Raw genomic sequence first — 57,671 nt, 5'->3', positions numbered from 1 at the left:
CTGCCGACCTCAGTCGTGGCCAAACCTAGTCGTGGAAGGTCTCTCCGTGGAGAGCAAGATCGAGGCCTTCTGCCTCTTCAGATTCGTTGACCCTGAGACCGATGGTGTACTTGATGAGGATCAAGGCCACGAGGCTGACGATCGCCGACCACACGATTGTCAAGCCGATGCCTTCGATCTGTACCCAGACCTGATTGAGGTTGCCTTCGATCCAGCCGGATTTCCCTGCGCCGCCGACTGCCTGAACGGCGAAGACGCCGGTGAGCACTGCACCGAGGATGCCGCCGACGCCGTGAACGCCGAAGACATCGAGTGCATCGTCATAGCCGAGAGTATGCTTCAGGCCGGTGACGCCCCAGTAGCAGACGACGCCTGCCGCAAGACCGATGATCAGAGCGCCATCGACGGCGACGAAGCCGCAAGCAGGCGTGATCGCCACGAGACCGGCAATTGCGCCGGAGACAGCACCGAGAAGGCTCGGCTTGCCCTTAAGGATCCACTCGACGAGCGTCCACGAGACGACGGCACCCGCGGTCGCGATCTGCGTGTTGAGCATGAGGATGCCCGTGCTTGCGCCAGCGCCCAGTGCAGAGCCGACGTTGAAGCCGAACCAGCCGCACCACAGCAAAGAGCCGCCGATCATGGTCAGCACGAGGTTGTGGGGAGCCATCTGTTCGGCGCCGTAACCCTTGCGCCTGCCGATGACGATGGCAGCTACGAGACCAGCGATAGCCGAGTTGATGTGAACGACGGTGCCGCCAGCGTAGTCGAGAACGCCTGCGCTGCCCAGATAGCCGCCCGGGCCCCACACCATGTGGGCGATCGGTGCGTAGGCGAATATCGCCCAGAGAGTTACGAAGGCCATGGACGCCGAGAACTTCATGCGGTCAGCCGGTCCGCCAAGGGCAATGATCGGCGTGATGATGAAGAACGTCATCTGGAACATGACGAAAAGGAATTCAGGGATGCCCGAAGCGGCAGGCGCCGGGGTGTCCGGCGCAATGCCGGCCAGCAATATCTTCGAGAAGCCGCCGAAGAACGGGCTGCCTTCCGTGAAGGCAATCGAATAGCCGATGACAACCCATACGATCGAAAGGAGGCCGGCGCCGAACACGCACTGCATGAGAACAGCGAGCGCGTTTTTCTTGCGCACCATGCCGGCGTAGAAGAGGCCGAGGCCGGGGACAAGCATCGCGAGCACGAGCACGGATGACGTCAGCATCCATGCGATGTCGCCCGTATTGAAAGCTGGCGCAGCAGCAGCCGCAGCTGGTTCAGCGGCCGCCGGCGCCGCTGCTTCCTGTGCAAGGGCGATTGCTGATGTCGCAAGTAGTGTCACTGCGCTGAGAGCCGTGGCTCCAAGCGAGGGTCGAAATCTTGAAGTCATTCTTATCCCCCAATGTTGGTCCCGATCGTTCCATGCCGTCCGACCACAGCTTGTGCGGGTTTCTGCTGCTTTCTCATCAGGCAGGGAGGATGTTCGCAAGGAATGTGCCAGATGAACCAAATTCGCGTTTAATTGGGACAGATGTACCAATGAATAGGCGAGAGAGATCAATGCCTAGGCACTTTGACTAAACCTGAGGCAAAGGCAGTGAGCGGATTATATCCGGCACGACGATGGGTTAGCCCGGTGGCGCGATCGGCCATTCGGCTTCGACGTATTTCTTGAACCAGGCGCTAAAACACTGAGGGACGGCCGCAACCTGCTTGCGGATAACGTCTGGGCTCGTCCAGCTGTAGCCGTCACACTCTACGGGATCGGGCGCGATCACCCCGTCATAGGTGCCCCGGAACACGTGCACGAACTCGTGTTCGGTCAACCCGGCATCGAGTTCGGCGCGATAGGTGAAGGTACCGATCGGCGTCAGCGGGCAAATAACGCGCATCTCCTCGTTTAGGCGGCGGGCCGCAGCCTGCAGCGTCGTCTCGCCCGGCCGCGGATGGCCGCAGCACGTGTTCGTCCAAAGACCGCCGGAGTGATACTTGTCGACCTGACGCCGTTGCAGGAGCAGGCGGCCCTTGCGGTCCCAGACCATCACGGAAAACGCGCGGTGAAGGACGCCCTGGCGGTGAGCCTCGAGCTTTTCGGCAAAACCTATTTCGTTGTCCTCGAGGTCGACGAGGACGACTTCTTCCCGAACCATGTTTGGCAATTCCCGCAACCGAGCAGCGAACGATTTGCGCGCCACCATAGCGCTGTGGCCGCCGCGGGATAACCCCCTATGCTCAATGTTTGTAGAACGTCATCATGCGCGTGAAGCTTTGCATGATCTCATCGGCCGGCCGGTCGAAAACGTCGAGCGGAATGCGAATGACGTTGCCGGACATGGTCCAGGGAAGCCGCATCAGGAAGCGGTAGAAGGGGCGGCGGCGCCAATCGACGAGCAATGCCCGATCCAATGGGTCTTCGAGGGTGATGCGCAACTCGTTGTTTGTCGAGCCGCGGATATCGATGGTGATCAACTCGATTTGTTTGATGGACCGCCAGGTGACGATCCCGAGGCCCTCCGCGAAGATGCCGTATTGCCCCGAACCGATCCGCGGTTTCCCCGTCTCGAGCAGGGGATAATTGTAGTAGCCGAAGCCTAACGCGAAGAGAGCAATTGCGATGAGAACGATGTTGTCGATCGCGATGCCGATCGTCCCCAGGCACGCACCGATCAGGCAAACGACATAGACGGGAAATTGGATTTCTTCTCGTTCGTAGGCCACCGTGTAGCCATGCATGTCGTCCTGGCTCACGGGTGACGCACCTGCATGTTCGATTTCAATTGTAGCGAGCGGACTCAAATTATGTGCCACCGCTGCGAATGACAACTAACCCCCTGACCGATTTCAAGCAATTTTCGATGTCGCGAGCCGGCGAAGGGCCTCGCGTTTGGAACTCTGCCGAACTCCTAGGCCATCAGCGGCACAGATGCCGAAATTTAAGGCAGCACTCCCGCGCAACGTCCTTCTTCAAATGCGGCGGCGGGAGCGCAGACCGGGGAGCGGCGATAAGGCGCCGATCATTTTTTATGATGATCATCATATAACGGCGGGTGCGCGCAGGTGCTATGGGTTGACGCCGCCTGCGGATAGAATCGAACGCCAACGGACAATTGGAGATACGTCGATGATCTTGGGAATGGATACATTCACCTTCATACACGTCGCGCTGAGCCTCATCGCCATTGCGGCGGGCGTCATCGTCTTTCTGGGATTTGTTGCGGACGCCTCATGGCCCGGGTTGACGGCTGTCTTTCTGCTGACGACGGTTTTGACCAGCGTAACCGGCTTCGGCTTTGCATTCACCCAGCTGCTCCCGTCGCATATCGTCGGGATCATATCGCTCGTTATCTTGGCGATAGCGCTTTACGCTCTTTACGGAGCCAACCTCCGAGGCGCATGGCGCTGGATCTACGTCGTGACGGCATCGACCGCGCTCTATCTCAACGTCTTCGTGCTCATCGTCCAACTCTTCCAGAAAGTTCCGGCCCTCCACGCGCTGGCTCCTACGATGGGCGATCCGCCGTTTATTGCAGCCCAAACCGTCGCATTGGTCGCGTTCCTCGTGCTTGGCTGGTTGGCCGTCCGCAATTTCCACCCCGGCGGAGGAGCGCCCGCAGTTGTGCGGCGCGCCATGTGATCTTTCGGTCGCCGCGTTGAACTTCCGTCCGTCTTCCGCTCTGGGGGGCGTTGCGTTATAACCAAGACGTAACTAAACGGGTTTCCTGGATGTCCGCCGCGAACCGCAGTTGAAAATAGACGATCGTCGATGCATCGTTACGTCAATCTTCTGATCGTTCTTGCGTTCGCGGTGCGCAGCTTTTTGCCTGTGGGCTTCATGCTTGCGGCAACGACTGCCCACGGCGGACCGGTCGAGATCGTCATCTGCACCGGCCACGGCCCGCAAAATTTGATCCTGGACGATAAGGGCGTTCCGCAGCCCGCCAAGCCGCCGATAGCGGATAACAGCACATGCCCGTATGCACCGGTCGGCGCCGTTGCGGTCAATCACGAAACGCTGCATCTGCTTTCGCATACCGTACGCTACGCCTCGGTCACCTACGCGATCGCGACCGAGATCTTCCGCGCCACTCCAAAGCCCGGAGCGCAATCCGCGCGTGGTCCCCCGTCCTCACTGACCTGAAGCCTTTCGGCATTTCTGACGAGTAGCGCCGCGACGAGCCTCGAGCCGCCGCAGCCCGCGATCTCGCCAGCCTCAGATCAGTTGGGAATTTTGCAAATGCAACTATTCGCGCCTCGCGCCTGGGCGACGCCTCGCCTAAAACGCATCGCCGTCGCGTCGGCGGCAATTGCATGCGTCGTAAGCTTCAGCGAACACGCACGCGCCGATCACGCTACGGCTGCACACACAATCGATTTGCCGGACGTGACTGTGCAGCAGGCCGCGCCTGCTGCACGACCGGCCACTGCTGAAAAGCCAAAAGCGAAAACGCGACCGAAGCCGGGAACCGCGACAGCCAAAGCGCCGAACGCCGCGAATCCGCCGTCCACCACCGCGCCGGAGATCGCCGTTACATCGCCGCCGTCTGACATGAGTCCGGCTCCCGCGACCGGCAATCCCGGCACGCCGTCCGCCAGTGTCGCAAGCGTGCCTGGCGCATCCGGTGCTGGCGCTCAAGCCGCTGCTGCCGTGGACATGACGCGCTTCGAGGACGCGCCGGTCTTTTCGGCGGCCGACATTCTGCGCGAAGTTCCCGGTGTCTCGCTGAAACAAGGCAACGGCCCGCGCGACATGGGCATCTCGATCCGCGGATCGAACGCCAGGAACGGCTTCGGCATCCGCAACATCGTCATCTTGGATGACGGATTTCCGGTTACGCAGCCGGACGGGCTTTCACGCAGCGACTTGATCGACCCCCACGCCTACGCCGGTGTCGACGTCTGGCGCGGACCATCGTCCGCGCTCTTCGGAAACTACGCGACCGGCGGCGCGATCAACTTCCGCACTTTCCCCGGCGGCGCCATAGACGGTGTCGAGTACGGCATCGACGTCGGCGGCTTCAATTACCTCAACAACTACGCGATCGGCGGCAAACGCGGCGAGAACTGGGAAGCGTCGGTCTTCACGAGCGACGTGCGCGGAGACGGCTACTTCGGCTACAGCGCCTTCGATACGCAGACCGTCAACGCGCTCATGACGTGGAAGCCGTCCGCGACCGACACGTTCACCTTCAAGTTCATCAACAACACGATTGAAACGGAATTGCCGTTCCGGATGTCGCTTAATCAGTTCAAGCAGAACCCGTTTCAGAAGGGTTGCGCGACGGCGGCAAATGCGGCGCCGGGTTGCGCGATAACCATTTACTCTGCGACCGGCGATACGGCCTTGGTCAATGGTGCTCTTCAGCCCGGAGCAGTCCGGCAGACCGCCGAACAGGCGGGTGCCAACCGCGACGACCGTCGAACGATTGGAGGCTTCCGCTGGGAACACGCCTTCGACGCAGCAACGACGGGGCAAGTGCAAGTCGTCGTCGACGACCGCAACGTCAGCCAGCCGACCGGAACGACGAGCGGGGTCGGCGATTATCTTTCCTATAATGTCAGCACGGGACTCACCAATCGATCCGTGTTTGCCGGACTGCCGACGCTTTCCTACCTCGGCGCTTATTGGAATTATCTGCCCGTCGACGGCAAAACCTACAACGTCGCCCCAGGCGGCAATGCAAGATTGGGTTTGCTCCAGTCCGAGATCACCGGATCGACAACGAACTTCGGCGTGCGTGCACGCGAGGAAGTACACATTGCGAGCGACGTCGCCGTCATCGCAGGCGCTTCCGTCGAGCGGACAAATCTCGACGGCGGACAAACGAGCTTCAAGTACAACACCAACGGCAATCTAACGAGCACGACGATCTATTCAGCCGACCGCCAGATGACGAACATCGCGCCTGAAGTCGGCATCCTCTACACACCGTCGCGCGAATGGCAATGGCGCGCGCGCGTCGGCACCGGCTACGGCACACCTCAGTTCTCGAATTTGTTCATCAATTCCGAAGGACAGCCTGGCAACAACACGGATCTCAAATCGCAACGGAACGTCGGCTTCGACGTCGGCGGCGATTGGACGCCAGCGCCGGGCGTGACCTTCAGCGTAACCGGCTTCTACGAGTTCTTCCAAAATGAACTCGTTTCGCAGTCTGCCGGTCCTGGCACGCAGAATTTCACGTTTAACGCTCCGGCATCCGAGCATCGCGGCGTCGAAGTGGCTGCGGATTTCGCGCTTGCCGACGGCTTGAGATTGACCGCCTCTTACATCCACAACGACCAATATTACACCGATTATGCCGAGATGCTTTCGGGTGCGACCAAAGCTGAGAGCCGCGACGGCAACAGAATTCCAGGCGTCTCGCCGAACGAGTTCACGGCGCGCCTGAGCTACGATCTGCCGGTTGGGCCATTCAAAGGTATCGGTGCGTTTGCGGAATACGAATGGCACGACGGTTTCTTCATGGAGAACGCCAATCTCTTGAAAGCTCCGGGCTACCAGCTCGTCAATCTGAACGTCCACTATAACAAGGAGTTCAGCAGCGGTCCGGTGCGGTCGCTGATGACTTATTTCGAGATCCGGAACCTATTCGACGAAACGTACATCTCATCTGCGAACAACATCACTGATCGCGTCGACTCGACGGCAACCACTTTGGCTGAAACGGGTACAAACTCGATCTACGCAGGTGCGCCACGCACGTTCTTCACCGGCATGAAAGTGAGGTTTTGAGTCATGCGCGTCCATACTCAAATGGCGATTTTATTGCTCGCAGCGATCATGCCCGGATCGGGTGCCGCAGTCGCACACGACGCGACCGCGCATCATGGCGCGCCCGCAGCCTGCGACACGACGGCGCTCGCATGCGCCAGCGTCGCAACGGGAGCCTTTGGCCCGGACGGAAAATTATGGGTGACGTGGATCGCGGGCGGCCGCGTCTCGGTAGGAAGTTCAGCGGATCTCGGCAAGACATTCGCCGATCAGGTGACGCTGCCAAAAACGGATTTGCCGCTCGATGAAGGGCCCGATGCCCGCCCGAAGATCGCTATCGGGCAAGCCGGCCGAGTGGTTGTCACGTATGCGTCGCGCGATGAAAAATACAATGGTCACGCTTTCATCGTGCGATCGAGCGACGACGGAAAGACGTTCTCAGATCCGCAGCCGATTACGTCGGACTCTCCGAGCCAGCGCTTCGAGACAGCGGAGCTCGATCAGGATGGTCGCGCGTTCGTCGCCTGGATCGACAAGCGCAACGTGGCGAAAGCAAAGAAGGACGGCAAAGACTACGCAGGTGCCGCGCTCGCCTTTGCATGGGACGATCGGCCGGGCGGAACGCTTCAAGCGGCAACCATCGCGCGTGACAATTCCTGCGAATGCTGCCGCATCGGCGTCGCGTTCGCGGGGCCGGGGAGGCCGGTCGTTCTCTTTCGCAATATTTTCGACGGCGGCATTCGCGATCACGCCGTCATCACCTTTGCGGATCCGAAGACGCCAGGTCCGCTCTACCGGGTGAGCGACGACGATGCGAAGATCGATGCCTGCCCCCATCAAGGCCCGAGCCTCGCGATCGGCCCGGACGGCGTCTACCATGCGACGTGGTTCGCGCTCGGACGCAAATTGAAGGGCCTCTACTACGCCCACTCGAACGACGGCGGAAAAACGTTTTCGGAGCCGATGCGCCTCGGCGATCCGAACGCGCAGACGTCGCGGCCCTATGTCCTGGCCACGCACGGCGTTGTCTATCTCGCCTACAAGTCTTTCGACGGCGCCATGACGACGATCGATCTCATCACGTCACATGATTCCGGAAAAACATGGAGCACGCCTCGCAGCATAGCGATGACGCACGACGCGTCGGATCATCCGCTTCTGATAGCAAGTCCGGCAGGCGCGTACCTGTCGTGGCTGACGCTGCAGGATGGATATCGCCTCATCCCCTTGGAGCCCCAATCATGAGGCTTGCTGTCATACTTCTCGCCCTGTTCATCGCCGCGATGCCGATTGCAGGTTCAGCGGCGAGCGCGCAAGCCGCCCCGCAAGCTGCCCTTCCGTTCGAGGCCGAAAGTTTGAAGCAAATCCTGGACGCCCATAAGGGCCGTCCACTCATCGTCCACTTTTGGGGACTGACCTGCAGCAATTGCATGGCTGAGCTGACGGGCTGGGGCGCGTTCACGCGCGCCCACCCCGATGCCACGCTTGTCCTTGTGAATTGGGACCAACGTGGAGCCCGGCCGGCTGAAATCGGCCCCGCACTTCAGAAAGCAGGTCTCGGCTCAGTGTCGAGCTTCGCTCTCGGCAGTGGGTTCGAAGAAAGGCTGAGGTTCGCCGTCGGCCCAGACTGGATGGGTGAGCTGCCCTACACACGTCTCATCGCGGGCGACGGGTCGGTTAAGGCGTTCTCCGGGCCTGCGGATTTCGAGCAACTCGGATCGTGGCTCGCGAAGCAATCGCAATGACCCGCAACAACGAGATAACGAGAGCAACTTGCCAGCGGACGTTTTGACGCGGATGATAATACCGTGTGGCGTATCGCGATTCGTGAGCGTGCTCACAGGGAGAAATAAAAATGGATCTCCAAGCACTGATCGTCTGGTTGATCATCGGCGCGATTGCCGGTTGGCTGGCTGGGCAAATAATGAGTGGCGGTGGCTTCGGCTTAGTCGGAGACATTATCGTCGGTATCATCGGTGCGTTCATTGCCGGCTGGCTGTTCCCATATCTTGGGCTTCATCTAGGTGCCGGCATCATTGGTGAGATCATCGCTGCGGCCATCGGAGCGATCATTTTGCTGTTCGTCGCGCGATTGGTACGACGAGCGTAGCGGCGCGGATCCAATGAATGTTTAGACGGGCTGTCGGCGGCGACGGTGACGGCCCGTTGTTGTTTGTGCTGTTCCCGCCGCGCTGTCGCAGGTGTCACCATAAATAGATGCTTGTGCAAACATCATATTGCGAAGTTGCATCTCGGCGTGAACGTGCGTAGGGGTTGTGCGAATCGCGACGCAGGGTGAGCGGCGGAGTAATGCCTAAGGTACCAATTTCCTGTTTCATCATCGCCAAGAACGAGGGCGACCGTATCGCCCAAACCATACGATCCTTGCGCCCGTGGGCGAACGAAGTCGTGGTGATCGACAGCGAAAGCACGGACAATACGGTGAGCGTCGCGCTTGCCGAAGGATGCAGGGTCATTACGCAGCCGTGGCTGGGATTTGGTGCGCAAAAGCGCTTCGGCGAAGACCAATGCCGCAATGACTGGGTCTTCAATATAGACGCCGACGAAGTGGTCACGCCGGAACTCGCGCAGGAAATCATCGCCACATTCAAGAACGGCAACCCGAAACTCGTGGCTTACGGACTACCGATCGATTTGGTGTATCCGGGGGCGGAGGCGCCGCGGCCGTTGGCGCGGGATCATTGGTATGTGAGGCTCTACAACCGGCGGTTCATCAGGTTCAGGAATTCGAACGTTCATGATGCGGTCGTGACCGACGGTGTCGAGGTGGGCGCGCTCAAATCCCCCATCTATCATTATTCGATGCGCTCTTTTGCCGATATGAAGCGCAAGCTCGACGAGCGTACATGGCTGATGGTCGAAAATGCCGGATCGACCTCTCAGGGCATGCTCGCATCGCGTTTGATCGTCGAGCTGCCGATGAATTTTTTCAAATATTACATCGTCAGGCGCCACTGGACCGGCGGTCTCGTGGGCCTGAGATACGCATCGATCCAGGCGGGCTTCAGATTTCTTAAAATCTACCGCGTCTGGCGGTCGGACAGAACGAAGACGTCGGCGCGGGATGTGACGGCCTGACGGTTGGAGCGCTGAATTAACGCGCGAATTCCTCCGGCAGAAGCCGGGATCGACGCGAAGAGGGGTCTTTCATCCGGCGGCCGTTTACGAGTATAGACTAGCCACCTTTGGCCCCGTAGCTCAGCTGGATAGAGCGCGAACCTTCTAAGTTCGATGTCGCAGGTTCGAATCCTGCCGGGGTCGCCAATCACTTCGTCATTTGCGCTGGCCGTGATTGCGCGCGTTTCCGCCGCCCTTGACGGCGAGTTGCTTTGCGCCCCAACTTCACCCCGCTTGGGTAATCGCGGTGCGGGCAGCCGACGCCGGCGGCGGGAGGGTGACTGTCCATGACGGTCAATTCAGACGACGATTTCATCAGAAAAGTCGAGCGCGCCTATCAGGGCGAAGTCTACGGCGAAGCGCTTTATAGCGGCATCGCCGACGTGATGGACGATCCGGCCCGCGCCGAGAAATGGCGCGTTTTGACCGAGCTCGAAGTGGTGACGAAGGCCCGTATGCGCGACCTCGTCGCCAAACTCGGCGGCGACCCGCGCGAGAGCGAGGCCTTCCGTCAAAAGGGCGCCGATCACGTTCACAAATATGCCAGCATGCCGTGGACCGATTTCATGACAGTCTTCAGCCGCGAGCTTGATCCAATCATCGAGCGCTACGCCGCCCTCGAAGAGCGATGCGCTCCGGAAGACGTTGAAACACTGCGGTTCTTGACGGAGCACGAAGTCGTGACCAAGACCTTCTGCGACTTGGAATTGGCGGGCAGGTCCGACATATCCATTGAGCCGACGCGCGAGCTGATCGCCAAGATGCGCGCGGCCTAGAACGGGCGGTACGCGGCAGCAAGGCCTTCGGCGTCCTGAAGCAACGTGTCGAAGCGTGTCGCAATTAGCAAAGTTTGCGTCTTCTGCGGCAGCACGGAAATCTCGCTCACCGCCTAACTAACGCAAGCATCTCGACAAATGGTCGCCTAGCACACGCGTTGCGTGATGCCAGTGGGGAGTGTGGATGAGGAAAGATTACTCTTCCTGGTCGCTTTTCACGAAGGGCCTCAGGCACAATGAGGGCTGGGATCCGGCGTGGCGGAGCGCCGAGCCGAAACCATCCTACGACGTCGTCATAGTTGGCGCGGGCGGCCACGGCTTGGCGACGGCTTACTACCTCGCGAAGGACCACGGCGTTCGCAATATTGCGGTGCTCGAGAAGGGCTACCTCGGAGGCGGCAACACCGCGCGCAATACGACGATCGTCCGTTCCAACTATCTTTGGGACGAAGCGGCCCTGCTCTACGAGCACGCTCTGAAGCTTTGGGAAGGCCTGACTGAAGATCTGAACTTCAACGTCATGTTCAGCCAGCGGGGCGTATTCAACCTCGGACATACGCTGCAGGACATGCGCGATATCGAACGCCGCGTGAATGCCAACAACCTCGACGGCATCGACGCGATGGTCCTCGACGCCGCCGAGGTGAAGCGCCGTATCCCGATCCTCGACACATCGAAGTCGGCGCGATATCCGGTCCTCGGCGCAAGCTTTCAACCGCGCGGCGGCGTCGCTCGCCATGACGCCGTTGCATGGGGCTTTGCGCGCGCTGCAAGCAAATACGGCGTCGACATCATCGAGAATTGCGAAGTCATTGGAATGGACATCGCGAACGGACGTATCGCGGGACTTGAGACGACGCGCGGCACGATCAGAAGCGAGCGCGTCGGCTGCGTTGCTTCAGGGCATTCGTCCGTCCTCGCAAAGATGGCTGGCATTCGTATGCCGATCGAGAGTCATCCGCTGCAAGCATTCGTATCGGAATCGATGAAGCCCGTCCTCGATACCGTCGTCATGTCGAATGCGGTGCACGGCTATGCAAGTCAGTCGGACAAGGGCGAACTCGTCATCGGTGCGGGCATCGATCATTACACGAGCTATACGCAGCGCGGCAGCCCGCACATCATCGAACATACGGCCGCTGCCATCATCGAGCTCTTTCCGATGTTTTCGCGCGTGCGCATGAACCGGCAATGGGGCGGCATCGTCGACACGACGCCCGACGCGTGTCCGATCATCAGCAAGACCAAGGTCAAAGGCCTCTACTTCAACTGCGGTTGGGGAACGGGCGGCTTCAAGGCAACGCCGGGATCGGGGAACGTCTTCGCCCATACGATTGCGCACGATGATCCGCATCCGCTCAACCGTGCGTTCGATCTTGCACGCTTCTCGACAGGGCATCTTATCGATGAGCACGGCGCAGCAGGCGTCGCTCACTAATTCAGGACCGCACGATGTTTGTGTTGTTTTGCCCGCACTGCGGCGAAAAACGGGAAGAGGAAGAATTCGGATACGGCGGCGAGGCGTTCATTCCGCGCCCCGCAACCCCCGAAGCGCTCGATGACGAAGCCTGGGGCGACTATCTCTTCATGCGCAAAAATCCCAAGGGCTGGCATTGGGAAATGTGGTCGCACAACACGGGATGCCGCAAGTTCTTCGTCGTGAAGCGCAACACCGCAACGAACGCCATTGCCGGATCGTGGACGCTGGCCGAAGGCCGCAAGGCCTATGATGCGGAGGGCGGCTCGACGTGACCAATCATCGGGTCCGCCGCCCTGGCGTGCGGGTAGATTTCGACAAGCCGCTGACGTTCTCCTTCGATGGCCAGGCTTACGATGGCTTCGCAGGCGATACGCTTGCCTCGGCCCTGCTGGCGAACGGCGTGCGAATGCTTGCCCGCAGCTTCAAGTATGGCCGACCGCGCGGCATCGTCGGCATTGGGCCGGAAGAGCCGAACGCGCTGATGCAGATCGAAACCGGCGCGCATACCATACCCAATCTCAAGGCGACGCAGGTCGAGCTTTACGACGGGCTCGTCGCGCGCCGGACGACAGGCTGGCCGACACTCGAATTCGATCTGAAAAGCGTCGGCGGATTGTTTTCGCGGTTCATGCCGGCGGGCTTCTACTACAAGACGTTTCAAAACCAGAAGCTCTGGCCGAAGTTCGAGCACATCATCAGGCAGGCCGCGGGCTATGGCAGCGCGCCGTCGGAACCGGACCCCGAAACGTACGATCACAGCCATCGGCACGCACAAGTCGTCATCGTCGGCGGAGGTGCGTCTGGATTGTTAGCCGCTCTGCTGGCCGGACGCGCCGGGCTGAAGGTTGTCCTTCTCGACGAGCAGAACGAGTGTGGCGGCTGGCTTCTGTCGTCGCCGCAAAGCGTCATCGGTGGGGAACAGGCACGCGCGTGGCTGAAGTCTGCAGTCGGCGAACTGCAAAGCATGCCGAACGTGCAAGTGCTGACGCGCACGAGCGCCTTCGCGCTCCACGACATGAATTTGGTGCTCGCCGTCGAGCAGCTTCAGGATCATCTGCCGATAGCCGATCGCGTCGCCCATCAGCCGCGCCAGAGACTGCACCGCATTCGCGCTGAGCGTGTCGTATTGGCGACGGGCGCGATCGAGCGGCCACTGGTGTTCGGCAACAACGATGTTCCGGGCATCATGACGGCGTCGGCGCTGACGACGTACCTCAATCGCTACGGGGTCGCGGTCGGCAAACGCGTTCTTCTGCAAACGAGCAACGATCACGCCTATCAGGGTTCCGCTGATCTCGCGCGCGCTGGCTGCGAAGTCGTGCTTGCCGATACGCGCACGCGCATAAATCCGGCTTGGGAAAAACGTGTGCGTGCCGCCGGTGTCGATGTCAGAACAGGCTTCGGCATCGCCTTTGCGCGGGGACGGCGCGCAGTCACCGGCGCGCAGCTGGTGAAGCTCGACGCACAACGCAATGCCATTGTCGCCAGCGGCCCATCTATCGACTGTGATGCGCTGGGAAGTTCAGGCGGCTTATCGCCAACGGTCCATCTCTACTGCCATGACGGCGGCCGGCCCCATTGGGACGAAGAGAGATTGGCATTCGTCGTGCCCGAAGCGGGCCGCGCGAAATCCGGCATCTACGCAGTCGGGGCAGTGACCGGCGAATTCGGCTTGCAGAACGCGCTTGAGCAGACCGTGCGCGTAATGCGCGACGTGCTCGGATCGCTTGGCAAGTCCACGCCCACCTCGTCGGACAATTTAGGTACGGATGAACCGGAGGCGACCCCGGCGCGGCGCATCTTCCGAGTGCCGGACGGCCGAGCCGAGGGGCACGGCAAGAAAGCCTTCGTCGACTTCCAGAACGACGTTTCGGCCGCCGACATCCATTTGGCAGTGCGCGAGAACTATCGATCGATCGAACATATCAAGCGCTATACGGCGCTGGGGTTCGGAACGGATCAAGGCAAGCTCTCCAACGTCAACGGCTTCGCTATCGCAGCCCACGCGCTTGGCAGAAGCATCCCGGAAGTCGGCACGACCACGTATCGCCCGGCCTATTCGCCCGTCACGTTCGGCACGCTCGCCGGGGCCCACGCGGGCGACACCTTCGAGCCGCGGCGCTATTCGCCGATGCATGCAGCTCACATTGCGCGCGGGGCCGAGTTCGAGCCGGTCGGGCAGTGGTTGCGCCCCTGGTATTTTCCAAAGACGGGCGAAGATATGCACGCGGCGGTGCGTCGTGAATGCCTCGCGGCGCGGCGCGGCGTCGGCATCATGGACGCCTCCACGCTTGGCAAAATCGATCTTCGCGGCAAGGACGTTCGCGAATTCCTCAACCGTGTCTACGCCAACGCCTGGACCCAGCTTGCGCCCGGCAAATGCCGCTACGGTTTGATGCTCGATGAGAACGGTATGGTGATGGACGACGGCGTGACCGCGTGCATCGCCGATAATCACTTCGTCATGACGACGACGACAGGCGGCGCCGCGCGCGTGATGACGTGGCTCGAGAAGTGGCATCAGACCGAATGGCCGGATCTCGATGTCTACATGACGTCGGTGACAGATCATTGGGCGACTGCCGCCGTCGTCGGACCGAAGAGCCGGCAAGTCCTGGCGAAGATCTGCAGCGACATCGACCTGTCGCCGTCGGCATTCAAATTCATGGATTGGCGCGAGGGAACAGTCGCCGGCGTTCCTGCGCGCGTGTTCCGCATCAGCTTTTCTGGCGAACTCGCCTTCGAGGTCAACGTCGACGCAAATTACGGCCACCACGTCTGGGAAGCGCTGATGGAAGCGGGCCGTGAGTTCGACATCACGCCCTACGGCACCGAGACGATGCACGTCCTGCGCGCCGAAAAGGGCTTCATCATCGTCGGTCAGGACACGGACGGATCGATGACGCCGCTCGATCTCGATATGGCGTGGGCCGTCGGCATGAAGAAGCCATTCAGCTTCATCGGCAAGAGATCGTTTGCGCGCAGCGATACGGCCGGTCCCAATCGCAAGCAACTCGTTGGTCTGTTGACCGACGATCCTCAAGTTGTGCTCGCCGAAGGCGCTCAGATCATCGAGCGCGCCGATGCCAAGCCGCCGGCCGCGATGCTCGGCCACGTCACGTCGAGCTATTACAGTCCCGAACTTGACCGCTCGATTGCGCTGGCGGTGGTCCGCGACGGCATCGCCCGGAGGAGCGAAGACGGACGCAAATCCGGACGGGACGTGCTCTACGCCTACGCTGGCGGCAAAGCACACAAGGTGACGGTCGTTTCTCCTGTTTTCGTCGACCCGAAAGGAGATCGGCAGAATGTCTGAGCCAACCATGCGGTCGCCGCTCCATTCGTTCGGTCTAAGCGAGCAGGCAAAGCCCATCGACGGCAGTTGCGGCGTCTGGGCTAACGAACTTCGGCACCTTGGATACATCAGTCTTCGCGGCAACGGAGCCGATCCCGCCTTCGCCACCGCTGCATCGACAGCTATCGGCGTTTCGCTTCCGCTCCGGCCATGCACATTCGCTTCATCGAACGGGAAAACGATTTTGTGGCTCTCGCCGGATGAGTGGATGATCGTCTGTCCGCGCGCTCAATTGTCCGCACTGTTGGGAAGTCTACGTCAAGCTCTGACGGACGTACGCAGCCAGGTCGTCGACAACTCCGGCGGCTACACGCAAGTCATTATCGAAGGCCGGAACGCCCTTGATGTTCTGCAGCACGTGAGCGTCTACGATTTTGCAAGCATGGAACCGGGCCGCGTCGTCGGCACGACATTCGGCAAGTCTTCGGTCTATGCATTCCGCCAGGGCAATGGCTACCGCCTCGTGCTCCGGCGCAGCTTCGCCGACTACATCTGGCGCTACCTCGTGCGCGCTGCCATCCCCTACGGATTGGGGATTGCTGACCTCGCCGGCAGCCCGCTCCCTGAAGAGGGAGTGCCGATATAATGCGCTACCCGTCGATCTTCACGCCGATCAAGCTCAACCAATTGACGCTGCCGAACCGCATCTACTCCACGGCGCACGCCGAGGTTTACGCGGAAGCTGGCGGCATGCCGGGCGATCGCTACATTCGCTATTACGAAGAGAAGGCGAAGGGCGGTCTCGGCATGGCGATCTGCGGCGGTTCGAGCCCCGTGTCGATCGATGTTCCGCAAGGCTCGTGGCGGCCCGTCAACCTGACGACCGATCGCGTCATCGAACCCATGGCTCGGCTCGCGGAAACGGTCCATCACCATGGCATGAAGATCATGATCCAGGCGACGCATATGGGTCGCCGCTCGGTTTATGCCGGGGATCCGTGGCCGCATCTCTCTTCGCCATCGGGCGTACGCGAGTTCGTCCACCGCGGCAATTCAAAGGCCATCGAGATCGAAGATATCCGTCGCATCATCGGCGATTTCGCGGCCGCCGCGAAGCGCGTGCAAGCATCGGGTTTCGACGGCATCGAAATCTCAGCCGCCCATCAACAGTTGATCGACCAGTTCTGGTCTCCGCGCTCGAACATGCGCACGGACGAATGGGGCGGCAGCCTTGAGAACCGCATGCGGTTCGGCTTGGAGGTGCTGACCGCCGTGCGCGAAGCCGTCGGCCGCGACTTCTGCGTCGGACTGCGGATGTGCGCCGATGAGTTCCATGAGGACGGACTTGATCACGAAGTCCTGAAAGAGATCGCGCAGCGCATGTCCGAGACACGCATGATCGATTTCATCAGCGTGATCGGTTCGGGCGCGGATACGCATAACACGCTGGCGAATTGCATGCCGCCGATGGCGCTGCCGCCCGAGCCGTTCGTGCATCTTGCCGCCGGAATCAAGTCCGTTGTCGACGTGCCGGTGCTTCATGCCCAAGGCATCCGCGACATCACACAGGCGGAGCGCATCCTCGCGAACGGGCTCGTCGATATGGTCGGCATGACCCGCGCGCACATCGCCGATCCGCACATCATGAAGAAGGTGCGCGAAGGACGCGAGGACCAGATCCGCCAGTGCGTCGGCGCTAACTATTGCATCGATCGGATGTATTCAGGCTCTGACACGCTTTGCGTCCAGAACGCAGCGACCTCGCGTGAAGCGACGATGCCCCACGTCATTACGCCGGACAAAGGCGCCAGAAAAAGGCGCGTGGTCGTTGTCGGCGGCGGCCCCGCCGGGCTCGAGGCTGCGCGCGTATCGCGATCGCGGGGCCATGACGTCATTCTATTCGAGCGCAATTCGGCGGTCGGTGGCCAGATCAACCTCGCAGCGAAGGCGCCGCAGCGCGAGCAGATGGCGGGCATCGTCCGCTGGTTCGATATCGAAACAAAACGTTTGGGCGTGGACCGGCGATTGGAAACGGAAGCGACGGCCGAGATGGTGCTGAGCGAGCGGCCCGACATCGTCGTTCTCGCGACGGGCGGCCGAAGCTTCACCGATCAGGTCGCGAACTGGGGCGCGAAAGACGGCCTATCCGTCAGCTCGTGGGACATCCTTTCGGAGAAAGTGGCGCCCGCAGAGAACGTGCTGATTTACGACGGCATCAGCGCGCATGCGGGGTTCGGCACCGCGGATTTTCTCGCAAGCCGCGGCGCCACCGTCGAGATCGTGACGCCGGATACGAAGGTTTCCGATGACGTGGGCGGCACGACATTCCCGATCTTCTACCGGCGCCTCTACGCACAAGGCATCATTCCGACGCCGAATTTCTGGCTCGATCGCGTCTACGCGGAAGGCAACAAGAAGGTCGCTGTGCTGCGGAACGAATATACGGACGAACTCGAAGAGCGCGTCGTCGATCAGGTCGTTATCGAAAACGGCATCACGCCGAACACAGAGCTTTACGCATCACTGAAGGATCGCTCTCTCAATCGCGGGCAGGTCGATCTCGCATCGCTCTATGCCGCTCAACCGCAACCCGCGCTTCAGGAAGCGACGGACGGCGAGCGCTTCCTTCTCTTCCGCGTCGGCGATTGCGTTTCGATGCACAACATTCACGCTGCCATCTACGACTCGCTCCGGCTGTGTAAGGATTTCTGATCGTGTCCGTTGCGGTTGCCGTCACGGTACTCTTTTGGGTGTCTGTCGCGACGTTGGCGATAGGTCTGGCGCGCCGGGCGAGACTGTGGCGATCGGGCCGGGAAGCGACGGTCGAATGGACGGGCCTCTTGGCCGTACCCAAACGTTACTTCGTCGATCTGCATCATGTCGTCGCCCGCGATCCTTACATCGCGAACACGCACATCGCGACGGCGGGTGGTGCATTCGCGGCGCTGGTGCTCGTGGCGATCAACTACGGCCTCGGACTTTATGCGCCGGTATTGGACTGGGCCATTCTGCTCGCCGCAGCCGTCATGCTGACGGGCGTATATTTCGTCTGGATGAGACGGCGTCATCCACCTCTGAGACTGTCCCGAGGCGCGTGGAACAGGTTGCCTTATACGTTGGCTGCTTTCGCACTCGGACTTGCTCTTCTGACATTGGTCTCATCGCAGACGCTATCTGCTGGTATAGCGATCGCCGCACTCGCGCTTCTGCTTGCGGGATCAGCAGAACTTGCGCTCGGCATCGGCGCGGGCGGTCCGATGAAGCACGCAGTCGCAGGGCTTCTGCATCTCGCATTCCATCCGCGGCCCGAGCGCTTCGCGGGCGTGCGATCGACCGCACTCTCGCCGCTGGCATTGAGCAATAACGATTTCGGAACGCGCACGCCGTCAGACTTTCTATGGACGGAACTCTTGAGTTTCGACGCATGCGTGGAATGCGGAAAATGCGAGCAATCCTGCCCCGCCTTTGGGGCGGGCCAGCCGCTCAATCCGAAGAAGCTCATTCAAGATCTCGTCGCCGGACTATCTGGCTCGAACGATAGCGCCTATGCGGGAAGGCCGTATCCCGGCATCCCGATCGGATCGCATCGTGGGGCGCTTTCCGCCGCGATCATTCCGAAGCTGATTGAAGCCGAGACGGTGTGGTCCTGCACGACATGCCGGGCATGTGTCGAAGAGTGCCCGATGCTGATCGAGCACGTCGATGCGATTGTCGGCATGCGCCGCAGCCTTAATCTCACGCAGGGCGAGGTGCCCGGAACCGCGCCGGAAACGTTGTGTAATCTGCGCGAGACCGAAACCCAGGGCGGCCACGCGAGAACCGCGCGATATAACTGGGTCATCGATCTCGATGTGTCGGTGGCGGCACCCGGCAAGCCCGTCGATCTGTTGCTCATCGCGGGCGAAGGCGCATTCGACATGCGCTATCAGCGGACCCTCAGAGCGCTCGTCAAACTGCTGAAGGCCGCGAGAGTTGATTTCGCGATCCTCGGCGAGCGTGAGCGCGATACCGGCGACACCGCGCGCCGTCTCGGCGACGAGGCGACATTTCAGGCGTTGGCGAAACGGAATATCGAAACCTTCGCATCGCTCGATTTCAAACGCATCGTCACGTCCGACCCGCACGTGCTGCACAGCTTGCGCAACGAATACCCTGCGCTCGGTGGCAAATACACGGTCGTTCATCACACCGCGCTTCTTGCTGAGCTCGCCGAGCAAGGAAAGCTGCAGCTCGGAAAATCGGCTGAGGCGCGGGCGCTGACCTATCACGATCCCTGCTATCTCGGCCGCTATAACGGCGAGACGGAAGCCCCGCGGGCTCTCTTGCGAAAGCTCGGAATTGAAGTGCGCGAAATGCAGCGCTCAGGTCTGCGCGGCAGATGCTGTGGAGGCGGAGGCGGCGCGCCGCTGACGGATATTCCGGGCAAGCAACGCATTCCGGACATTCGAATGGCGGATGCACGCGACGCCGGAGCTGATGTCATCGCTGTCGCGTGCCCGCAATGCACGGCCATGCTGGAGGGCGTCGCCGGCGCGCGCGCCGAGGTGTTGGATATTGCCGAACTTGCCGCCGCCTCGCTGGAGGCTCGCGCATGAGCGATGTGAAACGTGTCAATCCGCGCCGGCCCTACCGAATGTCGCCCGCGGGTCTGCGCCGTATCGTGCTCGGAGAGATCGCATCCGCCGATCCGCATATCGGCGTGACGGCACATGAGGCGCAGCAGGCCAAACCGTTGCGCACGCGCGAGCCGGCGAAGCGCTGGCATATGGCCGTCGCCCATTCCGATCGCGGTCGCCTTGACGATCACGCGCGCGAAGCCATAGCGGCCGCGAGCATCCTTGCAACGGCGGACACGGGCATCGTCGCGGTGATCCTCGGCGAACTTCATGAGAACGCCGGAGAACTCGGCGCAGATAAGATTGTCGTTTTTCCCGACCTCGACGCCAGCCGATTTCAGCCGCAACGCGAAGAGGCGGTCGTCCATGCGCTGTTGGACGACTTCAAGCCCGCGCACGTCTTCATGCCCGACAATCTGCGAGGGGATGGCGACCTTGGTCGCCGATTGATCGCCAAGGACGAAGCCGTCGCGGCAACGCACGTGATCGAATTGGACGCGCGACACGTGTCGGTCGGCTGGTCCGGTGGCGCAGCGATTGCGAAAGCGCCATTGCCGCGGTTCGTGCTCCTCGCGCCCGGTGCGGTCGACGCGAAGCTGCCGTTCGTCGGCGCGGGTGAGCTTTTGCCGGCACCGAAACTGCCGAGCGTGGTCGAGGCTTACCGCGACCTCGGGCTCGAGCCGATGGAGACCGCAGACATTGCACTCGAAGAAGCGGACTTCATCGTCTCCGCCGGCAACGGCGTCGAGAACGTCGAAACGCTGGGCACGCTCGCGCGCACGCTCGGCGCTGCGGTGGGCGCGAGCCGCGTCGCAGTCGACGAAGGCAAATTCTCCCGCGACAAGCAGATCGGCGCATCGGGCAAGTCGGTGAACGCAACAACCTATTTCGCAATCGGCATTTCAGGAGCGGTTCAGCATCTGCAAGGCATCAAGGGCTGCCGTCACGTGATCGCGATCAATCGCGACGGCGGCGCACCCATCGTCAAGCGAGCCGACCTCACCGTCATCGGCGACGCCGAAGAACTCATGCAGGCGCTCATCACGCGGGTGTCGCAAGCGCGTGAGCAGGGCGAGGTCTCGAGGTCGAAGGATGAGTAATGCCTTCACAGTCGCGGTTCTGATCTCGGCCGGCCGGCATCCGGTGAGCGGAGCGCCGCGAGCTTGCCGCGGTGATGCGGTCGCGATGGCATTGGGCCGCCGGATGGCCGGTGATGGTGTTCGTGTCGTTCACGCCGGTGCCGCGGAAGAACCGTCGCTTCAGGACTATCTGGCGCTTGGCGCAGGCACGATTGAGGTTTTGCCGCTCGGTAACAGCGGGGATGCCGTCGCAGCGCTCGCCTCCCACCTGAAGAGCGTCGACGTTATCCTGACGGGAAGCAACGCGGAGTCGGGCGCTGGCAGCGGGCTGTTGCCATACGCGCTGGCACGGGCTCTCGCGCGCCCGGTCGTCGCCAACGTCCTCGAAGCACGCGTTCAAAAGACCGCTGTTGAGGGATGGGACGTCGAAATTCGACAGTTCCTGCCGAAGGGGCAACGGCGGCGGATCGGTTGCGCTTTGCCGCTCGTGATTGCCGTTCATCCGCTCGCGCCTGTTCAACTGAAATACGCTTATGCTCGGCGCGTCTCCGGCCGCATCGAACGATTTCCGGAAACGCCCGCAGAGACTTGCGTTGTGCAGCCCGGATGGACCGTAGAGACTGCGTCACGCCGTCCTATTCGGCTCAAAGCGCGGGAAACAAAGTCCGGACACGCACGAATGCAGGCGGCCGTCGTCGCCGAGGCGAAAGGTGGCGTTGTCGCTTTTGAAGGCTCAACCGTCGATAAAGCACAAGTGATGCTGAACTATCTGAGAGAACATCGGCTCGTCGATTTCTAGCATGCCCGTGCGAAGGGAGGATCACATGCAAATATCCAACGAACTGCGGGCGATGATCGGACGCCGCCGGCCGGGTTATAGCCTCGAAGCGCCGTTCTATCGGGACAAAGAGGTGTTCGACCTCGATATGGACGTCATATTTGGGCGCCACTGGATCTATGCCGGTGTCGAGCCGGACATTCCAGAGCCCGGAGATTATTTCACGGTGCCGTTGGGCCGTACGTCGATTGTCGTCGTGCGCGACGACGACATGACGATCCGCGCTTTTCACAACGTGTGCCGCCATCGCGGCGCGCGCCTCTGCGACGGCGACAAGGGCAGCGTCGGCAACGTCGTTTGCCCTTATCATCAGTGGACATATGATCTGTCGGGCAAGCTCATTCACACCGAGCACATGGGCGAGGAATTCGATCGCAGCCACTTCAACCTGAAGACGGTGCACGTCGGAAATGTTGCGGGCCTACTGTTCATATGCCTTGCCGACGAGCCGCCAGCTGACTTTGAACAGATGCGCCGGGAAATGGAGCCCTATATTCTCCCGCATCGGATCAGCGACTGCAAAATCGCGTACGAGGAAGATCTCATCGAGAACGGCAATTGGAAGTTCACGATGGAGAACAACCGCGAATGCTATCATTGTAAAGCGAACCACCCCGAGCTTACGGTCTCGCTCTACGAATTCGGCTTTGGCTACCAGCCGTCGCCGGAGAATGCCGAAGAGGTTCACGCGTTTCGCGAGCTGATTGAACGCGAGCATGCACGGTGGGAGTCGTGCGGGCTTCCCTCCGTCGAACTCGAATTCCTCGACAGCCGCGCCACGGCTTTCCGTACAGAGCGGCTGCCGCTCGACAAGGCGGGTGAATCGCAAACGATGAACAGCAAAGTCGCATGCCAGAAATTGCTGGGTGATCTCACGCAACGCAATCTCGGCGGCTTGTCGTTCTGGACCCAGCCGAATTCCTGGCATCATTTCATGAGCGATCACATCGTGACATTCAGCGTGCTGCCGATAGATCCCGAGCGCACGTTGCTTCGAACGAAGTGGCTCGTTCACAAGGACGCGGTCGAAGGCCGTGACTACGATCCGAAGGAGTTGAGCGAAGTATGGCATGCAACTAACAAGCAGGACGGCTCGCTTGTTGAGCGCACGCAAATCGGTTCGCAAAGCGCCGCCTATCAGCCCGGCCCGTATTCGCCTTACACGGAGGAGCTGGTGGAAAAATTCATGTCCTGGTACTTCAAGCGGCTCCGTACGGAAACGGGGCAGGAATCCGCAACCGTCAGCCCATTTGCAGCGAGCGCCTGATCAATCATGAGTGATAAAGGCCGGTCGAGCCGCCTGGGGCCGGAACTTTGGGACGCGACACCCGGCAAGTGGAACGCCGATGAGGACGATACGCTCGTGTGCGCGCACGTGCGCCAGGAGACGCACGACGTCAAAAGCTTCCTGTTCCGCACGCAGTCGCCGCGTCTCTTCCGCTTCCGGCCCGGCCAGTTCATCACGCTTGAACTCGATATCGATGGCGCGGTCGTCAACCGCTGCTACACGATCTCTTCGCCGCCGACGCGGCCCGACACGCTGTCGATAACGGTGAAGCGCCATCCCGGCGGCAAGGTCTCGAACTGGCTGCACGACAATTTAAAGCCGGGTTCGAAGATCAAAGCCCTCGGACCGTCCGGCGACTTCAGCTGCACGCTGCACTCGGGCCCGAAGTACCTGTTCCTCTCGGGCGGTTCAGGTGTGACGCCGTTGATGTCGATGGCGCGCACCCTTTACGAACTGGGCGAAGATCATGATGTCGTCTTCGTCCACAGCGCGCGGTCGCCGCGCGACATCATATTCCGCCACGAGCTGGCGATGATGACCCACGGCACGAGCAACTTTAGAACGGCGTTCGTATGCGAGAAGCAGGGCGAGGCCCGCGACTGGAGCGCGCCGACAGGCTACCTTACGTTGCCGCTTCTGAAGTCGATCGTCCCCGATCTGGCTGAGCGCGAAGTCTTCTGCTGTGGGCCGGAGGCCTACATGGCAAATGTACGTGCCATGCTGAGAGACGCCGCTTTCGATATGGCGCACTACCACGAAGAAAGCTTCTCGTTCGAACGGCAAGGCGTGCCACTCGCCGAATCAACCGCTGCTGCGGCAGGAGCCGAAGCGCCCGGCGCGAGCTTCAAGATCGAATTCACGCGATCGGGTCGCACGATTGATTGCCGGCCGGATCAGTTCATTCTCGATGCGGCGCGGGCCGCCGGAATGCGGCTCCCGTTTTCTTGCAGCAAAGGCGTGTGCGGCACATGCAAAAGCAAGAAGCTTTCGGGTCAGGTAGAGATGAAGCACGGCGGCGGCATTCGCCAACGTGAGATCGACGCGGGCATGATCCTGATTTGCTGCAGCAAGCCGCTCGAGAACGTCACCATCGAAAAGTAATTCGCGATCATCAATCCTTGCGGCGCAAGATAGCCTGCAGAACATCGCGGATGCCGATGGCGCCGACAAAGCGATCCTCGTCGTCGAACAGTGCGACAGGCGCGGTGCCCGACTTGTGCATGGCGAGAATCACGGTTTTCAAGCTTGTGCCGGGCCTCGCCCAATAGACGGGTGAAGAGTCTTCGCTGACGTGCTTTTCGCATTCGCCGCACGTCACCCACGCAGCCTGACGGCCGTTACATTCAGCCGCCTGCACTTTTCCCCCGCCATCGATTTTGAAACGCGTCGTCTTTCGCCGATCAAGCCAAATCCAGTCATCGGCCGTACGCTCGAGGTCGCGCATGTCGCGCATGACGTTCCATGCGGTGAGCACGGACAACGGATTCACATTGGCGATAAAATCGCGGACGTAATCGTCGGCGGGCTGCAGCACGATCTCTTCCGGCGCTCCCGATTGTACGATCCGCCCACCCTCCATGATGGTGATGCGATTGCCGATCTTCAGCGCTTCTTCGAGATCGTGACTGACGAAGATGATCGTCTTCTTGATCGACTTCTGTAGCTGCAAGAGCTCGTCTTGCAACTTGGTACGGATGAGGGGATCGAGCGCAGAGAACGGTTCGTCCATCAACAGGATCGGCGCGTCCGTTGCGAATGCGCGGGCGAGGCCGACGCGCTGCTGCATGCCGCCCGAAAGCTCATGCACATACTTCTCAGCCCATGTGTCGAGTCCGACGAGTTTGAGCTGGCGGTCCACGCGCTCCGTGAGTTCCGCGTGCGGAACGCCGGCGAGTTCGAGACCAAGCCCCACATTCTCCCGCACGGTTCGCCACGGCAGCAGCGCAAACTGCTGGAAGACCATAGCGACCTGTGTCTGTCGCATATGACGGAGCGTAGTGGCGTCACACGAGGCGATGTCCACCATCCGGTCGCCGTCCTTCACGAGGACAGCGCCACGCGACACCTTGTTGAGCCCGTTGACGGCGCGCAACAATGTCGATTTGCCAGAGCCCGAAAGGCCCATCAGGACAGAGATTTCGCCCTCATGCACGGTGAGATTCGCGCCGGCAGCGCCGAGCACTGCGCCAGTCTTGGCGAGGATTTGAGCGCGTGTCGCGCCCGCGTCGACCATGGCCAACGTCTTCGCGACGTCCTTGCCGAATATGATATCGACGTTCTTGAAGTCGACTGCGACGTTCATTTTCGCACTCCCGCTTGGACGGAGAGCGCCCGATCGAGGATGATGGCGAGAATGACGAGCGCGAGACCCGCTTCGATGCCGAGCGGAATGTTGCGGTTGGCGAGAGCCTTATTGACCGGATTGCCGAGGCTCGGTGCACCGATGAGTGTCGCGAAGACGACCATGGAGAGCGAAAGCATAATGCACTGCGTCAGGCCTGCCATGATGGAGGGAAGGGCCGCAGGCAACTCGACTTTCCATAGGAGCTGCCGCTTCGTCGCGCCGAAACTTTCGCCGGCTTCGAGCATCGGTTTCGGAATGGACGTCAGGCCGAGATACGTCATGCGCACAGGCGCCGGCATGGCGAAAATGATCGTTACGATGAGTGCAGGCGCGGCTCCGAGCCCGAACAGAATGAGAATGGGAATGAGATAAACGAACGTCGGCATCGTCTGCATCAGGTCGAGAAGCGGCTGCGCCACCTTCCAGACCCTCGGGTTATGAGCAGCCCATATGCCGAGCGGCACTCCGATGGCCATCGAGAGCGCCGTGGCGGCGACGACGAGAACCAACGTTTGGACGGTTTCTTTCCAAAGACCCTGGTTCAGAATGAAGAGAAAACCGATCAGCACGCCGATGGCGAGCGGTTTGGATCGCCTGAGCCAGTAGGCGAACCCGGCGAGAGCGACGGCAAGAATGACCGGCGGGATTTGCAGAAGGAGAGCGGATGTCCCGTCGACGACCGTCTCGAGGATTCCCGAAATGGCATCGAACAGCCACTGAAAATAGTCCGTCACGAAATCGAACACGGACTTGCCGAACTGGCCTATCGGAATTTTCCAGGCGGCAATCAGCTTCGATACGGGATCCATCGGCGCTCCCCCTGAGCTGAAGCTCATCCCCGTATCGGACGGTCGCTAGATGCGGCCGTCCGGACTTGTCGGGTGGATGTCGTTGCTGAAACTATTTGAGTGCAGCTGCGACGGCAGCCTTGGCGTCGCCCCCATCGAATGTTGTGACGCCTTCAAGCCACGGCGTGGCGGCGTCGGGGTTGGCCTTCAGCCACGTGAGAGCGGTTGCCTTCGGATCGGCGCCGTCCTTCAGAACCGGTCCCATCATCGCGCCTTCCATGGCGAGATTGAACTTGAGGTTGCTGAGGAATTTACCGACGTTAGGACATTCCTTCTCGTAGCCAGCGCGCACGTTGGTGCTGACGGTGGCGGCGCCGAAGCCGCTGTCGCCCATGCCGTCGAGATAGGCGATCTTCATTTCGCCCATGACCGGATGCGGCGTCCAGCCGAGGAACACGATCCACTCGTTCTTCTTCATCGCCTTTTCGGCCTGGGTCAGCATGCCGGCTTCAGAGCTTTCGACGAGCTCGAAGCCCTGCAGGTTGTTTTCCGGCTTGGCGATCATGCCGCTGATGATGCGATTGCCGTCGTTGCCTGCTTCAATGCCGTAAATCTTGCCGCCGAATTTATCCTTATGCGCGCCGAGGTCCTTCAAGCTCTTCACGCCCCCGTCCGCCACGTACTGCGGAACGACGAGGCCATAACCGGCGTCGCTCAGGTTGACGCCGATCGTCTCGACAGATTTGTCGTCGACGTAGGCTTTGATGTCTGCCGTCATGCTCGGCATCCAGTTGCCGAGGAACACGTCGATATCTTTGTTCTTCAATGAAGCGTAGGTCACCGGAACCGACAGCGTTTTGACCTCCGGCGCATACCCGAGGGCTTCGAGAAGGTTCTGAGCGGTCGCGGTCGTGACCTGAATGTCAGTCCAGCCGACATCGGCGAAGCGGACTTTCTTGCAACTCGCGCTTTCTGCGTGTGCCGTGGTTGCGGCCAGACCCAGGGCAAGGGCGACCCCCATCGCGATGCGTGTCATGACAACTCCTGTTGTTGGCGGTACCAGGTGTTACTGACAACAGACCGCCTGTTCGGATCGGAGCATGAGCTGGTGATCCTCCTGCGTTGGCAATCTGTTGAAGGCGTCACCCGAGAGGGGCAACCCCCGAAGCTAAGCACGGCCAATAGCCGTCGATTTCACAATTGCGACGCGATTCTGCGTTTACGCGCCTAACAGGCATCCTTTCACTGGGAATGAAGTTTCTGCACTGCGGGATTTCAAAATCGCGGCCTCCCAGATCGGCGAACTCAGATCGACGGCAGTCGCGCGCGGCTCGTTTCGCGTCTGAGCGCCGGCGATGCGTTGAACTCCGGAGCGTCGGACTTCTGCGGCTGACGTTCGCTTCGTGGCGTGCGCCCGTAAAGAGCGCGATAGGACTTGCTGAAATGGCAGGTCGATTGGAAACCGCAGGAAACGGAGATCTGCGTAATGGACATCTGCGACTGGAGAAGCAATTCGCGCGCACGCCGTAGCCGAAGCTGCAGGTAATATTTCGTCGGCGTCGTATCGAGCGTCTCCTGAAACATCCGCTGAACCTGACGCAGAGACAATCCCGCCAGCTTGGCGAGTTCGACAGCGCTCAATGGCTCCTCGAAGTTGGCTTCCATGAGCGCCGCGATGTCGACCAGTGCGCCGTGGTTAAATCCGAGGCGCGCTGCCAACGGAATATGCTGCCGGTCGTAGCCGTCTCGCACGCGCTCGAGAATGAATTGGTTGGAGATCTCGGCAACGAGCGTCTTGCCGAAGCTGCTGCGCACGAGGGCGAGCATCATGTCGATGGGGGCTATTCCGCCCGTGCAGGTCATGCGATCGCGATCGATGACGAACAGCTCTTCCTGGAATTTTACCCGCGAGTGAAACTCGCGAAGTCCAGCCATATTTTCCCAATGGATCGTGCACTTGTAGCCGTCGAGAAGGCCGGATTTCACGAGTGCATAAGTGCCGGTGCAGAGCCCGCCGAGCACGACCCCGTCACGCGCTATGCGGCGGAGAAGATTGACGACTTTGTCATTGACGAAGTTCGCGACGTTGGTGCCGCCGCAAACGAGCACCATGTCGAGATCGTCCGCGGCGTCGTAAGTGGCGGCGCTCGAATACGACATGCCGTTGCTCGAGGGCACCGGCCGGCCATCGAGTGTCAGAATGGTCCAAGAATAATGGGTTTGGCCGCTTAAGCGGTTGGCCATCCGAAGAACTTCGATCGCGCTTGAGACGGCGATCATTGTGTATTCGTCTAAAGTCAAGAATCCGATCCTGCGGATCGTGCTCAACTTCGTCGGAACTTCGTTCACGTCGCAAAAGCTCCCACGTCAAACGGGAAGGCTAGATTATATCGTGATCGTTGCGTCTGGGGCTTGCCGCTCCCGGCATAAAACCAAGGCGACAAGGTTTGCGAGCAGAACCCCGGTCGCAAATAGTAGCACCAAGTCGCATTTTGACAAGTTCAGATAACGCATTCCGCCGACATTCGATTGGCGCTGACGGAGTTTACCTTCGCTGTCGCCGCCGAAGTCATTTGCGTCGTATCTGAGATAGCTCGGAAAAGGCGCAGGCCGCATAGGAAAGAAAGCTTTGGGAAGCGGCGGAAACGTGCGCACTAAGAGCTTTTACCATGGGCGAGGAACACATCTCGCTCAGCTGAATTCCTAGGCAATTGAGTACTCATGGTGCACGTGCTGCAGAGCTACATCGGGGGCCGGTATACCGCCTCCAAAGCCGCCGAGACTTTCGATAACACGAATCCCGCAACCGGGAAGCTGATCTCGCGGGTTGAAATCGCCCTTGAGCCGGAGGTCGATGCTGCACTGCGTTCGGCCGAGGAAGGATTGAAGCTGTGGTCCGCCATGTCGGGTGCCGAGCGCGGCCGCATTCTGAATAAGGCCGCCCGGATCTTACGCGACCGCAATAACGAACTGGCCCGGCTTGAAGTCCAAGACACTGGCAAACCAATTCAGGAAGCCGAAGCGGTCGATGTCGTGAGCGGCGCCGATTGCATCGAATATTTCGCCGGGGTCGCCGGCTCATTGCGCGGCGAGCAGATCGCGCTGAACAACGCCTTTGTTTATACGCGCCGCGAACCCATCGGCATATGCGTTGGCATCGGCTCGTGGAATTATCCGATCCAGATAGCGTGCTGGAAATCGGCGCCCGCATTGGCTTGCGGCAACGCGATGATCTTCAAGACCTCGGAGCTGACGCCGACGACGTCGGCAAAGCTCGCCGAAATCTACACGGAGGCAGGCGTTCCAGATGGCGTGTTCAACGTCCTGCACGGCGACGCGCGAACGGGAACTCTGCTGACGTCCGACCCGCGTGTCGCCAAGATCTCGCTGACGGGCTCTGTCGGAACGGCGAAGAAAATCCTCGCGGCAGCGGCAGCGTCCTTGAAGCGAACGACGATGGAGCTGAGCGGCAAGTCGGCGCTGCTCGTCTTTCCGGATGCGGATCTGCGCCAGGCCGTATCTGCGGCGATGCTAGGCAATTTCTATACGCAAGGCGAAATCTGCACGAACTGCACCCGCGTCTATGTCCACGAGGACATTCACGACCGCTTCGTCGATATGGTCGTCGAGCGCACGAAGAAGCTCCGCGTCGGCGATCCCTTGGCGCCTGAGACGCAGGTCGGCGCCTTGATCTCGCAAGTGCACATGGATCGCGTCTTGGGCTTCGTCGCGGCGGGCCAAAAGGAGGGTGCGCGCCTCCGTTACGGCGGCGAGCGCGTCGACGAGGACGAACTCGCCCGCGGGAATTTCGTACGTCCAGCCGTATTTACCGATTGCACTGACGATATGAGCATCGTCCGCCAGGAGATCTTCGGACCGGTGATGTCGGTTCTGAAGTTCCGCGATGAAGATGATGCCATCACCCGTGCGAACGCGACCCGCTATGGCTTGGCGGCCGGCGTCTTCACGCGAGACCTCGCGCGCGCGCATCGCGTTGCAGCGCGTCTCGAAGCCGGGATCTGCTGGATCAACAACTACAATGTGACTCCGGTCGAGATGCCGTTCGGCGGCATCAAGGAGTCGGGCTTCGGCCATGAGAACGGACAGGCCGCGATCGATCACTACACGCAGTTGAAGAGCGTCTACGTCGAGCTCGGCGACGTCCAATGCCCCTATGAATGAAATGAATACTAGGCTTCACTCGTAAGACCCTGGGGATCTGTCCAGAGATGAGCACCGCCCAAGAGTTCGATTACATCATCGTAGGCGCCGGGTCGGCGGGATGCGTGCTCGCCAATCGCCTGACGGAAGATCAGGACACCCGCGTACTGGTTCTTGAGGCAGGGCCGCAGGACCACAGCATCTTCATCCATATGCCGTCCGCATTCGCCTATCCGCTGGCTGGCACCAAATACAACTGGTGGTACGAGTCCGAGCCGGAACCGTTTCTCGATAACCGGAAGATGTACTGTCCGCGCGGCCGCGTCGTAGGCGGTTCGTCATCGATCAACGGCATGATCTACATTCGCGGGCATGCCTTCGACTATGACGCCTGGGCGCGGCGTCAGGGTCTTCAAGACTGGAGCTATTTCGATTGTCTCCCGTACTTCAAGAAATCCGAGACGCGGCTCAAAGGCGGTGATGCCTATCGCGGCAGCTCCGGACCGCTCTTCGTGACCACCGCACCCTGCACAAATCCGCTTTACGACACATTCGTCGAGGCGGGCCGCCAGGCAGGCTATCCCGTCACCGAAGATATGAACGGCCGCCAGCAGGAAGGCCTCGGCCGGATGGACATGACCGTCTACAAAGGACGGCGTTGGAGTGCTGCGAAAGCTTATCTCCGCCCGGCACAAAAGCGCGGTGGCGTCGAGGTCAAGGCGAAGTCTCTGGTCACGCGCATCCTCTTCGAAGGCAAGCGAGCGGTGGGCGTCGAATATAGCCGGGGTGGCCGTCTTCAGTCCGCCCGCGCCACGCGCGAAGTGATCGTCAGCGGCGGAGCGATCAATTCACCGCAAATCCTGATGCTGTCGGGCATCGGCAATGCCGACGAGTTGAAGAAGTTGGGAATTCCCGTTGTGGAGCACGTGCCCGGCGTCGGAGAGAACCTGCAAGACCATATCGAAGCCTACGTGCAATACGAATGCAAGGAGCCGGTCTCGATTTACAGCGCCAACAATCCGCTGGCGAAACTGAAGATCGGCATCGAATGGATTTTGACGGGGAAGGGACTCGGCGCGACCAACCATTTTGAATCGGGCGGCTTCATTCGCAGCGAGCCCGGCGTCCTCCACCCCGACCTTCAATATCACTTCTTCCCGATGGCAATCAGCTACGACGGCTCGTCCGCCGCGAAGGGACATGGATTTCAGGCGCACATCGGACCGATGCGCCCGACGAGCACCGGATACGTGAAACTCAAATCGTCCGATCCGCGCCAGTACCCGCGCGTGCTCTTCAACTACATGCAGACGGAACAGGACCGCAAAGAAATGCGCGCCGGCATCCGCTTGACGCGCGAGATATTCTCTCAGAAGGCATTTGATCGTTATCGCGGTGATGAGCTGGCTCCAGGCCCGGCGAGCGACAGCGATGCGGATATCGATGCATTCATTCGGGCGAAGGCGGAAAGCGCGTACCATCCGTCGTGCTCGTGCCGAATGGGAACGGACGAAATGGCGGTCGTCGACGGCAAAGCGCGGGTTCACGGCGTCGAGGGTTTACGCGTTGTCGACGCCTCGATCATGCCCGACGTCGTGAGCGGCAATCTGAACGTCCCGACCATCATGATGGCTGAAAAATTGGCCGACGTTATCCGGGGCCGGGCGCCGTTGCCGCGCGAGGAAGTACCGGTGTGGGTCAATCCCAACTACCAGACCAGCCAGCGTTAAGAAATTTCGCTCGGACGGCGGAACGGATCGCCGGACGCGTTCTCTCTAGGATGAATGCCGGATTAAGCTTACCTTCCAAGCCGGAGGTGCGCGATGAGATGGCTGCTTGTCGAGCGAAAACCGGACGTTGTGTACGCGGGCCGGCGTGCCGTTTATCTCGGTCTCAATGACGAGGAAACGAGCGATCCTGCCACGGCCTTGACGTTCCAGACGCGGGAAGCTGCCGAGGCCCACCGCCGGCACCTGAAGCGCCCATATGATTGGGTCACGACGACGGCCGGGAGTTGAGTCCAGTAACTCTGAGGGAACCTCGAACGTTGCGACCGCGTTCCGACGAACGCCAAGGCATGCTATCCTGTTGGCCTGTATTGCGTTCTCGAGGAGTTTAACGATGGCAACCGCGCGGTCCTTCTGGAAAGGACATTTGCGCTTGGCGCTCGTTACCATTCCCATCCGGTTGGTTAGCGCGACCGCATCCGAAGATAAAATCGCCCTGCATCAGGTCGACAAGAAATCGAAGCAGCGTATCCGCTACCAGAAAGTGGCGGGCGAGACAGGAAAGGTCGTGCCGCAGTCCGACATCGTGCAGGGCTATGAGCTTGATGATGGCAACTACGTTCTGTTCGAACCGGATGAGCTCGACAAGCTGAAGCTGTCGACCCGCCACACCGTCGAGTTGACCGAGTTCGTCGAAGCATGCTCGATCGATCCGCTGTACTTCGATAACCCGTATTACGTGCTGCCCGATGGAGACGTCGCCGAGGAAGGCTACCGCATCATCCGCGATGCGCTCCGGGCCACCAAGAAATACGGCGTTGGCCAGTTGACGATGCGAGGGCGCGAGAACCTGATCGCGATGAAGCCGTCCGGCGACGGCTTGATGATCGAAACGCTGCGTTACGCCAGCGAAGTGCGCGACGCCGATGAGATCTTCGACGGGATCGGCAACGAGAAGCTTCGTCCCGAGCTCATCGATATGGCGAAGCAACTCATCAACGAACGTACGCGAAAATTCAATCCGGCCGACTTCAAGAACCATTACGCCGAAGCGCTGCGTAAGCTCGTCAAGGAGAAGGTTGAGGGCGGCCTATCGACCGAAGTTTCCGGGGGCGAGGAACAGCCGTCAGGTGGAACTGTCATCGATTTCATGGAGGCACTCCGCCGCTCCACGGGAAAATCAACATCGAAACCGGCTGCATCGAAAACCAAGACCGCAGCATCCCGTCAAAAGCGCGAGCCTGTGAAGCGAGCTCCCGCAAAGACCCCGAAGAAAAAATCGCGCGCACGCGGATAAGAAGACGCATTGCAACAGACTCGTGTTACGTTGTGTGCGTCGCGAAGTTCGCAGCTCGCTCATATTATCGATCTGCCTGAACGCAGCGCCTTATCAATAAATGTGAGTACAGGAAGCGTTGTTGCCTGATTGCGTTGGCAATTTCAGGAGGTTTCCATGCACCCGATTTTTGCGCTCTGGCTGTGGATGATGATGATTCCACATTTCACCCAGCAGCTGTTTCTGCCGTTCTGACCAGCTTCATTCGACAATGGATTTTATTGCGGGACGGCGAACGTCGGTCGCGGGCTTGTCCTCACGCAGCCCCTTGAAGGCCGCGTGCCGTAACAGCCCGTCGGAGGTCCAGGCGCGGTATTCGATTTGTGCGACAAGCGTGGGCGTCACCCACGTCACGTCTCGCCGCTGCAGGTTCGTGAGCGACGACGAGAAAGAAGGAGCATCGATGCGCATCGGCTTCAACGTGCGCATCAAGCTCGCTGCGGTCTTGTTCGTGTAGCCCGTGCCGACCCGTCCCGCATAGACGAGCCGTTTCTTATCGTAATAACCGACGACGAGCGCACCGACCGCATTGGGTGCGGCCTTGGATTTGAGATATCCAAGGACGACGAACTCATCGACCTGGACGCACTTCGATTTGAGCCAGTCGTCATGACGGCCTGAGCGATAGGGCCGGTCGATGCGTTTTGAAATGATGCCTTCGAGCCCGAGCTTGCAGGCATGCGCGAGCATCTGCGCTCCGTCCGACGCAAGGTGATCGCTGTAGCGGATCTGTCCGGTCTTCGGTTTGCCAGCAAAGAGCGCCTGCAGTGCGGCTTTGCGATCGCCGAGTTTGACGTCGAGCAGGTTCATGCCATCCAGGTAAAGAAGGTCGAAGCAGTGCAGCACGAACTTTTCGCTGCGGCCGCTTTTGAGCGCGTCCGCGAGTGCTGAAAAACTCGAATGACCTGAAGCGTCATCGGCGACGAGTTCTCCGTCGATGATTGCCGAGCCGTCATGAAATTCGGCGAGAAGCTGCGGAAGTCTGCCGAAACGTTCAGTCCAGTCGAGGCCGTTCCGCGTCAGCATGCGCACCGACTGCTTCTCGATGCGCGCCTGAATGCGATAACCGTCGAACTTGATCTCGTGCACCCAGTTGTCGCCGGATGGCGGCTTTGCAACGAGCGTTGCAAGACAAGGCGCCACAAAATCCGGCATAGCTGATTTGATCCCGCCAGCGATCTTCGGCTCGCGAACGGGCCGGCGGCGCTTTGATAGACCCCGCGAAATGTTCGTCTTCGCAGTCACGCGCTCAGGATCCGAGGAGCTTCTTGATCGCGCTCTTGAGCGAGCGATCTGAGGAATCGTAATCCTCCCAGGCGGTCATCTTCTTGAGCAGGGAAGGGACGGTCTGCACCGTGAAGCGCTTGGGGTCGAGCCCTTGTTTGACCTGACGCCAAGTGAGCGGCATCGACACGGTGGCGCCGGGCCGCGCGCGCGGGGACAGGGGCGCCACGGCCGTCGCCATGCGGTCGTTGCGAAGGTAATCGAGAAAAATCCTGCCCGTTCGAAGCTTCTTCGTCATCTTGATGAGATAGTCTTTCGGGCTGTCGGCCGCCATTTGCTGGCAAATGGCCCCGGCGAACGACTTCGCATCGGTCCAGTTCGCAGCGTCGCCGCGATTTGTCTTGAGCGGCGTGACGACGTGAAGGCCTTTGCCGCCGGTCGTCTTGCAAAAGGCGACGAGACCGACCCTCTCGAGCCGCTCGCGAAGTTCATTCGCCGCACCGACGACACGCGAGAATTCGACGTCCGGCGCCGGATCGAGATCGAAGACGAGACGCCCCGCGATATCCGGCTCGAACTCCGCGCAATTCCAGGGATGAAACTCGAGCGCCGCGATCTGCCCAAGCGCGATCAACGCCTCTTCCGAGTTCACCTCGATATAAGGTTCGCGATCTCCCGAAATGCGAACGAGATCGATCTCGGGTGACATGCCCTTCATCGCATGCCGTTGAAAAAACGTTTGGCCGGTTATGCCATCCGGCGCGCGGATCACCGAGCAGGGACGCCCTTTGATATGCTCGAGCATCCACGCGCCGACTGCTTCGAGATAATGCGCGAGATCGAGCTTCGTAACGGCAGAATCCTCGCCCGCGGGCCACAGCACTTTCTCGGGATGCGAAATCGTAATTCCCAAAACGGCGTTCGCCGATGTGCTCTCCGCAGCGGCCGCGGCCTTTTTCGGTCTCGCCGCTTTTCGAACCGGCGTTCGCTTGAGTGGTTTCGACGGTGACGGAGCAGGCTGAGGCTCCGGATCGTCGTCCGACGGTTGATTGGAATTCCAGACGGCATTCGGGCTTGCGGCCGTCCTCCGCCGCGTGATGAAAGGTTCGGGGCCTTTGCCCTGTCCGGCCGCAATCTGCGCCATGGTGCGTTTCGACGCGACCGAGCGGTCCTTCGCAAGTATCGCATCGGCATCGCCGGAATGCGCGCCCTCATCGCGATGCTTGATAAGAAGCCAGTTGTTGCGCTTTCCCCCGAAACGGTCGTTCTTGATTTTGACGAGCACCCAGCTGCCTTTGAGCTTATCGCCGGCCAGGATGAATTTCAGCTCGCCCTTGCGCAGCTGTTCCTCGGGACTTTGATCGCCGACCGGTGCCCAGAACCCGCGGTCCCACAGCATCACCGTTCCGCCGCCGTACTGGCCTTTGGGAATGGTCCCTTCGAAATCACCATAGTCGAGCGGATGGTCCTCGACTTCGACAGCGAGGCGTTTGTCTTTGGGATCGATAGAGGGACCGCGCGTCACCGCCCACGATTTGAATACACCGTCGAGTTCCAGACGAAGATCGTAATGGAGATGCGAGGCGTCGTGCTTCTGGATCACGAAACGAAGATACTTCGCCGGACGGACATTCGCCGAGCCGCTCGGCTCCGCGGTTTTGGTGAAGTCACGCTTGGCGCGATACTCGGAAAGCTTTTTCTTTGCCATTGGAAGGCGTCCCACCCGATGAAGGTCGAAAGTCCGAGGTCGCAAATGTCGTTCAGGCTTGAGTGCTCGAAATTTTAAGTCTCCGGCGTCTCAAGTCAAAGCAAAGCCGCCGGGAGCGTAAAGCTCCCCAGCGGCCTGGGCACCTGGCTTAAAGGCGCCTGACGCACGCTGCTGCATGCGTCTAACCGAAAAACGGTTGCGGAACGCGATTTGTTCCCAAGCGCGGCCGTCACGCCCACGCCGTCATATCGCTATTCAGCAGCTGCTTTTTAAGAAGATCGCGGTTGATGTCGTCGTCGCGGATCGATGCCAGCACCTGCCTGGCCAACCAGTCGCGGCATTCCGGTCCGTGCGGCCCGCTTCGGACGCCGCTCGGAAGCGAGGTCCAGACTTCGTTCAATACGCTTTCAGCCAACGCGAGGTCTTCAGGCCCAAAAACATTGTAAGCGACAGACATGTCAAACCATCCTCCGCGTAAAAATCACTGTGCGCCGCTTCTCGTCTCCTGGAAATCCCTCAAGTACAGTCAAACAAGCACCATGCTGTTACGGAACGGTTTATGTCGATCCGTGTTTTGCAGGCGACTGAGTCTCCGGCGGGTGCTTGACGCGATACACTCGGCTGCGGACTAAGGTGCTTTAGACGCAGTTGGGCGCCTCACTTCCTCCCGTTGCAATGTGCTAAGGTCGGACGGCTAGCCATCTCCGGTTAGTGCTGTCCGGAACTGCAGCATTTACCCACCCGTTACTACAATGGATGTCGTGAGGGCGTCCGTTTGAGAGAGACTTAGGAGCGTTCTAGATGAAGGTAAGAAGCGTTGCTACGCTGGGAGCAATCCTGCTCCTCGCGCTGGGCACGACTGTCGCCGATGCGAGAAGCGGCCACGGCGGTGGCGGCGGAGGAGGCGGAGGGGCCCATTTCAGCGGTGGTGGCGGAGGTGGAGGGGGACCACACTTCGGTGGAGGGGCACCACACTTCGGTAATGGAGGCGGCAATTACCGCGGCGGGAATTTTTCCGGGCGGGCGCATCGCGCTGGTCCGAATTTCGGCGCTGGCAATTTCCGTGGCAACGGACCGCGCGGTCCGCGGATAGGTGATCGCGGCTACCGGAATTTTGCCGGCAATTATCACGGACACGGCGGCCGGCACCATCACCGCCGCGGGCGGTACATCATCGGTTATCCCTACTACTCTTACGGCTATTACGACGGTGGCTACTATGGCTCCGACTGCGGATGGCTGTATCGCAGAGCCATCGAGACGGGAAGTCCGTACTGGTGGCGACGGTATCAGGATTGCGACTACTGATTGTGCATCGCTGAAGATGATGAAGGTTCCGGGCGTCCCGGAACCTTCAACGTATTACCCGGAGGAACATTACGGGCTAGAGGTGCCGGTTCCGGCTGGAGATGTCGGAGCGCGAGCGTCGGGATTTGAGCCCGCGGCGGGATCGTTCGGTGTATTGGTTGACGGACCCGGTTGAACATTTTCATTGGTCGTCGGATCTGCCGGAATGCCGGCCGGGCTCGATACGCCCGTGTCACCACTACTTGCGCCATTAGACGGCGCGGGAGTTACCGGCTGAGTCTTAGTCTGAGGCGTTAGCGGCTGTCCGTTATTATCGTACGTCGCCTGTGCCATGGCACCTGCGGAGCCAGCGCCCAGAAGTGCGATTGTCACGACGGCACCTTTAATAACCTTCATCTAAATCTCCTTTTCTTGTGGACGTTCTCTGTGGGGAAACGGCCTCTCGTCGCCGTTGGTTCCGCGCAAATAACGCGCGATACCCCGATGTTCATCGGGGCGGCTAACCATCGCAACGATCGCGGAATTTGATGACCGACGGCCACAAACTGCGAATAGCCCCATTGGTTCCGCTTAATCCATTTTGTCGCCGCGCGGATTGTGCGATCATTTATTGAGAATCGTGGCTCTTGACGATTTTCCGTCGCAAAGACAGAAAATCGAAACGAGACGGTTCTTCGGCCGAATGACGTGGCGCAATGGTCCCGTGGCTCAATGGATAGAGCGTCGGAATTCGACTCCGAAGGTTGCAGGTTCGAGCCCTGCCGGGATCGCCACGAAATTCATTGCCATCAAATTCATCTCTAAAAAAACTTGATGCGAAAATTGGAACGCGATCGCGCGTTCGCGAGATTGCAATTCAATCCGTCACCTACATTTAACCACGGACCGCATTTCTCAAACTAACTCTAGCGATGAGTCGCGACTGCTTTAGTTTGCGTTCCACCGGGGACTTGAAACAGACAGTAGAGAGTACGTCGTAATGACCATGTCTCTCCGCCCCCCTCATCGTTCGGCGCGCAAAGCAAAGATCCTTGCACTGAGTCTCATCAGCGCCGTGTTCGAGCCTTCACTGACGCGAGCGCAAGATGCGCCCGTTACGCCGCCGCAGCCGCCAATCGTTGAATCCCCAGCCGTCGAATCCGGTGAAACTCCGGAACTTCTGACGGGTACCGCAGCCGTCATCTGCGCGAAGCTCGCAACCAAACCCGCAGCACCGTTTGACGAGAGCGATAGCGCTGCCGTTTCGACGTTTTATCAGGCTCGCCAATGCCGGCCGTTGTGGGTCGATGAGCAGGGGCCGACGCGTGCAGCAACGCTCGTAATGGCAGAGCTGGGCCGTGCTGAGGACTGGGGCCTCAGGGCGTCGGATTTCGAACTCGCCGCAGTAAAGGAGCCGATGATTTCCGGCAGCTGGACTCCAGAGCAGACGGCGCGGGCCGAACTCGAAATCAGCGCTGCCGCCTTGCGATACGCTCACGAAGCCGAGGGCAGCCGCATTTCAGAGCCCGAAAAGCGCCTCTCCGGCTACTTGGATCGCGCGCCCGTCCTCACCGATGCAGCGTCTGTGCTCACGCGTCTGGCCGGCGCGCAAAACCCCGACGAGGCGTTGCGCGCGTTTCAACCGTCGCAGGATCAATTCCTGAAGCTCAAGGCGCTTCTCGCGCGGTTGCGGGGCCACACGCCCGCGAACGAGCCGGATCGCTTCAATATCCCGCGGCGGGGCGCGATGCTCCAGGCCGGCGTGCGCGATGCCGATGTCGCGACGCTGAAGCAGAGATTTGGAATTGCCTCGGATACGGGATCGGAGCAGCTCTACGACGATAAGCTGGCAGCAGCTATCAAACAGTTCCAGGCATCGAAGTCACTTCACGCTGACGGTATCGTCGGGGCGAGCACGCGAGCAAAGCTGTCCGGCGAAGATTTTCAATCGACTCCCGAGAAGATTACGGCCGTCATCGCCAACATGGAAGAATGGCGATGGATGCCGCGCTCGCTCGGCGCGACCAACGTATTCGTCAACATTCCAGCGTTTTCGATCGTCCTTACCGACAACAATAAGCCCGTGTTCGAAGAACGTGTCGTCGTCGGCACGCCGAGCACGCAAACGCCGGTATTCTCGAAGGACATGACGAAGATCGTTCTGCGTCCAAGGTGGAACCTGCCGGACTCGATCAAGATGACGGCTCTGCGAACCGGCCGCTCGATCGAGCGGCAAGGCTACGTCGTCATGCACAACGGCCATGTCATCGACAGCAGCCGCGTGAACTGGTCGAAAGCCAAGCTCAGCAATTACATGATCTATCAGCCGTCGGGCGACGACAACGCGCTCGGCCTCGTCAAGCTGCTCTTTCCGAACAAGCACTCGGTCTATCTCCACGATACGCCCTCGCGATATCTCTTCAACGAACGCGTCCGCCTGTTCAGCCACGGCTGCATGCGCGTGCGAAACCCCCAACGGTTCGCGCAAACAGTCTTCAACATCGACCGTGGACACTCGAGCCCGAACGTTGCCCAGCTCGTCAACAAAGGTCCCATGGACAATCAAATTGCACTGAATACGCCGATCCCCGTCCATGTCGGATACTTTACGACCTGGGTCGCGAACGACGGCACGCCGCAGTTTTTTGAAGATTACTACGGTCACCAGAAACGCATCACGCTGGCGCTCGCCGGGAAGTGGAAAGACATCGACGTCACCCAGGAGCATGTAACGCCCGAGACGCTGGAAACCTCCGCGGTCAAGAAGGTGCACTACCGCTCCGCGCGAAGAGATGAAGACGACGACGACCGCAGGAGGCGTGGCGGCGGCTATGATCGCCGTGGCGGATACGGAAGATACGGGGGCGACATGGGCCTGATGCGCTCTGGCCCCGGTTACTCGTACGGCAACACGGTCGGCGATGTGATCCGCCGGGCGCTCGGATTCTGAGTTGAATTTTAAGTGTAGCCGTTGGGGCTACCGCGCGCTCTCGAGGCGGGCGAACCCTTCGCTGAGATCGTGGATCAGATCTTCGACGGCCTCGAGACCAATGTGGAACCGAAGCGCCGGCCCCGGTCCGCGCCAGCGCGTCGCCGTCCGGTATGAAGTCGGATCGAACGGGATGACGAGGCTTTCGTAGCCGCCCCACGAATAGCCCATGCCGAACAGCTTGAGCCCGTCGAGAAATGCAGCGAGCGCTTTCTCAGGCGCGGGTTTCAGGACGACCGCGAAGAGACCGCTCGCGCCGCTGAAATCACGTTTCCAGATCTCATGACCGGCATCGCCTGGAAGGGCAGGATGCAGAACCCGGTCAACCTCGGGACGGGCAGCCAACCACTCCGCGACCGCGATGCCTGATCGTTGATGCCGCTCGAGACGGACAGCCAGAGTTCTGAGGCCTCGGAGAGCGAGATACGTCTCCTCCGAGCCGGGACACGTGCCGAGCGTTTCCTTGGCGTTGTCGAGATACTTCGCGGCGCGCGCGTTGGCGGTGACCGTGCCCATCATCGCGTCGGCATGACCGACGATGTATTTCGTCGCGGCTTCGAGCGATACGTCGGCGCCGAGCGATAGCGGTTTGCAAAAGAACGGCGTCGCCCAGGTGTTGTCCGCGAGAACCCAGATGTTCTTGACGCGGGCCGCGGCGGCAATTGCCGGAATGTCCGGCATCTCGAACGTCTGCGAGCCCGGCGCTTCGACCAGCACGAGCTTCGTGTTGGGACGGAAAAGCCCGGCGATGTCGTGACCGATGAGCGGATCGTAATACGTCGTCTCGACGCCGAGCTTCTTCAGCATCTTGTCCGCAAACGCGCGGCCCGGCTGATAGACGTTGTCGGGCATCAGGATGTGGTCGCCGCTCTCGGCGAATGCCAGAACCGCGGTCGAAATCGCGGCGAGGCCCGACGCCGTCAGCACTGTCGCCGCGCCGCCTTCGAGATGCGTTATCGCGTCTTCGAGCGCTTTCGTCGTCGGCGTCGCCCGCCGTCCGTACGTGAAGGGCTGCGTCCGCTGCTTGATGGCATCGAGCGTCGGATAGAGTACCGTCGACCCCCGATATACCGGCGTGTTGACAAATCCGTGCTGCTCGAACGGCTTGCGCCCGAGGTGCACGACCTCGGTTTCAGGCTGTTCGCCGCGCTCGGAACTGTCGTCTTTTTTCGCCATTTTCAACTTCTCCGGGCGGTTCGCGTCCTCGTGGCGCAAGTTTCGTTCATGGTCAAGGCCTTGACCATTAGGCGCAGGCGCGGGATGTGTGGCGGGGCGAGCTACACATGGGCGGGCGCGCCCGAGGCCGTTGCTTTCGTCTGTTTGAGGGAAAACGAAGAGACTTCAGTGAAGCATTGGCCGGAAAAGTGCAGATGAGAAGCGTGTCGAGGCTCTGGACGGCAGCGGTTTCGCTCGTTGTCATGGGCGTTGGACTGTCCTCCGAGGCTTGGAGCGCGACGGCCAGCACTGTCGATGCTATTCGTGCCAGGGGCAAGGTCGTTTGTGGCGTTGCCGACCGTGAGCCGGGCTTCAGCGAAGTCAGCACCCGCGGCACCTGGAGCGGGCTCGACGTCGAATTCTGTTCCGCGCTGGCGGCGGCTGTGCTCGGGAACCGGGACGCGGTCAAATATCTCAGTCTCAACCCCGGCGATCGCTTCAAGTCCCTCCAAGACAACGAAATCGACGTGCTGCTCGGCGCCACGACCTGGACGCTCACCCGGGATACGGAACTCGGAGCGCGTTTTACGAGCCCGCTCTACTACGATGGCCAGGGCTTCATCATTCCGCGAAACCATTCGATCGCAAGCGTCCTCGAGCTTTCCGGCGCCTCGGTCTGTGTCCTGGCGGGTTCGAGCGACGAAACGGCGATCGCCGATTTCTTCGGATCGCGAAAGATGCGCTATCAGCGCATCACGTCCGACCGGTGGGATGATTTGGTCAAGACCTATACGAATGGCGGCTGCACGGTCCTGACAGGCGAGGTATCCCTTCTTGCATACGAAAAGAGCCGCATGTCGAGCGGTTCGGATCAGATGCTGCTTCCGGAAATGATCACGAAGGAGCCTTACGGGCCTGCCGTGCGCGTGGGCGACGACGGCTGGTTCGCAGTCGTCCGCTGGACGTTCATGGCGCTCGTCGCCGCAGAAGAACTGAACATATCGAGTTCCAACGTCGATACGATGAAGTCGTCTCCCTCTCACGAGGTGCGCCGCTTTCTCGGTCTCGATGCCGATCTCGGTGCGCCCCTCGGGTTGGCGCGTGATTGGGCCTATCAAGTCGTCAAGCAGGTTGGCAATTATGGCGAGATCTTCGAGCGCACGCTCGGGCAGGGGTCTTCGTTGAAGCTCGATCGTGGCCTCAACAATTTGTGGAGCAAAGGCGGCCTGATGTACGCGGCGCCATTCCGCTGATAGAAATCTGGCCATTGCCGGAAAAATGCACGCGAGCTCGTGAACCACGAGGTTAGTCATGGGCGACAAGGCAACGCTTGAAACACTGTTGAGCGCCGCCGTTTTTCTGATCCCGATCGCGGTCCTTTTCACCCTCATTTTCTTGCTGTTGTCGCGGCGGCGACGGCCGGGCGCGCAATCGTCAGCCGCGCTGCCTCGAGAACCGTCGAATGAGCAGCCGCAAGCTGAACCGCTGCACGCGTTGTCCCTCGAGCCGAAGCCTCAAACACCGCCGCAGCCTGCCCCTGTCGAAAGCGTTGAAACAATTCTCGAGAAAATAGAGACGGCCCTCGCTCGCGACGAAAAGACCGCGCTTTCCGGCCTCTACTACGAATTGGCGGCGGCTCACGCGCGACGGGGTAACGTCGAGGCGCGCATGGCCGCGTTGCGGTCGGCGGCCGGATATGGCGCGCTCCATGGGCCGCCTGGCGCACACGCTGCAGCTCGCTTAGCGCTGGGAGAGGCAGCACATAGCGCAGGCGACCTGACCACGGCTTGCGAACAGTGGCAAATGGCGCGCACGGCATATCTTCAAGCGGGCGAGGCGGAACATCACGCGCGCATCGAAAAGCGGATGCGGGAAAACGGCTGCCCGACGGATTGGGTTCTCACTGATTTTTGAAATCGAGCGTCGTGCCACCTTGCTCGGTCGGTATGATCGTCGTTGCGCCAGTGGAAGACGGCTGGCCACGCTGGTCATGCGACACCGACATCATGACCTCGACGCTGACGATGTCGCCGTCTTTGATCTGGAAGGCCTTCTGGAAAATATGTCCCCCGGAAGAGGCCGTCACTTCATATTTCCCGGGCGCCAACACATGCGTCGGCAGCGCGCCGACGCTCTCCTTGATCGTTTCGCCGTCCTCGGTCTGTATCGTCCAGCGCGTGTCGGGCATCGCTTCGCCGCCGGACCGCGTGACGAGCTTGAACGTCGCCTTGCCGCCTGAATGTGTGACAGTCGTCTCCGTCAGCTTGCCCGCCTCGACGGTGATATCCGTTTCGATTTTTGCGTTGGCATCGCCATAAAGCGAAACGACACGGTAGATGCCGGAATTGAGCCGGATGATAAGGTTCGGCTTCGCACCCGTGATTACGGCCGAATGGCTTTCGAATTGGTCGCGATCGTCGGCAAAAATGGAATAGGTGACCAAACCGGCCGGAGCTGGCTTCCCGCCGATCAGTGCCGAAAGCCGAAAGCCGCCCGCGTTCAGTACGAACGCTTCGAACGGCGGACCGTCGGCTGCCTTGACGACGATCTTGCGGGTCAGATTGGCCCGTCCGAAAGCGGCGTTGACGGTGTATTCGCCGGGATTGAGCCTGAGGAACGGACTAGCCTCATGTGACTCCATGAGCAGCTTCGATTTCCCCGACTGACCCGCCGATTGAAAAACCCGCCACACCAGTCCTTGATCGATCTGCTGGCCGTCGCCCGTCAGTAACGCGACGAGCTTGACGCCCGGACCTTTCGCGGCCTTGCCGCGCTCGACGGTGGTGGTGTTCTTGCGCTTCTCGATCGATGGACCCCACGGACCGGTCGGCGGCCCGTCAGGGATCGGCTCTTCCGCGAACGAAGGCGTCGCGCCGAAGATCGACAGAAGCACGACGAGGAGCAGAGCCGCAGCGCCGCCGATAAATCCGCGCCGTTGTTGCTGCCCAACTCGCGATCCGCATGATGTCACTGACGCTTCGGTCATCCTGGTCCGATCTCGATCTTCTGGCTTTCACCGGCGCGTACTTCGAATGAAGCCTGCCCGTGCTTGCCGCGCGCATCGAAGCGCACCGTGTAACGGCCGGGAGCCAAAAGCGCTGTCGCCTCCGTGCCGGTGGCACGCCATGTCGGCATACCGCTCTCGTCGGCGACTTCCCAATAGACGTCGCCGGCAGGCAGCGCCTCGCCCGCGGGCGGAGCGAAGTTCACCTCTCCGGCTGCGATGTCGATGATTGCGTTCGCGGGCTTCCGAGCCTCTATGACAACTTCTTTCGTCGCCGAGATGTGTGAGACGACGAGTGACGCGGTGATCCGGTAACGTCCCGGCGACAGGTCGAGCGAGAGATCCGGCCCCATCGCGCGTGCGATACCTGTGCGATCGCCGTCGATGCGGTCGACACGGTAGAAAATGTTCTGATCGGCCTTTGCGGGCGCGCCTGCGACGAGAGCCGAGATCTTGAGGGGCGTGAGGGCGAGTTCCAGCGTTTCGCTCACCGTTTGCCCGGCGCCGACGGCGATGCGCTTGCGAACGTCGCCGCTCTTCGAGCGCGCGCTGACATAGTAGGTGCCCTCGGGAAGGGTGAAACTCGCGTTCGGACTACGCGAGCGCGCGACCTCGCGGCGGCCGTCCGGGCTTTCGGGATCGTCTGCGGAAACAGCGAACAGAACGTCCGGAATGCTGGCGCCGTCCGCCGCGGCCGCGGTGAGATCGAGACGTCCTGTTCCGAGCGAGATGTCGAGCGGCTTGGCGTCTCCGGCAGCGAGTTGAAGGGATTGCGACGAGCGCGCCGCGCCGTCGACAACCGTCAGCGTGTAGGTGTCGGGCTGGAGATAGAGATCGAGCGCGCCATTGCTCGCGATCGCGACCGGCTTGTCGCCGATGGAGACGGTCAAAACGGCGTTGGGAGATGGATTGCCGCCTTTGCTCGAAGTCACGCGCGCGACGAGATGCGCGGCGTTGAACGGCACGATGATGCTTTGCTTGTCTCCATCGGCGATCGTGAGATCCTGACGCGCCATGAGCGAGCCGAGTTCGGCCTCGACCTCGTAGTTGCCGGCCGCGAGCTTGGCGGTGATGTCCTGACCTTCCGATTGGACCAGTGGTGTCTTCTCGCCACCCTTATAAATGCGCCATTTGACCGGAACTGTGAGAAGCGCGCCACCGTCGGCAAGTGCAGCGGAAGCGCGGAGCGATGCGCCCTCGGGCGGCGGCGGGGCCATCGGTTTGCCGTCGCCGGGATTGGGAGCGCCCGCAATCGGCGCGCCCGGCGTTAAAATGGCGAGCCGCGTCGCCTCGTCGATCGCCGCGGTGAGACCGTTTGAATCCACGATGTCGTAGTAACGGCCGCCCGTTGCCTCGGCGATGCACGCCATGCGCGGCCGTTCGTGGGCGGGAATGCCGATGCCTATGACTTGAACGGCGACACCCGGCGACGTCTTTGCAAACCCGGCGGCGACGGCGCACGCATCTTGCCGGCAATTGTCCGCACCATCTCCGATGAAGACGATCTGCGCCGGACGCGATTGTCCGATTGCGGTCATGGCAACCGTGAGTGCGGAGGTGAGTGGACCGGGGCCCCGCGGATTGAGCTTGGCGATTGGATCGAGAACGGCTTGGCGAGGACTGTCGGGTCCGGCGATCAATTCCACGTCGTTGCAGTCGCCGCGGCGGCGGTGCCCAAATGAAACGAGGCCCAGCCGCGTCGAATTCGGCACGGCGAGCAGGCTGCCGAGTTTCTCGCGCACGATATCGATCTTGGCGCGGTTATCGGGCGGCAGCCGCGCCCACATCGATCCCGACCCATCGAGCACGACCATCGCTGTCGGCGCGTCGCTGCTGAACGCTGATCCGGACGCGATCAAAGGAACCGCCGCCACGGCAGCCGCGACAAATTTCAAAAAAACCCGGCGCATTTTATCTCCACGCCCATTTTTCGCTCATTGTGTCGATTCTGACTGTAATGGGCCGCTTGTAACAGGCCGGAGCCTCGTATAGCGAGACGGACACGAATAAGTACGGAACATGACATGAATCCCGCTATTTTTGAATTTCTTGCGGCAAGACGGTCAGTGAAGCCGGATAGGCTCGCCGCACCGGGACCGAACGCCGAGGAACTGCAGAAAATCCTCACGACCGGCGCGCGCGTTCCCGACCACAAGAAGCTCTCGCCCTGGCGCTTTATTGTTTTCGAAGGCGACGCCCGCAAGGCAGCCGGCGAAATCTTCGCCAAAGCCTGTGAGAAAGAAGATCGTCAGGCGCCGTCGCCGATCCGCCTCGAAACCGAGCGCGGTCGGTTCCTTCGCTCGCCCGTCGTCGTCGCCGTCGTGTCAGCCGTGAAGCCGAAGCCCGGCGCACCGGAATGGGAGCAGGTCCTGTCCGTCGGCGCGCTCTGCTTCAACCTCTGTCTCGTGGCGAATGCGCTCGGTTTCGGCACGTCTTGGATCAGCGAGTGGATTGCCTATAGCCCGACCGTGCGCGAGGCGCTGGGCCTTGCCGAAAACGAGAAGATCGCTGGCTTCATCTACATCGGCACGCCGATGGAGAAGCCTGAAGAGCGCGAACGCCCGAACATCGACGCGCTTGTCCGCCACTGGCCGACGTCGGAAGCGGGTTAACAACCTGTTAACCACAACGTGCGACCGTTGGGAAATACGCGTTAGCGATCCTGATTCGTGGCGGCGGGATCAGCACCGCCATGCCCGAAGAACGGGATGCAGCACTTGACCAAATCATGGCCCTCCGCCGGTGCTCCGAGGCACCTGTAGGAGGGCCAGTCGGTTTTTGGGGCCGGTCTGCGCCCGGCGGCCGGCTCGCGGAACGCGAGTCGCCTGGCGCCACTAAAAATTGCCCGGCGGCCGGCTCGCGGAACGCGAGAGCCTGGCGCAAGCAAAAAACTAAAACCTGAACTGCTCGGTCAGGATGCGCTCCTCGAGCCCATGTTCGCGGTCGAACATCATGAAAAGCTCGATGGCGCGGGCCTGCTCGATTTCGACTTTCACCACGTGGCGGGTCTCGAAGTGATCGGCCACGGCGCTGACCGGCCGCTTCTCCTCCTCGAGAACGGTGATTGTAATGTGCACCCGGTTGGGGACGAGGGCGCCGCGCCAGCGCCTCGGCCGAAAAGGGCTGATGGGCGTTACCGCCAGAAGCTGTGACTTGATCGGCAGAATGGGTCCGTGCGCCGACAGATTGTAGGCGGTCGAACCGGCAGGCGTCGAAACCAGAACCCCGTCGCAAATCAACTCTTCGAGCCGCACCTTGCCATCGATGGCGATCTGCAACTTGGCGGCCTGATAGCGCTGGCGAAAGAGCGAGATCTCGTTGATCGCCAAGCTCTTGTGCGCCTTCCCCGCCGAGTCGGTCGCGATCATCGACAGCGGGTGAATGCGGCTAATCTCGGCAGCCTGCAGCCGCTCGATCAGATTGTCTTCCTTATAGTCGTTCATAAGGAAGCCGACCGAACCCCGGTTCATCCCGTAAATAGGAATCTTGTCGTTGATGAAACGGTGTAGCGTCTGCAACATGAAGCCGTCACCGCCGAGCGCGACGATGGCATCGGCTTCGTTGGGTTCGGTCTCGCCGTAACGCTTGATCAACGCCGCCTGTGCTTCGATCGCCTCGGGAACCTCGCTCGCGACGAAGGCGATGCGTTCGAACTTGTGCTTTTCTTTCGGCATCTAGGCCCTTGGGTTCATGAGGGGTCGCGCAACAAGGCAGGGAAGCTCGCCCAAGTGTCGACAAACGACAAGCCCCCCTCGCGGGATATCGGAGAGGAGCCCCGGGCGCCAGCCGGCGATGTGGTGATGATTTATGCCACGTTCCCGGACCGGTCCGCGGCCTTGGCGCTGGGCCGGGACCTGGTCGAGCAGGGTCTGGCCGGGTGCATCAACGTGCTGCCCGCGATGACGTCGATCTATGTCTGGAAGGGCGAAACGGAAACCGCCGAAGAGGCCGTGTTGATCGCCAAGCTCTCCCGCCAGGGGGCCGATCGCGCCGTCGCGCATATCGTCGCCAATCATCCCTACGAGACGCCCGCGGTCCTCGTCGTTCCGGTGGTCGGAGGAAGTTCCGATTATCTGAACTGGGTCATCAGCGGCACGCGTCCGTGACGACCCGCATCGGGCGCGATCAATAGATGCCGCCGAGCGACTGCATGATATTGTAGCGCATGGTCCCGGGCCTGGGATCGCCACGCCGGCCCCGCCCCGATGAAGCATATTTTCGTCTCGGCCGATTTTCGTCATAGGACCGCCGGGAGGACTTGGACTTCACGGCACGCGCATTCGCGTCATCATCCTCGATGGCGATGGGAGCCGCGTTGGTGTCCCCACGCGCGTCGGCAGAGAGATCATCCGTATCTCCGCTCTCGCCAAGCGCTGCAACTTTCGGAGAGAGATCGGCTGCCGCATCGCTCGTCGGCGGGAGGAGTGTCATGATCTTCCATCCCTGAGAGGCCGGCGCGGCACTGGCAGCGGCACCGTTCGGCGGAGGCAGCGGCGCAGCCTCGACGGGGGCAGCTCCGATCGACATCCGCCCCGGCGGCAGCTCCGGGCGTGGCGCAGCTGGAATCTCCGCGACCTTCTCATTCTGAAGCCAGGGAAGCTTTTCAGGCTCCGCCGTCACTGTCGGCTCGTTATTGCCGGAGAGACGCGCCGCGGCCAGTCTGCGCTCCTCGAGGCGCTTGGATCGCTTCGTCGCCTGAGCGACGACCGCGCGCGGCACGCAACGGCCGCCGTCGGCGATCTGGCCAGCAGGACATTCGGCGGAGCACACGAGGTCATGGTGGCTCTGCACGAGGGCGAGCAACACGTAATCGGGATTGTCGGTTGGAAGCGTGGCGTTGGCGCGATCCATGAATGCCGCCATGGCGCGTCGCGTCGACCCGTTCCATGCGCCGGTAATCTCTCCCTCATAGCAGCCGACGCGTTTCAACTCGCGCTGCAGATCGCTCGCCAGTTCGGCCCGCGTTTCGGGATCGCCGGGCTCTGCTGACTTGAGAGGTGTCGAGACGGCACGCGACGTCACCACGGTGGTCCACGTTGCGGGCTTCTGCGGAGAGGCAACCGAAACACGGGCGCCTTCGTCGGGGATCACCTCATGAAATACGGGAGACGCGGCCGAAAAAATCCTGCTTCCGCCATCGCTCCGATAGTCACGGTCCGGCGCCGCCGAGATGCGCGTGACTTCGGTGAGGTCTGCGGTGTGATCGGATGCCGGAAAAAGATAGCTGTATGTAACGAGCAGGGAAGTCGCCGTCAGCAACAGCACTCCACCGAGACGCGGCATGGCGCAAACTCCACTCAACTCTACTGCACGTAGCCTGCGCCGGTAACGCCGGGTGCGAAGCTTCTCACGTACGCGATGGAGAATGCATCGCCGGCAAGACTTGGTAAACGGGAATCACGAGCACCCCATGGTGGCGCCGTGGAGCGTCCCAAAAGCCTCACCCGGTTGTTGCGCCCGAACGTCGCTTTGCACGGATCGTCCGCCACATTTCAGCCGTGCATAAGCCTCGGGCGACCGGTGCAAAACCTCTTGATAACCGGAGTTTTTCAACCGCTGGCGGCGCTTCGAATGCTCAGGCTGAGACCATCGCGGAGCTCCGGTACTCGAATACTAGAATTCTGATTCTTCTCGCGATTCGATGATTCCCATCACGGTCCGACTCAGTTACGCGTGAAGGAGAGGGGAGTTTAATTGCGTAGTTTTCCACCCTCGGCCTGTCTTGAGGATAAGAATTATCCACCTCTGATTTCTTGCGGCGAAATCGTGGCGATACTTTGAGGCAGCGTTGAGAGTGGCAGCTCTGGTTTGCTTGGTTGCGCGGTCTCCGCGTCGCTCGTCTGCCGATGTCATGGGGATGACATCGGAGCTCACAGCCGATCGAAGAGGACATCATTTGCAGCCATGCCCGTTGTGCGTTCCGGAGCCTGGTCGGCGCCTCCCTCGGGCGCAAGGACCACAAGACGAAGTGGCCGGTATTGTATTCGCGTAACCGAACCGGCCTTCACAGGAGAGGGCACACGATGAGACACGTTTTAGGCGTGTTGGGTGTTCTAGCAGCAGGCGTATTGCTCGCCGTATCAGCTGCTATGAACTGGCGTTTTGGCTTCAGTCTCGGAAGAACCGAGCTGGACGGCCAAATCTACGGCGCAGCATCTGCTGCGGCCGACTGCATGAAAGCACTGGTACCGTTTTTCTTCTTTGCCGCAGTTCGAAATAGAATCTGGTCGCAGGCGGCTGCGTCGGCGCTTGTCTGGGTGGTCGTGACGGCCTACTCGATGACATCTGCGCTCGGACACGCAGCGTTGAACCGCTTCGATTCGACCGGGCAGCGTGCTCAGGAAGCTCAAACCTATCAAGATTTGAGAGGTGAGCTGAAGCGTGCGCAGGAGCAGGCCGGATGGATCCCTCAGCATCGACCCTTCGAGGCGGTGCAGAGCCAGATCGACGGCATGAAAATGCAGAAGGCCTGGCAATGGTCGGACGGCTGTAAGAACGTCAATTCGAAAACCGAACGGACATTCTGCCAACAGTTGACGGCTCTCGACTCCGAGCTTGCGTCCGCAAGCGCGGCGAAGCAGGCCGAAGCCCGTATCGCCGAACTCACGGCGAAGGTCGATGCTACCGCAGGTTCGCCTGCTCTCTCCGAAGCTGATCCGCAAGCCAAGGTTCTGACCGAACTTGCGAACGCGTTCTTCCCGAACATCAAGATGGAAAACGTTCAGATGGCGTTGACGTTGTTCGTCGCGCTGCTGCTCGAGATCGGATCTGGGTTCGGGATGTACGTCGCATTCAGCCAGTGGCGTCTGTATGATCGCCAGCCAATGCCTGTCACGCCCAGAATGGCGCTGACGGAGGAAAGCACCGCTGCGGCAGCGGTGGCGGTTCCGGTGCTCACACCGATTACCGTTGAAACGAAAAAGCCGCGTTCTGGCGCCAACGACAACCGGTCGATCGAGATCCCTCTCGAAGCACCCGTTGCCTCGACGCCCGCAATCGAAGCTCAACCCGCTGAAGTGCATCAGGTTGAGACCAAGGTTGCAGAAAGCCGCAGCACGATGCCCGTCAGGCGTCTTGCCCCGGAAACCAACACTGAACGTTTCTACAAGGAGAACATCGAGGTCCGTGATGGATCAAGCGTTACGGCTACTGAACTCTACGAGGATTATTGTTCATGGTGTGAATCTAAGAACAAGGAACCCGCAGCACTTCCGAGCTTTGCAAGAGAATTTGCAGACCTTGGCGTGAAGAAGGAAAAGGTAGCCGGCCGAGTGCGCTACATCGGTATCGCACTGAAGTCCGACATGGTTCTCGAGGAGGCTATGAAACCGCCTCTCTTCGGCACTGTTGCAGCCTAGCGCTGCTTCGTGAATGTGAGGCCCGCCTCGGCGGGCCTTTTTTCTTGCAAGTTTCCAACTTTCGACGGCCCGCTCAATGCGGGCCTTTTTTTTGTTTCGCGGACTGCGGTTGAACGGCTCGCCCTCCGGCGGGTCTTTTGCTTTTTAGAGGCAGGCGTCCGCCGCCTTTCACTTTTTCGAGTTGTGCAATGTTGTGATCGTCGCCCCGGGTGTTCCCTCCTGGCGCTTGTCAGGACGGTGTGAAACACTCCAGCGTACACGCCGCAGGTCGAATGCGACGCGCCCTCCAACACTTGAGAGGTCTGCCATGCCCAAAGGCCAACAGCGTTCGAATAAGGAAATCCGCAAGCCTAAGAAGAGCGCCGCTGCGAAACCGCAGCCCTCGACGAGCTCCGTAACCGCGACGTTTGCGAAATCGCAGAAGAGCGGAAAACACTGACCCGCCGATCCAAGTTTTCGAAAAGGGCCTGCTGCAAGCGGGCCCTTTTTATTTTGCGCTGAACGCCGCGACTAGACACGACCGGACGGCTGACAATCACAACACCGGGTCGCCGCTAGGCGCAGCCGGCCACCTTCACCGCAAACGCGTAGTTGAACGCGGTATCCTTCAGCCCGTCGAACCGTCCCGAAGCGCCACCGTGGCCCGCGCCCATGTTGGTCTTGAGAAGCACGAGGTTGTCGCTTGTGTTGAGCTGGCGGAGCTTCGCGATCCACTTCGCTGGCTCCCAATATGTCACGCGCGGATCGGTGAGGCCGGCGAGAGCGAGAATGTGCGGATAGCCCTTCGCCTCGACATTGTCGTAGGGCGAGTAGCTGCGGATATAGTCGAAGTCCTCCTTGCTCGCGAGCGGATTGCCCCACTCGGGCCACTCGGGCGGCGTAAGCGGCAGATCCTTGTCGAGCATCGTGTTCAAAACGTCAACGAACGGCACGTCGGCGATGATCGCGAGGAAAAGGTCGGGGGCCATATTGGCGATCGCGCCCATCAGCATCCCGCCAGCGGATCCGCCGTTGGCGACGATCCGGCCACGCTGCGTGAAGCCTTCCGAAATCAGATGTTCGCCGGCAGCGATGAAGTCGGTGAAAGTATTCTTCTTCTTCTTCATCTTGCCGTCGGTGTACCAGCGATAGCCCTTGTCCTTGCCGCCGCGAATGTGCGCGATCGCAAAGATGAAACCCCGGTCGACGAGCGACAGCCGTCCCGTCGAGAACGACGCCGGCATGGCAATGCCATAGGCGCCGTATCCGTAAAGAAAAAGCGGCGCCGAGCCGTCGAGCGGTGTCGTCTTTTTGTAGAGCAAGGTTACGGGAACGAGTTCGCCGTCCTTAGCCGGTGCGAGCAGCCGCCGCGTCACGTACTCTGACGGATTGTGCCCGCTCGGAATTTCCTGCCGCTTGCGCAACGTCCGCTCGCGGGTCGCCATGTCGTAGTCGTAGGTCTCCGCCGGCGTCGTCATCGACGAATAGGTGAAGCGGATCCGCGTCGTATCGAACTCGTATCCCGAACTCAGCCCGAGCGCATAAGCTTCTTCGTCGAATGCGATCGTATGCTCGCCGCTGTAATCGAGAAATTCATCGTCACCAGGCTTCAGCGGCGTGACGACGATGCGCGGCAGGCTCTCTTCGCGTTCGAGACGCGTCATGAAGTTCTGAAATACGCTGACGTCGATGATCAGGCGCCCGGGCTTGTGCGAGACGATTTCCCGCCAGTTCGCTTCCCCCGGATTTTCGACGGGCGCCGTGACGATGCGGAAATCTTCTGCGCCTTCCGAATTCGTCGCGATGATAAGCTTCGCGCCGTGATGTTCGACGTTGTATTGGTGTCCGACGCGCCGGGCGGCAACGAGCCTCGGAGCTGCGTCTGCCCTCTCGGCATCGATGAGCCGCACTTCGCTCGTCTCGTGATCGTGGATGTCGATGAGGATGAACTTCCGCGATTGCGTCGACGACAATCCGACGAAGAAGCCGGAATCGGGTTCGGCGTAAACGAGCTTGTCTTCCGAGGCCGGTGTTCCGAGCGCGTGACTGTAGACAAAGAGCGGCCGCTGATGCTCGTCGACCTTGATGTAGAAGAGCGTCTTCCCGTCGCTCGACCACTCGAGGCCGCCGTGGGTATCGGGGATTTCGTCCGCGAGATCCTGGCCCGTCGTGAGATCGCGGACGCGGACCGTGTAAAGCTCTGAGCCCTTGTCGTCGATCGCATAGGCGAAGAGCTTATGATCGCCGGAGTGGGCCGTGGCGCCGAGATCCCAATAGCCCTTCCCCTCGGATTCCTTGTTGCCGTCGAGAAGCACTTCCGGCTCGTCCACCGAACCGCCGCGGGGGATACGGCAGAGCTGCGCGTACTGCCCGCCTTTGACGAAGCGCGGGAAGTATTCGTAGGGGCCGTCGGGCTGCGGAACCTGCCGGTCGTCTTCCTTGAGACGCGCCTTCATTTCCTGGAACAAGGTGGCTTGCAGCGCGTCCGTGTCGGCAAGCATCGCCTTCGTGTAGGCGTTCTCGGCTTCGAGATGCGACCGGATGTTCGCGGCAAGAGTGTCGGGCTTGCGCATGACCTCCTGCCAGTTGGCCGCGCGAAGCCAGCCGTAGTCGTCGCTGACGGAAACGCCGTGGTGCGTCGCGACCGTCGTCACGCGCTCCGCGACCGGCGGGCGCGGCTGGGCCGCAGCCTCGTCTTTGATCGCAGCAGGCGTCTTCGTTTGGCCGGTCATGGGGTGCGGACCTTTTTTGGTGAAGGGAACGGATTTGGCTTCTTCTTGACCGGCCGCGCCCGCGCGTCAACGCGCGAACATGACGGAGTAATGATCAAATGAAGATGGGGGATCGCCAAGCATTAGCGATGTCGTAATCTAAACAGAGGCCGAGATTGACAGGGAAGTCGTCCTGTAGTCAAAGCTTTCGCAAGTGAAATGGAGTTGATCTCCTAGTCTTTTAAGTGGTTTTGAGATCCGCGACGGGCTTTGCCAGTAACGGTTATGCAGGGCAAAGGCGGGATGTGGACATGGATGGGCGTGCGGTGCCGGATTCTCGGTCGCCAGAGGAAGCGGAAGTCAAACGAATGGAAAGTTCAGCCTCCCCCGAACTCGTGACGATCACGGCGACGATCGTCGCCGCCTACGTCAGCAACAATTCGATCTCGTCAACCGAACTGCCGGGTTTGATTGCTGAAACCCACGCCGCTTTGAGCCGGGCCGCGGGCCGCACCGTTCCGCAGGAGCGGGAAGAGGCGAAGCCGAAGGTCGCGGTGAAGAAATCGGTCATGCCGGATTTCATCATCTGCCTCGAAGATGGCAAGAAGTTCAAATCGCTGAAGCGTCATTTGCGGACGCACTACAACTTGTCGCCGGAAGAGTACCGCGAGAAGTGGGGCCTGCCGCCTGACTATCCGATGGTCGCGCCGAATTATGCCAATGCGCGCTCCCAACTCGCCAAGAAGATGGGCCTTGGCACCCGCAGGGAGAAGTAGCGGCACGCGCCGGGAAAAATAGCGGTCATCGAAAATATCAGCTTGTGCTGTCGAAGGACTGGCGCCGGCCGATGACGCGGCAACTATCGTTTATGAGTTAATTGTTCCACGCCGCCGCGAACACGATTTCCGATTTCGGAAAGTTCGAGCGCGACGAGCGATCGGCGTTCCTCCTTGAGCAAGTGATTGAGGCGAGCGTGACGCGCAACGTCGTATGCCGCGTTGCATGCGAGCCCGCGCCGCCGCTCCTTTCTGATCTCGCGCTCGATGAGGGCGACCAGCTTTTTCCTCCCTTCTGTGCTTCGGTCAGCGAGATCTTTTGGCCAGGCCGGTAAGAGCTGCGAAGCGTCGGGTGCACAATTGGACTCTGAATTGCGATGACGCCCGCGCCGCGTATTTCTAGGCGCTCTGGTGTCTCGTATCGAAACGCGATTTTGCATGCCGCGGACTGTGCGGCGGTCGCGAGATGCGGGGATATCTTTCTGAGATTGCTATCCCGTTAGGGTGAATACGAGCGGCCACAAAAAACTTATCCCCGCGATGTGACCGGGCCGTATCCTCCTCATGCAATGGAACAGATAGCGTCTTCAGTTCTGACTCGGAACATCGTCGGAGCTACCGCCGAGGATGGCAGCATCGATGGCTCGATACTCGGACCACGCGTACGCTTGATCTTGCGCGGCTCGGCGTCGCCTTCGCCTGTGCAGCAAGATCAGTCCACGTCCAATCTTAATCTCACGCAGGGCGAACATCGCCACCGCTGCGCGCGCCTCGCGATCGATGTTGCGATTTCGAACGTTTTTGGCGTCGGTTCGGAAGGACTTTGGCACGGTACGCGCGGCGTCAAAGACGTTGCAGAGGCGCGGCAGGTGGCCATGTATCTCGCTCACGTCTGTTGCCGCATGACGCTGACCGAGGTCGGAGCCATGTTCGGCCGCGACCGGACGACGGTCGCTCATGCCTGCCTCAAAGTCGAATGCCGGCGCGACAATCCAGCGTTCGATCGCGCGCTCGACGTGCTCGGATGGGCATTGCCCACGCTGGTGATGCACGAAGTTCGCTCCGGCGCCGAGAAATCTTCCCTCCACACCAAGGATCAGTAATGCAAGTAAGATCGTCTCGCGCTCGCAGTGTTTCGCAGAGTGCGGAGCATCAAGCGCCCGAACGCAATCTCGCGGAAAGCCCGCTTGCGTGGCTCGCGCGGCGCAAGGACAAGGACGGTCAGCCGATGCTCACCGATGCCGAGTTCGATGCAGGCGAAAAACTCCGCGCCGATTTCTGGTTTGCGCAAATGACCCCGCGCGTCACGACCAACTGGTCGTCGTTCCTGAGTGGGGGAGGCGGCACCAGAGGCGCGCCGGACATCGGGCCGGATATTCGTGATTCAGTTATAGCGGCGCACGAGCGGGTCAAACGCGCGCTCGCAGCAGTCGGCCCCGACCTCGCCGGAGTTTTGATCGACGTCTGCTGCCATTTGAAGGGGCTCGAAGCGAGCGAGAAGGCGAGCGGCTGGCCGCAACGGTCCGGCAAGATCATTCTGCAAATCGCGCTACGCCAGCTCGCCCGGCATTACGGAATGCTTCCTCCGCCGCCGGAGGCGAATGATCACAGACCGGTGCGCGTAAGGCATTGGGGCGCGAGCGACTACCGCCCCGCGATTGATCCAGACCAAGTCTGAGCCCAGATCCGGGCGAAGTCTCGAACGTGGGCCGAAGTTAAGCCGCGAGCATCTCGGTCGCGTCCGAGCGGATGCGCTTCACCATCGAGGCGAGCCCGTTCGAACGTTGCGGAGTGAGATGCTCCTTGAGCCCGAGGCTCGCGAAAATGCCTTCAGCGTCGGTCTTCAGGATCTCGTCGAGCGTCTTGCCCCGGTAGATGATGAAGAGAAGGGCAATTAGGCCCTGG

General features: G+C 60.7%; 50 protein-coding genes and 2 tRNA genes (1 of these 52 only partly in view). 34 read left to right on the top strand and 18 right to left on the bottom strand.

Annotated features, from left to right (window positions below; genetic code table 11):
• Positions 1-25: 25 nt before the first annotated feature.
• From K2Q04_RS06625 to K2Q04_RS06615, 3 genes are all read right to left on the bottom strand, one after another.
• Entirely contained in the window at positions 26-1,387 is a 1,362-nt protein-coding gene (locus K2Q04_RS06625; protein ID WP_291160923.1) for an ammonium transporter, read from the bottom strand.
• A gap of 238 nt (positions 1,388-1,625) precedes the next feature.
• The gene (idi, locus tag K2Q04_RS06620) at positions 1,626-2,147 is read right to left on the bottom strand and encodes an isopentenyl-diphosphate Delta-isomerase (RefSeq protein WP_291160920.1); all 522 of its coding nucleotides are present in this window, start codon (positions 2,145-2,147) and stop codon (positions 1,626-1,628) included.
• Between the two features lie 82 nt (positions 2,148-2,229).
• Positions 2,230-2,745, bottom strand: a complete 516-nt coding sequence (locus tag K2Q04_RS06615) for a hypothetical protein (protein WP_291160918.1) — start codon at positions 2,743-2,745, stop codon at positions 2,230-2,232.
• A 373-nt stretch (positions 2,746-3,118) separates the two neighbouring features.
• Here K2Q04_RS06615 and K2Q04_RS06610 point away from each other — a divergent pair, with 373 nt between their 5' ends.
• The 19 genes from K2Q04_RS06610 (at position 3,119) to K2Q04_RS06520 (ending at position 24,320) form a co-directional block, all read left to right on the top strand.
• Positions 3,119-3,631 carry a hypothetical protein gene (locus tag K2Q04_RS06610; RefSeq protein WP_291160915.1) on the top strand — a complete coding sequence of 171 codons (513 nt, stop codon included), beginning with the start codon at positions 3,119-3,121 and terminating at the stop codon, positions 3,629-3,631.
• A gap of 129 nt (positions 3,632-3,760) precedes the next feature.
• On the top strand, positions 3,761-4,135 hold the full coding sequence (locus K2Q04_RS06605; protein ID WP_291160912.1) for a DUF2946 family protein: 375 nt from the start codon (positions 3,761-3,763) through the stop codon (positions 4,133-4,135).
• 96 nt (positions 4,136-4,231) lie between these two features.
• Positions 4,232-6,730, top strand: coding sequence for a TonB-dependent receptor (locus K2Q04_RS06600; RefSeq protein ID WP_291160910.1), 2,499 nt, complete (start codon positions 4,232-4,234; stop codon positions 6,728-6,730).
• Positions 6,731-6,733: 3 nt separating this feature from the next.
• Positions 6,734-7,954 carry a sialidase family protein gene (locus tag K2Q04_RS06595; protein ID WP_291160907.1) on the top strand — a complete coding sequence of 407 codons (1,221 nt, stop codon included), beginning with the start codon at positions 6,734-6,736 and terminating at the stop codon, positions 7,952-7,954.
• Positions 7,951-8,454: a hypothetical protein gene (locus K2Q04_RS06590; RefSeq protein WP_291160904.1), complete on the top strand. Its 504-nt coding sequence runs from the start codon at positions 7,951-7,953 to the stop codon at positions 8,452-8,454. Before K2Q04_RS06595 ends, K2Q04_RS06590 begins: the two co-directional genes overlap by 4 nt.
• A 110-nt stretch (positions 8,455-8,564) precedes the next feature.
• Positions 8,565-8,819, top strand: a complete 255-nt coding sequence (locus tag K2Q04_RS06585; RefSeq protein WP_092866680.1) for a GlsB/YeaQ/YmgE family stress response membrane protein — start codon at positions 8,565-8,567, stop codon at positions 8,817-8,819.
• Between the two features lie 200 nt (positions 8,820-9,019).
• Positions 9,020-9,808 carry a glycosyltransferase family 2 protein gene (locus K2Q04_RS06580; protein WP_291160900.1) on the top strand — a complete coding sequence of 263 codons (789 nt, stop codon included), beginning with the start codon at positions 9,020-9,022 and terminating at the stop codon, positions 9,806-9,808.
• A gap of 109 nt (positions 9,809-9,917) precedes the next feature.
• Positions 9,918-9,994, top strand: a tRNA-Arg gene (locus K2Q04_RS06575).
• A 140-nt stretch (positions 9,995-10,134) separates the two neighbouring features.
• Positions 10,135-10,623, top strand: coding sequence for a hypothetical protein (locus K2Q04_RS06570; protein ID WP_291160899.1), 489 nt, complete (start codon positions 10,135-10,137; stop codon positions 10,621-10,623).
• A 184-nt stretch (positions 10,624-10,807) separates the two neighbouring features.
• Positions 10,808-12,061 carry a sarcosine oxidase subunit beta family protein gene (locus tag K2Q04_RS06565; RefSeq protein ID WP_291160898.1) on the top strand — a complete coding sequence of 418 codons (1,254 nt, stop codon included), beginning with the start codon at positions 10,808-10,810 and terminating at the stop codon, positions 12,059-12,061.
• A 14-nt stretch (positions 12,062-12,075) separates the two neighbouring features.
• Positions 12,076-12,375 carry a sarcosine oxidase subunit delta gene (locus tag K2Q04_RS06560; RefSeq protein ID WP_092866668.1) on the top strand — a complete coding sequence of 100 codons (300 nt, stop codon included), beginning with the start codon at positions 12,076-12,078 and terminating at the stop codon, positions 12,373-12,375.
• Positions 12,372-15,419, top strand: a complete 3,048-nt coding sequence (locus tag K2Q04_RS06555; RefSeq protein WP_291160895.1) for a sarcosine oxidase subunit alpha family protein — start codon at positions 12,372-12,374, stop codon at positions 15,417-15,419. The genes K2Q04_RS06560 and K2Q04_RS06555 overlap by 4 nt, the downstream gene beginning before the upstream one ends.
• Positions 15,412-16,044 (top strand): sarcosine oxidase subunit gamma, encoded by a 633-nt coding sequence (locus K2Q04_RS06550; protein WP_291160892.1) that lies wholly within the window; start codon positions 15,412-15,414, stop codon positions 16,042-16,044. Before K2Q04_RS06555 ends, K2Q04_RS06550 begins: the two co-directional genes overlap by 8 nt.
• The gene (locus tag K2Q04_RS06545) at positions 16,044-18,110 is read left to right on the top strand and encodes an NADH:flavin oxidoreductase (protein ID WP_291160890.1); all 2,067 of its coding nucleotides are present in this window, start codon (positions 16,044-16,046) and stop codon (positions 18,108-18,110) included. The genes K2Q04_RS06550 and K2Q04_RS06545 overlap by 1 nt, the downstream gene beginning before the upstream one ends.
• A gap of 2 nt (positions 18,111-18,112) precedes the next feature.
• On the top strand, positions 18,113-19,993 hold the full coding sequence (locus K2Q04_RS06540; RefSeq protein WP_291160887.1) for a (Fe-S)-binding protein: 1,881 nt from the start codon (positions 18,113-18,115) through the stop codon (positions 19,991-19,993).
• The gene (locus K2Q04_RS06535; protein WP_291160884.1) at positions 19,990-21,114 is read left to right on the top strand and encodes an electron transfer flavoprotein subunit alpha/FixB family protein; all 1,125 of its coding nucleotides are present in this window, start codon (positions 19,990-19,992) and stop codon (positions 21,112-21,114) included. Before K2Q04_RS06540 ends, K2Q04_RS06535 begins: the two co-directional genes overlap by 4 nt.
• Entirely contained in the window at positions 21,107-21,892 is a 786-nt protein-coding gene (locus tag K2Q04_RS06530; protein WP_291160883.1) for a hypothetical protein, read from the top strand. The genes K2Q04_RS06535 and K2Q04_RS06530 overlap by 8 nt, the downstream gene beginning before the upstream one ends.
• 25 nt (positions 21,893-21,917) lie before the next feature.
• Positions 21,918-23,198: an aromatic ring-hydroxylating dioxygenase subunit alpha gene (locus K2Q04_RS06525; protein ID WP_291160881.1), complete on the top strand. Its 1,281-nt coding sequence runs from the start codon at positions 21,918-21,920 to the stop codon at positions 23,196-23,198.
• A gap of 6 nt (positions 23,199-23,204) precedes the next feature.
• On the top strand, positions 23,205-24,320 hold the full coding sequence (locus K2Q04_RS06520; protein ID WP_291160879.1) for a hybrid-cluster NAD(P)-dependent oxidoreductase: 1,116 nt from the start codon (positions 23,205-23,207) through the stop codon (positions 24,318-24,320).
• A 10-nt stretch (positions 24,321-24,330) separates the two neighbouring features.
• On the opposite strand, the gene choV is transcribed toward K2Q04_RS06520, so the two are convergent.
• From choV to K2Q04_RS06500, 4 genes are all read right to left on the bottom strand, one after another.
• Positions 24,331-25,521, bottom strand: coding sequence for a choline ABC transporter ATP-binding protein (gene choV / locus K2Q04_RS06515; protein WP_291160877.1), 1,191 nt, complete (start codon positions 25,519-25,521; stop codon positions 24,331-24,333).
• A complete protein-coding gene (gene choW / locus K2Q04_RS06510; protein ID WP_291161006.1) occupies positions 25,518-26,372 on the bottom strand; it encodes a choline ABC transporter permease subunit in 855 nt (284 codons plus the stop codon). Before choW ends, choV begins: the two co-directional genes overlap by 4 nt.
• A 91-nt stretch (positions 26,373-26,463) precedes the next feature.
• The gene (gene choX / locus K2Q04_RS06505; protein WP_291160875.1) at positions 26,464-27,387 is read right to left on the bottom strand and encodes a choline ABC transporter substrate-binding protein; all 924 of its coding nucleotides are present in this window, start codon (positions 27,385-27,387) and stop codon (positions 26,464-26,466) included.
• 269 nt (positions 27,388-27,656) lie between these two features.
• Positions 27,657-28,700, bottom strand: coding sequence for a GlxA family transcriptional regulator (locus K2Q04_RS06500; RefSeq protein WP_291160872.1), 1,044 nt, complete (start codon positions 28,698-28,700; stop codon positions 27,657-27,659).
• Between the two features lie 372 nt (positions 28,701-29,072).
• Here K2Q04_RS06500 and betB point away from each other — a divergent pair, with 372 nt between their 5' ends.
• The 4 genes from betB to K2Q04_RS06480 all read left to right on the top strand — a co-directional run bounded on the left by betB (position 29,073) and on the right by K2Q04_RS06480 (position 33,536).
• Complete coding sequence (gene betB / locus K2Q04_RS06495) at positions 29,073-30,533, top strand: betaine-aldehyde dehydrogenase (RefSeq protein WP_291160870.1); 1,461 nt, start codon at positions 29,073-29,075, stop codon at positions 30,531-30,533.
• Positions 30,534-30,580: 47 nt separating this feature from the next.
• On the top strand, positions 30,581-32,242 hold the full coding sequence (betA, locus tag K2Q04_RS06490; RefSeq protein WP_291160867.1) for a choline dehydrogenase: 1,662 nt from the start codon (positions 30,581-30,583) through the stop codon (positions 32,240-32,242).
• 93 nt (positions 32,243-32,335) lie between these two features.
• Entirely contained in the window at positions 32,336-32,530 is a 195-nt protein-coding gene (locus K2Q04_RS06485; protein WP_291160864.1) for a hypothetical protein, read from the top strand.
• A 103-nt stretch (positions 32,531-32,633) separates the two neighbouring features.
• On the top strand, positions 32,634-33,536 hold the full coding sequence (locus tag K2Q04_RS06480; protein WP_291160861.1) for a Ku protein: 903 nt from the start codon (positions 32,634-32,636) through the stop codon (positions 33,534-33,536).
• A gap of 240 nt (positions 33,537-33,776) precedes the next feature.
• Here K2Q04_RS06480 and ligD (K2Q04_RS06475) read toward each other — a convergent pair whose 3' ends face one another.
• The 3 genes from ligD (K2Q04_RS06475) to K2Q04_RS06465 form a co-directional block, all read right to left on the bottom strand.
• Positions 33,777-34,820, bottom strand: coding sequence for a non-homologous end-joining DNA ligase (gene ligD / locus K2Q04_RS06475; protein ID WP_291160859.1), 1,044 nt, complete (start codon positions 34,818-34,820; stop codon positions 33,777-33,779).
• A gap of 4 nt (positions 34,821-34,824) precedes the next feature.
• The gene (gene ligD / locus K2Q04_RS06470; RefSeq protein ID WP_291160857.1) at positions 34,825-36,507 is read right to left on the bottom strand and encodes a non-homologous end-joining DNA ligase; all 1,683 of its coding nucleotides are present in this window, start codon (positions 36,505-36,507) and stop codon (positions 34,825-34,827) included.
• A 229-nt stretch (positions 36,508-36,736) separates the two neighbouring features.
• Positions 36,737-36,964 carry a hypothetical protein gene (locus K2Q04_RS06465; protein WP_291160855.1) on the bottom strand — a complete coding sequence of 76 codons (228 nt, stop codon included), beginning with the start codon at positions 36,962-36,964 and terminating at the stop codon, positions 36,737-36,739.
• 344 nt (positions 36,965-37,308) lie between these two features.
• Between K2Q04_RS06465 and K2Q04_RS06460 the strand changes: the two genes are divergently transcribed.
• On the top strand, positions 37,309-37,815 hold the full coding sequence (locus tag K2Q04_RS06460) for a hypothetical protein (RefSeq protein WP_291160852.1): 507 nt from the start codon (positions 37,309-37,311) through the stop codon (positions 37,813-37,815).
• A gap of 69 nt (positions 37,816-37,884) precedes the next feature.
• Here K2Q04_RS06460 and K2Q04_RS06455 read toward each other — a convergent pair whose 3' ends face one another.
• Complete coding sequence (locus K2Q04_RS06455; RefSeq protein WP_291160850.1) at positions 37,885-38,211, bottom strand: hypothetical protein; 327 nt, start codon at positions 38,209-38,211, stop codon at positions 37,885-37,887.
• A 301-nt stretch (positions 38,212-38,512) separates the two neighbouring features.
• Between K2Q04_RS06455 and K2Q04_RS06450 the strand changes: the two genes are divergently transcribed.
• Positions 38,513-38,588: transfer RNA gene (locus tag K2Q04_RS06450), tRNA-Arg, on the top strand.
• Between the two features lie 206 nt (positions 38,589-38,794).
• A complete protein-coding gene (locus tag K2Q04_RS06445) occupies positions 38,795-40,744 on the top strand; it encodes a L,D-transpeptidase family protein (RefSeq protein WP_291160847.1) in 1,950 nt (649 codons plus the stop codon).
• Between the two features lie 27 nt (positions 40,745-40,771).
• Here K2Q04_RS06445 and metC read toward each other — a convergent pair whose 3' ends face one another.
• Positions 40,772-41,959, bottom strand: coding sequence for a cystathionine beta-lyase (gene metC / locus K2Q04_RS06440; RefSeq protein WP_291160844.1), 1,188 nt, complete (start codon positions 41,957-41,959; stop codon positions 40,772-40,774).
• A gap of 194 nt (positions 41,960-42,153) precedes the next feature.
• Between metC and K2Q04_RS06435 the strand changes: the two genes are divergently transcribed.
• On the top strand, positions 42,154-43,191 hold the full coding sequence (locus tag K2Q04_RS06435) for an amino acid ABC transporter substrate-binding protein (RefSeq protein WP_291160843.1): 1,038 nt from the start codon (positions 42,154-42,156) through the stop codon (positions 43,189-43,191).
• A gap of 58 nt (positions 43,192-43,249) precedes the next feature.
• Positions 43,250-43,852, top strand: a complete 603-nt coding sequence (locus K2Q04_RS06430; protein ID WP_291160840.1) for a hypothetical protein — start codon at positions 43,250-43,252, stop codon at positions 43,850-43,852.
• Here the strand turns inward: K2Q04_RS06430 and K2Q04_RS06425 are convergent.
• Positions 43,839-44,924, bottom strand: coding sequence for a hypothetical protein (locus tag K2Q04_RS06425; RefSeq protein ID WP_291160837.1), 1,086 nt, complete (start codon positions 44,922-44,924; stop codon positions 43,839-43,841). The two genes, K2Q04_RS06430 and K2Q04_RS06425, sit on opposite strands and share 14 nt — an antisense overlap.
• Complete coding sequence (locus K2Q04_RS06420; RefSeq protein WP_291160834.1) at positions 44,921-46,852, bottom strand: VWA domain-containing protein; 1,932 nt, start codon at positions 46,850-46,852, stop codon at positions 44,921-44,923. The genes K2Q04_RS06425 and K2Q04_RS06420 overlap by 4 nt, the downstream gene beginning before the upstream one ends.
• A 114-nt stretch (positions 46,853-46,966) precedes the next feature.
• On the opposite strand from K2Q04_RS06420, the gene K2Q04_RS06415 reads away from it, so the two are divergent.
• Complete coding sequence (locus K2Q04_RS06415; protein WP_291160831.1) at positions 46,967-47,554, top strand: nitroreductase; 588 nt, start codon at positions 46,967-46,969, stop codon at positions 47,552-47,554.
• A 279-nt stretch (positions 47,555-47,833) separates the two neighbouring features.
• Here K2Q04_RS06415 and K2Q04_RS06410 read toward each other — a convergent pair whose 3' ends face one another.
• Positions 47,834-48,616 carry an NAD kinase gene (locus tag K2Q04_RS06410; protein WP_291160829.1) on the bottom strand — a complete coding sequence of 261 codons (783 nt, stop codon included), beginning with the start codon at positions 48,614-48,616 and terminating at the stop codon, positions 47,834-47,836.
• A gap of 54 nt (positions 48,617-48,670) precedes the next feature.
• Between K2Q04_RS06410 and cutA the strand changes: the two genes are divergently transcribed.
• Positions 48,671-49,048, top strand: coding sequence for a divalent-cation tolerance protein CutA (cutA, locus tag K2Q04_RS06405; RefSeq protein WP_291160826.1), 378 nt, complete (start codon positions 48,671-48,673; stop codon positions 49,046-49,048).
• A 19-nt stretch (positions 49,049-49,067) separates the two neighbouring features.
• Here the strand turns inward: cutA and K2Q04_RS06400 are convergent, their stop codons facing one another.
• Positions 49,068-50,225, bottom strand: coding sequence for a putative peptidoglycan binding domain-containing protein (locus K2Q04_RS06400; RefSeq protein WP_291160823.1), 1,158 nt, complete (start codon positions 50,223-50,225; stop codon positions 49,068-49,070).
• 740 nt (positions 50,226-50,965) lie between these two features.
• On the opposite strand from K2Q04_RS06400, the gene K2Q04_RS06395 reads away from it, so the two are divergent.
• Positions 50,966-52,300, top strand: a complete 1,335-nt coding sequence (locus K2Q04_RS06395; RefSeq protein ID WP_291160821.1) for a hypothetical protein — start codon at positions 50,966-50,968, stop codon at positions 52,298-52,300.
• A 554-nt stretch (positions 52,301-52,854) separates the two neighbouring features.
• Here the strand turns inward: K2Q04_RS06395 and K2Q04_RS06390 are convergent.
• Complete coding sequence (locus tag K2Q04_RS06390; protein ID WP_291160818.1) at positions 52,855-55,011, bottom strand: S9 family peptidase; 2,157 nt, start codon at positions 55,009-55,011, stop codon at positions 52,855-52,857.
• 347 nt (positions 55,012-55,358) lie between these two features.
• Here K2Q04_RS06390 and K2Q04_RS06385 point away from each other — a divergent pair, with 347 nt between their 5' ends.
• From K2Q04_RS06385 to K2Q04_RS06375, 3 genes are all read left to right on the top strand, one after another.
• Complete coding sequence (locus K2Q04_RS06385) at positions 55,359-55,766, top strand: MucR family transcriptional regulator (RefSeq protein ID WP_092868095.1); 408 nt, start codon at positions 55,359-55,361, stop codon at positions 55,764-55,766.
• A gap of 569 nt (positions 55,767-56,335) precedes the next feature.
• Positions 56,336-56,869 carry a helix-turn-helix domain-containing protein gene (locus tag K2Q04_RS06380; protein WP_291160815.1) on the top strand — a complete coding sequence of 178 codons (534 nt, stop codon included), beginning with the start codon at positions 56,336-56,338 and terminating at the stop codon, positions 56,867-56,869.
• On the top strand, positions 56,869-57,444 hold the full coding sequence (locus K2Q04_RS06375; protein ID WP_291160813.1) for a DUF6456 domain-containing protein: 576 nt from the start codon (positions 56,869-56,871) through the stop codon (positions 57,442-57,444). The genes K2Q04_RS06380 and K2Q04_RS06375 overlap by 1 nt, the downstream gene beginning before the upstream one ends.
• Positions 57,445-57,481: 37 nt before the next feature.
• Here the strand turns inward: K2Q04_RS06375 and K2Q04_RS06370 are convergent, their stop codons facing one another.
• Positions 57,482-57,671 carry the end of a SufE family protein gene (locus K2Q04_RS06370; RefSeq protein ID WP_291160811.1) on the bottom strand. 242 nt of this gene lie beyond the right edge of the window, so the window shows 190 of its 432 coding nt (coding positions 243-432); its start codon lies off the right edge, out of view — the gene reads right to left on this strand; the stop codon is at positions 57,482-57,484.

Source organism: Hyphomicrobium sp., from assembly GCF_019753045.1.
GTDB lineage: Bacteria > Pseudomonadota > Alphaproteobacteria > Rhizobiales > Hyphomicrobiaceae > Hyphomicrobium_B.
The sequence above is the reverse complement of the archived record's forward strand: the minus strand, read 5'-3'. Positions and strand labels throughout refer to the sequence as shown.

Excerpts from the sequence above, each read along its gene's own strand:
- K2Q04_RS06625 (WP_291160923.1), bottom strand. The coding sequence starts at position 1,387 with ATGACTTCAAGATTTCGACCCTCGCTTGGAGCCACGGCTCTCAGCGCA.
- idi (WP_291160920.1), bottom strand. The coding sequence starts at position 2,147 with ATGGTTCGGGAAGAAGTCGTCCTCGTCGACCTCGAGGACAACGAAATA.
- K2Q04_RS06610 (WP_291160915.1), top strand. The coding sequence starts at position 3,119 with ATGATCTTGGGAATGGATACATTCACCTTCATACACGTCGCGCTGAGC.
- K2Q04_RS06605 (WP_291160912.1), top strand. The coding sequence starts at position 3,761 with ATGCATCGTTACGTCAATCTTCTGATCGTTCTTGCGTTCGCGGTGCGC.
- K2Q04_RS06600 (WP_291160910.1), top strand. The coding sequence starts at position 4,232 with ATGCAACTATTCGCGCCTCGCGCCTGGGCGACGCCTCGCCTAAAACGC.
- K2Q04_RS06595 (WP_291160907.1), top strand. The coding sequence starts at position 6,734 with ATGCGCGTCCATACTCAAATGGCGATTTTATTGCTCGCAGCGATCATG.
- K2Q04_RS06590 (WP_291160904.1), top strand. The coding sequence starts at position 7,951 with ATGAGGCTTGCTGTCATACTTCTCGCCCTGTTCATCGCCGCGATGCCG.
- K2Q04_RS06585 (WP_092866680.1), top strand. The coding sequence starts at position 8,565 with ATGGATCTCCAAGCACTGATCGTCTGGTTGATCATCGGCGCGATTGCC.
- K2Q04_RS06580 (WP_291160900.1), top strand. The coding sequence starts at position 9,020 with ATGCCTAAGGTACCAATTTCCTGTTTCATCATCGCCAAGAACGAGGGC.
- K2Q04_RS06570 (WP_291160899.1), top strand. The coding sequence starts at position 10,135 with ATGACGGTCAATTCAGACGACGATTTCATCAGAAAAGTCGAGCGCGCC.
- K2Q04_RS06565 (WP_291160898.1), top strand. The coding sequence starts at position 10,808 with ATGAGGAAAGATTACTCTTCCTGGTCGCTTTTCACGAAGGGCCTCAGG.
- K2Q04_RS06560 (WP_092866668.1), top strand. The coding sequence starts at position 12,076 with ATGTTTGTGTTGTTTTGCCCGCACTGCGGCGAAAAACGGGAAGAGGAA.
- K2Q04_RS06550 (WP_291160892.1), top strand. The coding sequence starts at position 15,412 with ATGTCTGAGCCAACCATGCGGTCGCCGCTCCATTCGTTCGGTCTAAGC.
- K2Q04_RS06545 (WP_291160890.1), top strand. The coding sequence starts at position 16,044 with ATGCGCTACCCGTCGATCTTCACGCCGATCAAGCTCAACCAATTGACG.
- K2Q04_RS06535 (WP_291160884.1), top strand. The coding sequence starts at position 19,990 with ATGAGCGATGTGAAACGTGTCAATCCGCGCCGGCCCTACCGAATGTCG.
- K2Q04_RS06530 (WP_291160883.1), top strand. The coding sequence starts at position 21,107 with ATGAGTAATGCCTTCACAGTCGCGGTTCTGATCTCGGCCGGCCGGCAT.
- K2Q04_RS06525 (WP_291160881.1), top strand. The coding sequence starts at position 21,918 with ATGCAAATATCCAACGAACTGCGGGCGATGATCGGACGCCGCCGGCCG.
- K2Q04_RS06520 (WP_291160879.1), top strand. The coding sequence starts at position 23,205 with ATGAGTGATAAAGGCCGGTCGAGCCGCCTGGGGCCGGAACTTTGGGAC.
- choV (WP_291160877.1), bottom strand. The coding sequence starts at position 25,521 with ATGAACGTCGCAGTCGACTTCAAGAACGTCGATATCATATTCGGCAAG.
- choW (WP_291161006.1), bottom strand. The coding sequence starts at position 26,372 with ATGGATCCCGTATCGAAGCTGATTGCCGCCTGGAAAATTCCGATAGGC.
- choX (WP_291160875.1), bottom strand. The coding sequence starts at position 27,387 with ATGACACGCATCGCGATGGGGGTCGCCCTTGCCCTGGGTCTGGCCGCA.
- betB (WP_291160870.1), top strand. The coding sequence starts at position 29,073 with ATGGTGCACGTGCTGCAGAGCTACATCGGGGGCCGGTATACCGCCTCC.
- betA (WP_291160867.1), top strand. The coding sequence starts at position 30,581 with ATGAGCACCGCCCAAGAGTTCGATTACATCATCGTAGGCGCCGGGTCG.
- K2Q04_RS06485 (WP_291160864.1), top strand. The coding sequence starts at position 32,336 with ATGAGATGGCTGCTTGTCGAGCGAAAACCGGACGTTGTGTACGCGGGC.
- K2Q04_RS06480 (WP_291160861.1), top strand. The coding sequence starts at position 32,634 with ATGGCAACCGCGCGGTCCTTCTGGAAAGGACATTTGCGCTTGGCGCTC.
- ligD (WP_291160857.1), bottom strand. The coding sequence starts at position 36,507 with ATGGCAAAGAAAAAGCTTTCCGAGTATCGCGCCAAGCGTGACTTCACC.
- K2Q04_RS06465 (WP_291160855.1), bottom strand. The coding sequence starts at position 36,964 with ATGTCTGTCGCTTACAATGTTTTTGGGCCTGAAGACCTCGCGTTGGCT.
- K2Q04_RS06460 (WP_291160852.1), top strand. The coding sequence starts at position 37,309 with ATGAAGGTAAGAAGCGTTGCTACGCTGGGAGCAATCCTGCTCCTCGCG.
- K2Q04_RS06455 (WP_291160850.1), bottom strand. The coding sequence starts at position 38,211 with ATGAAGGTTATTAAAGGTGCCGTCGTGACAATCGCACTTCTGGGCGCT.
- K2Q04_RS06445 (WP_291160847.1), top strand. The coding sequence starts at position 38,795 with ATGACCATGTCTCTCCGCCCCCCTCATCGTTCGGCGCGCAAAGCAAAG.
- metC (WP_291160844.1), bottom strand. The coding sequence starts at position 41,959 with ATGGCGAAAAAAGACGACAGTTCCGAGCGCGGCGAACAGCCTGAAACC.
- K2Q04_RS06435 (WP_291160843.1), top strand. The coding sequence starts at position 42,154 with ATGAGAAGCGTGTCGAGGCTCTGGACGGCAGCGGTTTCGCTCGTTGTC.
- K2Q04_RS06430 (WP_291160840.1), top strand. The coding sequence starts at position 43,250 with ATGGGCGACAAGGCAACGCTTGAAACACTGTTGAGCGCCGCCGTTTTT.
- K2Q04_RS06425 (WP_291160837.1), bottom strand. The coding sequence starts at position 44,924 with ATGACCGAAGCGTCAGTGACATCATGCGGATCGCGAGTTGGGCAGCAA.
- K2Q04_RS06420 (WP_291160834.1), bottom strand. The coding sequence starts at position 46,852 with ATGCGCCGGGTTTTTTTGAAATTTGTCGCGGCTGCCGTGGCGGCGGTT.
- K2Q04_RS06415 (WP_291160831.1), top strand. The coding sequence starts at position 46,967 with ATGAATCCCGCTATTTTTGAATTTCTTGCGGCAAGACGGTCAGTGAAG.
- K2Q04_RS06410 (WP_291160829.1), bottom strand. The coding sequence starts at position 48,616 with ATGCCGAAAGAAAAGCACAAGTTCGAACGCATCGCCTTCGTCGCGAGC.
- K2Q04_RS06400 (WP_291160823.1), bottom strand. The coding sequence starts at position 50,225 with ATGCCGCGTCTCGGTGGAGTGCTGTTGCTGACGGCGACTTCCCTGCTC.
- K2Q04_RS06395 (WP_291160821.1), top strand. The coding sequence starts at position 50,966 with ATGAGACACGTTTTAGGCGTGTTGGGTGTTCTAGCAGCAGGCGTATTG.
- K2Q04_RS06390 (WP_291160818.1), bottom strand. The coding sequence starts at position 55,011 with ATGACCGGCCAAACGAAGACGCCTGCTGCGATCAAAGACGAGGCTGCG.
- K2Q04_RS06385 (WP_092868095.1), top strand. The coding sequence starts at position 55,359 with ATGGAAAGTTCAGCCTCCCCCGAACTCGTGACGATCACGGCGACGATC.
- K2Q04_RS06380 (WP_291160815.1), top strand. The coding sequence starts at position 56,336 with ATGGAACAGATAGCGTCTTCAGTTCTGACTCGGAACATCGTCGGAGCT.
- K2Q04_RS06375 (WP_291160813.1), top strand. The coding sequence starts at position 56,869 with ATGCAAGTAAGATCGTCTCGCGCTCGCAGTGTTTCGCAGAGTGCGGAG.